This is a genomic window from Streptomyces polyasparticus (genome assembly GCF_014493765.1).
GTDB classification, from domain to species: domain Bacteria; phylum Actinomycetota; class Actinomycetes; order Streptomycetales; family Streptomycetaceae; genus Streptomyces; species Streptomyces polyasparticus.
Genome location: NZ_JACTVJ010000011.1, coordinates 56,899 through 113,988 on the forward strand (window position 1 = coordinate 56,899; position 57,090 = coordinate 113,988).

Below are 57,090 nucleotides of genomic sequence, written 5' to 3' on the forward strand. Positions count from 1 at the left end.
CACCATCCTCAGCACACGGTGAACCCGTCGCCGGAACCGCTCACTCCGCGTCAACTGCTGCTGCATACAAGGAAGTTGAGTCGGTGAGGTGAGTCACAGATCACGAGGGATGATGGTGGATAAATGCTGAAATCCCTGGTTCTAGTGGGTGGCTTGAAATCGCCGCTACCTGCGGTAATGGCCAACTGGCCTGGAATGACAAGGATTTGGTTGATATAGGGGCGAGTGGGGCCCTAGATTCCAGCGCCGTGTGCAACGAGCACCGCTCGGGTACGTCCATCGGCCGCACCAAGCCAGCTCTTGCAGCAACTCGCCGGCGGACGGGACGCGACGGCGCACGGCGTCGGATACGCCGGGGCCGTGGCGTCCAGGGGGAGCCCGGGTCCTGTGAGAGGGATCTCTGTGTTAGCTAAGTACGCCATCTCGGCGCGTTCCAAGCGCAGTCGTACGACGGCAGTACTCGCCGGGGCCGCTCTGGCCGCCCCGCTCGGGCTGTTCGCGGCAAGCGGTCACGCCGCGGCCGCCGACAGCGGAGTGTGGGACCGCATCGCCAAGTGCGAGAGCGGCGGCAACTGGCATATCAACACCGGCAACGGCTATTACGGCGGGCTCCAGTTCTCCGCCTCCACCTGGCGCGCCTACGGCGGGGGCGCCTACGCCTCCACGGCCGACAAAGCGACAAAGGCGCAGCAGATAGCCATCGCCACCAAGGTGCAGAAGGGGCAGGGCTGGGGCGCATGGCCCACCTGCTCGAAGCGGGCCGGTGCCTACGGCAGTGCGCCGGCGGTGAACGCGCCGGCCAAGTCCGCGCCCAAGAAGGCCTCACCCAAGAAGGCCGCGCCGAAGAAGGCCGAGCCCAAGAAGTCCCCGTCGTCCGAGCGCGCGAAGAGCCATACGGCGCGGGGCGGTTCACGGGACTACACCGTCAGGAGCGGTGACACCCTGAGCACCATCGCCGCCGCGCACGGCACGTCGTGGAAGAAGATCTTCACGGCCAACAAAGCGGTGATCGGGAGTGATCCGAATCTGATCCTGCCGGGACAGAAGCTGGACCTTCCCTGACAGGAGCGGGCAGCCCCGTCCGGTCGTCCGACCGGGTGGGGCTGCCCGGTACCGGGGCGCGGCACTCCCTTTCGCCGCCGCGTCGCTGCTTAGCGTGACGCATGCCGAAGACCCGTCTGTGGACCCTGGGCCTGCTGGCCCTCCTGCTCCCGCTGCTGCCGACCGGCGCGCACGCCCTGCCCGGCCCCGGCGGCGATCCCGCACCGCCCGCGTCGGGCCCCGACACCTCCCAGTACCGCTCGTACATCATCGAAGTGCCGTACGACTGCGCGGCGAAGAAGGGGCCCTGGAACTGCCTGGCCGAATGCGAGAGCAGCGGCCGCTGGAGCGCGAACACCGGCAACAAGTACTACGGCGGACTGCAGTTCTGGCAGCCGACCTGGGAGGAGCACGGCGGGCTCAAGTACGCGCCGCGCGCCGATCTGGCCACCCGCGAGGAGCAGATCAAGGTGGCCGAGGAGGTGCTGCGCAAGCAGGGCTGGGGCGCCTGGCCCGTGTGCTCGCAGCGCTACCGGCTCGACGGCCGGATCCACACGGTGAAGTCCGGCGAGACCCTGTCCTCGATCGCCCGCCGCTATGGGATCAAGGGCGGCTGGTACGCGCTGTACCAGGCCAACCGGTACATGATCGGGCGTTATCCGGACCGTCTGAACACGGGCACGGTGCTGGTGATCCCGGACGGCAAGGGGATGCGGCGCGTGCTCTGAGCGGTGCCACGCGGCCGCTCAGATGTGCTGGGCGGCCGCCCACTCCGCGGCCTCGCCGCTGAACACCACCGCACCGCGCCGCAGTTCGTGGACGAGGACGGTGCGGCCGGCCGGGGCGCGCAGAGCCGGCGGCAGGCGCTGTTCCGCCGTGACGACGGTGGTCTCCAGGCTCGCGAGCAGCTCGTACGTACGGGCCGTGACCGCCGGGGACATGCCCTGGGCGGGTTCGTCGAGCAGCAGGACGCGCGGGCGGGAGAGCAGGGCTCCGGCGACGGCGAGCATGCGCTGCTCGCCGCCCGAGAGGGTCGCGGCGCGGCGCCCGAGGAGGGGCTTCAGCTCCGGGTACGCGTCGAAGGCGGGGGATAACTCGCCCTGAGGGGCCGCCAGTTCGAGGTTCGCCTCGACGCTCATCGAGGCGAACACGGCCTGGCGGTCGGGCACGAAACGGATGCCGCGCGCGGCGCGCTCGTGTGCAGGGACGCGGGTGATGTCCCGGCCGCGCCACAGCACCCGGCCCTCGCTCGGGCGCACGGTGCCGGCCAGGGCCCGCAGGGCCGTCGTACGCCCCGAGCCGTTGCGTCCCAGGAGCACGGTCACGCCCGGATGTGCGGCGACCAGGTCGACGCCGTGCAGGGCTTCCAGGGGGCCGTAGCGCACGCGGGCCCGGCGGAGCTCGATCTCGGTGCTCATACGTCTCCTCCGCCGGCGTGCGCCGCCGTGTCGAGCACGCGCTCGGGCGGACCGGACGCGATGATGCGGCCCGCGCTCAACACGTGGACGGTGTCCGCGAGATGGGCCACGAGGTCGAGGTCGTGCTCGACGACGAGCAGGGCCGTTCCTTCGGCGGCGAGGGCGCGCAGGACACGGGAGAGGGCGGCCACCTCGGCCGTGTCCAGGCCCGCGGCCGGTTCGTCGAGGAGCAGCACGTGGGGTGCGCCGGCGAGCGCACGGCCCAGCTCCACGCGGCGCAGTGTGCCGGTCGGCAGATCGGCGGCGGGGTGGTGGCGCACGGGTCCGTCGAGGCCGAGCAGGCGCAAGGTGCGGTCGACGGCGGTCAGGTCGCGTACGCGGCCCTGCTCGGCGCCGACGCGCAGGTTCTCCTCGACGGTGAGGGAGGGGAAGACGGCGAGCTGCTGGAAGGTGCGGGCGATCCCGAGCCGCGTCCGGGCGTGCGCCGCGAGCCGCGTGATGTCTCGCCCGGCGAACTCGACGCGCCCCGCGTCCGGCCGCACGGTCCCGGCGAGACAGTGGAACAGCGTGCTCTTGCCGGCCCCGTTCGGCCCGACCACGGCGGTGATCCGCCCGGGCACGATCTCGATTCCGACCCCGTCGAGCGCGGTGAAGTCGTCGTACGTGACGGTGAGTCCGTGGGCGGTGAGGGGGCCGGCGGGCGTGTCTGTGGCCTTGGCCGAGCGGGTGGGCCGCACCGGTTCGGGGGCGCCACCTTGTGGCCCGGCCCCTGAGACCGAGGTCTCCGCCCTTTGGCCCCCGGAGGTCGTCCTTGACGCCCGGGGAGCGGGAGTTGGGTCCTGGCCCTCCGGGCCTGTGCCGGGTGCGTTCCCCGTCTCCTGGTGGATGGCGTGCCGAGGCCGTGCCGCGAAGCGGGCGCGGATCGCCTCGCCCCGCGCGGTCAGACGCACCTCACGTCGCGGTCCGCGGACGTGCGCCGCCACCGCCCGTACCGCTTCGTAAGGCCCCCCGGGGAATCGGCCGATCAGGACGGCGAGGACGCCGATCACGGCCGCGGCCACGCCGCCCCGCGTGCCCGCGTCCAGGCCGACCAGGAGCGCCGCCGCGCCCAGCGCGCCGATCAGGGAGTCCGCGCCGAGGACCACCACCGCCGCGAACCACAGGAGGCCGCGTACGGGGTCGAAGGCCGCCGGGTCGAAGGCGCGCAGGCCCATGCCGAGCATGCCGCCGCCCAGCGCGGCGAGCGCGGCGCCCGCGACGAACGCGCCCACCTTGAGGTGCGGAACCCGTACCCCTGAAGCGGACGCCCCGGCCTGGTGGTCGCGCAGGGCGGCGAGCGCGCGCCCGGTGCGGCCGCGGCGCAGCAGCGAGACGCTCACCAACGCGCCCGCAAGCAGGGCGAGTTCGAGGACGTAGTAGGCGCGGTCGCCGCCGAAGCCCGCGGGCCGCCCGATCCCCAGACCGGACGTGGCGTACGGCTGGTCGAAGACGAAGCGGCTCACGCCCATGCCCACCGCGAGCGTGGCGAGCGCGAGGGCGAGCCCGTGCCGGCTGATCGCGGGCCAGCCGGTCAGCAGGCCGAGGGGAGCCACGAGGAGCACGGCAACTCCCAAGGCCGCCAAGGGCGGAAGCTCCGGAAGCCCGGGGAAGCGGCCGGCCGCGAGCAGCGCCGTGAACAGCGCGCCCAGACCCGCGTATGCCGCCTGTCCGAGCGAGATCTGGCCGCCGCGCCCCGTGACGACCACCAGCGACAGGAGCACCACGGCAAGCGCCGGCACCTGGATCGCCGTATGGAGGTCGGAGCCCGCGAAGCCGAGCGGCAGCAGGAAGAGGACCCCCGCCACCACCCAGACACCGGCAGGCGTACGGATACGGGCCGTCGCCGTACGGGGCAGCGCATCGCGCCCGCCGATCCCCGGCAGCACGAGCGCGGACACCAGGAGCGCCACCACGAACAGGTTCGCGCCTACCGCCTGCAACAGCGGCTCGGCCCAGCCCGAAGGATGCAGCCGGGTCAACTGGGCCTGGACCACACCGAGTCCGAGCGCCACCGCCACCGCGATCGGCAGGCTGTGCATGCCCGCACCCACCGCGACCGCGATCACCTGCAGGACGAGGAGCGTGAGGCCGTACGGATCGAGCCGTACCTGCGAGGCGAGCAGCACCCCGGTCAGTCCCGCGGTGAACGAGCCGAAGGCCCAGCCCACCGACGCCACCCGGTCCGCGTCGATCCCGCCGAGCACGGCAAGCGGGCGGTTGTCGACGACCGCGCGCAGCTCACCGCCGAAGCGCGTCCAGCGCGTCACCGCCCAGACGCCGGCCGCGAGCGCCAGGACGATCGCGAGCTGCCCCCACGGTTCGTCGCCGAGCACCTGCGGTGCGTCCGCGTGCGCGCCCTGCCCCCAGACGAGCGCCGCCCCGCCGACCAGCAGCACGAACACCCCGATCGATGCGACCAGGGTCTGCACCGGATCGCTGCCGAGCACCGCGAGCGGCCGGAACACCGCACGTTCCAGAAGCAGTCCGATGCCGGGCGCCACCACGAGCAGGGTCACGCCCGCGCCCAGCCACAGCGGCCAGCCCCACTCCACGGTGAACTGCCGCAGCAGATACGCGCACACCATCGCGACCGCACCGTGCGCCAGGTTGAGCACGCCGGTCGCCCGGTACGTGACGATCAGGCCGATGCCGGTCAGGGCCGCCGCGCTGCCCACGGCCAGACCGGCCAGGGTGAGGTCCCACGTCAGCGAGTTCACCGCTCAGGACTCCGGACCGGCCTCGGCGCCATCGGAGTCCGGTTCGCAGATCGGACACGGGTCGAGCTCTCCGTCGGCCAGCGCGTGCGCGTCGGCCGGTACGGCCTGGGGTTTGCCCGCGACGAGCGGGCAGTCGGCGCGGTGGAAGAGCGTGCCCCCGGGCACGAGCAGCAGCTCGCCGCTGGTCGCCGGCGGCCGGCGCAGATCCGGTGGCGCCTCTTCCTGGACGAGCAGCGTGTACAGCTCGTTCATCTGCCCCGAGGCCGCAAGGCGCGCGGCATGCGCCATGAGGATCGCGCCGGCGACGATGAGCGCCGCGCCCGGCAGGGTGCAGGAGGCCAGATAGGGAACCTGGCGTTCCACGAACCGCTCGCCCGAGATCCCGTACCAGCCGATCACACAGAGCACGGCGCCGAGCGCCGCGGCGGCGAGGCCCGCCCACAGCAAGGGGTGCACTGTCCGCAGTCGAGCAGTCCGCATCCGGGCCCCCTCGGGATCCGATTCACGTGTGGGTGCGTCCCTGTCGGCAGGAGAGTCGACAGGAAGACGTGTCGATTGAGGCGTGTCTGTCGATCGCTCTGTTCTTGTCAGCCGATCGCTTGCACTATGCCTTCTTGAAGCTGACCCTGAAAGCACCGGGCTGTGCCCGGTCCGACACCCGGTGGTGAGCCAGATGGTCCTCGGGAGCAGCCCCCCTACGCGTACCAGGAGGCGTTGGTCCGCGCTCGTCGCGGCAACGGTCCTGGTCATCGGCCCGGCCCTCACGGCCTGCGGTGACGACGGAGGAGGGGGCACCGACGATCCGCCGCCCACCCCCTCCAAGGACAAGACGACCAGCGCACCCGCGGATCCCACGAGCGCGTCTCCGTCCGAGGAGGCACCCGGCGGCGGTCAGCCGGAGGATCCCGCGGCGGCCGAGAAGGAGATCAAGACCAACTTCGCGAAGTTCTTCGACCCCAAGGTCTCGATGGCCGAGAAGGAGAAGGTCCTGGAGAACGGCACCAAGATGCGGCCCGTCCTGCAGGCCTTCAGCGGGGACGAACGCGGTCAGCAGACCACGGCCGAGGTCAAGAAGGTGACCTTCACCTCGCCGACCGCCGCCAACGTCGCCTACGACCTCTCGCTCAACGGCGCGGTCGTCCTCCCGGGCGCCGCGGGAGCGGTGGTGGAGCAGGACGGCACCTGGAAGGTGTCGGTCAAGACGCTCTGCGGACTGCTCGCGATGAGCGGCAGCACCACACCGCTGCCCGGCTGTTGAGCGGATGAAGGCAAGGCCGTACGGGTATGTGTCCGCGGCGCTGCTCGCCCTGGTCGCCGCCGGCTGCGGCAGCCGGCTGCCGGAGAGCGAGTTCACCGGCCGGCCCACCGGGACCGGGCAGCCCGCGGACACCTCGCCCCTGCGCGTCGGGATCATCGCGAGCGAGACGAGCCCGGTGGGCGGCGAGGCGTTCACCGGGCCGCGGGACGGCGCGAAGGTGTACTTCGACCGTCTGAACGCCGCGGGCGGGATCGGCGGCCGCAAGGTGGAGGTGCACACCTGCGACGACGGCGGCAGCGGCGTCGGCAACAACGAGTGTGTGCACCAGCTCGTCGACGAGCAGCAGGTCGTCGCGCTCGTCGCCACGACCACGCTCGATTACGAGGGCGCCCCGCGGGTGTCCGACGCGGGCGTCCCGGACATCGGCGGGCAGCCGATCGGGCCCGCGTACGACACGTATCCGCATCTGTACTCGATCTACGGCTCGCTCGCGCCGCGCAAGGGCGGCGAGGCGGGCTGGGACGGCAAGCAGTACGGCGGCACCGAGATCTACCGCTACTTCAAGCGTGAACACGGCGCCCGCACCGCCGCCGTGGTCTCGTACAACCAGGCTGCGTCGGCGGGCTATGCCCAGCTGATCACGCGCGGTCTGCAGGCCGAGGGGTACAAGGTCGTCAACGAGCAGGTCGACCTGGCGCTGCCCAACTTCCGTGCCGTCGCGGCCGACTTGAAGGAGCAGGGCGCCGATCTGGTCTTCGACGCGATCGACTCGCACGGCAACGCCCAGCTCTGCAAGGCGATGGACCAGGTCGGCACGAAGGTGACCGCGAAGGTCACCAACGCCCAGAACTGGAACTCGGGCGTGGCCGAGGACTACGCGGACTCCCCGCGCTGCCGCAACGCCCTGTGGGTGACCGGATCGAGCCGCAACTACCAGGACCCCGACAGCGAGGCCGCGAAGGAGTTCCGGGACGCGATGAGGGGAGCGGACCGCCGGCTCTCGCAGTGGCAGCTCGAAGGCTGGGCGGCCGCCATGTGGTTCACGGACGCGGCGACGTCCTGTGCGGAGCAGGAGTCGGGTGTCACGCGGGAGTGCGTGGACGCGTTCATGAAGAGAGGTGAGCCCTACGACGCACGCGGACTGCTCATCCCCGTCGTCTTCGAGCAGCGCCCCGAGCCGCCGAAGACCCGCAGGACCTGTCTGTCGGTGGCGCGCTGGCAGGACGCGAAGGGCTGGGTGACCGAGGGCGGCGACATGAACGAGAACTGCTTCGAGGTGCCGCAACTGCCCTACGAGCAGTAGAACCCAGCCCTACCGCGCCGCCTCCGGCCGCACCATCACACAGTCGAACTCGACCACACGCCCCGTCGCCGGCTCCCGCGTGACCGGATACATCCCGGTGATGCCGAAACCCCGGCTCTCGTACGCGGCGATCGACTCGGCCATGGCGGGGCTGCCCTCGTACAGCCTGAGCGGTGCGATCTCGGACTGCAGTCCCACGAACTCGTCGATGCGCTTGCCGCCGCCCTCGAAGACCTGCAGATCGAACCCCTGCGTATCCATCTTCAGATACGGGCACGGGGCGGCGATCCCGTCGAGCGCCTCGTCGATCACGGCGTCGAGCCGGCGGACCGTGATCTCCTCGGTGCGGCCGTTCTTGAACCGCTTGTAGCGGCCGCGTCCGTAATCGCTCGGCGGCAGCAGCGAGTTCATGGTCTTCCAGTCGATATGGATGGTGCTCGTGCCTTCCTCGCTGCCGAGGGCGTAGTTGTGCACCAGCCAGTCCGGATCGTTCGCGGCCGCCTCGCGCAGCCGCTCGAAGGTGAGCGGGACCGGCTCGAAGGAGACGATCCGTCCCTTGTAGCCGGAGCGGCGCAGCCGCTTCGCGTACTGGCCCGCGTTGGCGCCCACGTCGAAGACGCAGTTCACCTCGTACTTGTCGAGGATCCCGGCCACATGGTGATGGCAGAGGTACTGGGCGGCGGCGAGCTGGAACTCCCGCTCGTCGGCCACATCCTGGCCCGCGCGGACCAGCAGATGGGCCCCGGCGCCGCCGAAGCGCGCGTGCTTCCACCTGCCGCGCCGGGAGACCACCGCGGCTCCCGGCTCCAGATCGAGCACGTGCACACCGAACCGCGGCAGTGTGCGGAGCAGCCGTCGGAAGAGCGTTGCCATGCATCCACCCTGGCAGAGATGCACGTGGCCGAGGAAGGCATGTGCGTGCGGGGAAACCGGGACGAGAGGTGCGGAGCCCGGCCCTACGCGTCACGAAGATCAAACGTTTCGGGAACGAGCGCCTACCGGAACCCAACCAGTACGCACGTTCGGACGTCACATCTGATGTCAGGCGGACATCGGGGAGGGGAAGTCCAGATGTCCGCAGGGAAACGGGGAACTTGGGGACGCATGCGCATCTCATTCCTGATCAACAGCGCCTATGGCATCGGGGGGACGATCAGGACCACTTTCAACCTCGCCGAACAGCTCGCGCAGCAGCACGAGGTCGAGGTGGTCTCGGTCTTCCGCAACCGGGAGCGGCCCTTGCTCGCACCGGACGGGAACGTGCCCGTCCGCTACCTCGTCGACCTGCGCAGACAGGAGTCGACCTTCGAGGGCGACGATCCCGAGAACAAGCTGCCGTCCCGTGTGTTCGCGCGCCACGACGGCGCCTACGACCGCTACAGCCTGCTGACCGACCGGCGGATCGGCGCGTATCTCGCGACCACCGACGCGGATGTGGTCATCGGCACCCGGCCCGGGCTCAACACCCATCTGGTACGGCAGGCACGTCGCGGCCCCGTCCTGCTGGGCCAGGAGCATCTGACCTACTCCACCCACCCGCCCCGCCTCCAGCGCGAGCTGCGGGCCCTGTATCCGCGCCTGGACGCGCTGATCACGGTGACGGAGAAGGACGCCCGCGACTACCGCAGGCTGTGGCTGCCCGGCGTGCGTGTGGAGTCCGTGCCGAACTCGGTGCCGGACGCCGGTCTCGCACCCGCGGACGGCCGGGGCAAGTGGGTGATCGCGGCCGGACGGCTGGCCCGCATGAAGCGCTACGACCTGCTGATACGTGCCTTCGCGCAGGTGGTCGAGGAGCGGCCGGACTGGCGTCTTCGGATCTACGGAGGCGGCGTCGAGCGGCAGAAGCTGCGCGAACTCGTCGAGCGCCTCGGCCTGTACAACCACGTCTTCCTGATGGGCCCGGTCAGCCCGCTCGAACCCGAGTGGGGCAAGGGGGCGATCGCCGCGGTTTCCTCCAGCTTCGAGCCCTTCGGGATGACCATCGTCGAGGCGATGCGCGCGGGTCTGCCGGTGGTCGCCACCGACTGTCCGCACGGCCCCGGCGAGATCATCACGCCTGGCGTGGACGGGCAGCTCGTGCCCAACGGCGACGTCAAGGCCATGGGCGCCGCGCTCCTCGGCCTGATCAACGACGACGAGAAGCGCGCCGCGATGGGCCGTGCGGCACGTGAGCGCGCGCACCGCTACGACCCGGCGACGATCGGCGAACGCTACGACCGGCTCCTGACCGAGCTCGTCGCCCGCCGGGGCCCGCTGCGCTCCGGTGCCCACCGGGCCCGCGGTGCGCTGGTCGGCAGGGCGTACGCGGCCAGGAACGTGGCCGGCACGGTGCGGCAGGGCGTGGGCTATGTGAAGAGGAACGGCGTGCGGGCGGCCGTCATGAAGGCGAGGACCGTATGAGCACAGCGTCACCTGCCCCGTCCGTGCCGAGCGCAGGGCCGCGTGCCTTCTGCGCCGCCGATGCCGACGGGGGCGTCTCCATCGAACTGGCGCTGCCCGAGGCCGCGGACCGCCGGTCCTGCCTTCTGCTGCGCCGCCACGCCAAGCAGGCGCAGGACGAGGTACGGCTGCCGCTCGCGGAGCTGCCCGGCGGCCGCCTCCGGGCGGAGCTGCCGGTCGGCACCGCGCTGCGTGAGGGCCGGTGGGATGTGTATCTGGTGCTCGACGACGAAGAGCCGGTCAGAGTGCTGCCGGGGATGAACGATCTGCGCGCCCTGCTCGACCGTGAGGCGCACAAGGTGGAGGGCAAGCTCCGGGTCCGTATCCCGTATCCCGCGAAGGAGGGCCATCTCGCGGTGCGCGCCTGGCAGCGGGGGCCGCACGCCGAGGCGGGGGAGCTGCACATCGGCGAGGGCCGGCTCACCCTCCAGGGACGGCTGCTCGGCGCCGAGTTCGGCGAGGAGGCGGATCTGCTGGCGGACCTGCGCGGCAGCGCGGAGCCGCCGGTGACCGTCGAAGTGAAGGTCAGCGGCGACGAGTTCACCGCCACCGTTCCGTACCGGAAGCTCGGACCGGGCCTGTGGGACCTGCGTCTGCGGCCCTCGGGTGCGCAGGGGCCGCGCGTGCGGGTCGGGCGGCTGCTCGACGACGTCGCCGACAAGAAGCCGGTGTTCCGCTACCCGTCGTCGCGGGTGACGGGCGAGTACGGCCCGGTCGAGGCCGAGCCGTACTACACCGTCGACAACGATCTGTCGGTCAAGGTGCAGGCCTGCGAGGAGGAGACCGCCTAGCGCACGGTGCGGAAGAACTCCCTTACGTCGCCCAGGAGTTCCTGCGGGGCCTCCAGGGCGGCGAAGTGCCCGCCCGTCTCGTACTCGTTCCAGTGCGTGATGGTGTTCAGGTCCTCGGCCCACCGGCGGATCGCCGCGTCCTCGTAGAAGTTGGCGACCCCGGTGGGCACCGGGGACGGTGCGGACGGGAACCAGTCGAGTACATGGGTGTTCTCGTAGTAGATCCGCGCCGCCGAGCCGCCCGTGCCGGTCAGCCAGTAGAACATCACGTTGGTCAGGAGCGTGTCCCGGTCGACCGCGTCCTCGGGCAGCTCGGCGGAGGGGTGGGTCCACTCCTTGAACTTCTCGACGATCCAGGCGAGTTGCCCGACCGGCGAGTCGCTGAGGCTGTACGCGAGGGTCTGCGGGCGCGTGGACTGCAGCTTGTTGTAGCCGAAGCCCTCGCTCATGAACCAGTTGATCTTCTCGAGCCGCTTGAGCTCCTTCTCGGTCAGCTGGGCCCTGAATTCGTCCGGGACCGGGCCGAGCGGGATGAACCCGACCGAGGCGGCGTTCACATGGATGCCGATCACGGCCTCGGGCTCGATCCGGCCGAGCGTCGGCGAGATGATCGCGCCGAGGTCGCCGCCCTGGGCGCCGTACCGCTCGTATCCGAGCCGCCGCATCAGCTCGTGCCAGGCCCTGGCGACCCGGGTGGCGTTCCAGCCCTTGTCCCGGGTCGGCCCGGAGAAGCCGAAGCCGGGGATCGAGGGGACCACCACATGGAAGGCGTCCGACGGGTCCCCGCCATGGGCGCGCGGGTCGCTGAGCGGGCCGATGAGCTCGAGGAACTCCACGATCGAGCCCGGCCAGCCGTGCGTGAGGATCAGCGGGAGCGCGTCCGGTTCGGGTGAGCGGACGTGCACGAAGTGCACGTTGGCACCGTCGATCTCGGTGGTGAACTGCGGCAGGTCGTTGATCCGGGCCTCGTGCTTGCGCCAGTCGTACCCGGTGCGCCAGTACTCGGCCAGCGACTGTACGTACGTCAGGGAGGCGCCGTACTCCCAGTCGGTGCCGGGGAGTTGGTCCGGCCAGCGGGCCGCCGCGAGCCGGGAGCGCAGATCGTCGAGCTGCGCCTGCGGTATGTCGATCCGGAAAGGCCGGATGGAGCCGCTCTTCGAGGGTGCAGTGTTCTCTGCCATGCCCCACAACGTAGCGGCGCTTGCGGACACCTACAGTCCTCAGGACGAACCCGGACCATGGTCATCGGGGCGCCGTGGGTCAGTGGCAGACTCGGGGCCATGCTCGAGACCTCGGCCCGCCTGTTGAAGCTGCTCTCCCTCCTCCAGGCGCACCGCGAGTGGTCCGGCGCCGACCTCGCGGACCGCCTCGGCGTCACCCCGCGCACGGTGCGCCGCGATGTGGACCGGCTGCGCGAACTCGGCTACCCCGTGAACGCCTCACCCGGCACCGGGGGCGGCTACCAGCTGGGCGTGGGCGCCGAGATGCCCCCGCTCCTGCTCGACGACGAGGAGGCGGTGGCCGTCGCCGTCGGTCTGCGCACCGCGGCAGGACAGGGCATCGAGGGCATCGGCGAGACCTCGGTGCGGGCGCTCGCGAAGCTGGAGCAGGTGCTGCCCAACCGGCTCCGCCGCCGCGTCAGCACCCTCAACGCGTTCACCGTGCCGATGCTGCGCTCGGCCAGGACCTCCGCCGTCGACCCCTCGGTGCTCACCGAACTGGCCGGCGTCTGCCGCGACAGCGAGCGGCTGCGCTTCGAGTACCGCGATCACAGCGGCAGTTCCACCCGCCGTACGGTCGAACCGCACCGCCTCGTGTGCACCGAACGCCGCTGGTACCTGGTCGCGTGGGACGTGGACCGCCAGGACTGGCGCACGTTCCGCGCCGACCGCATCACGCCCAAGCCCCCGCACGGGCCGCGGTTCGCGCCGCGCGAGGCGCCCGCCGAAGACCTTGCCGCGTATGTCTCCAAGGGCGTCTCGACCCGCGCGTACAACGCCCAGGCCACGATCCGCCTGCACACCACGGCCGAGGAGGCGGCGGAGCGCATCTCGCCGTCCACCGGCGTCATCGAGGCCGAGACGGACAGCACCTGCATCCTGCGTACGGGGGCCGGCAGCCTGGACGTGATGGTGATCCATGTGATGCTCATGGGTTACGAGTTCGAGGTGGTGGAACCCGCCGAGCTGACGGAGCACATCAGGCGGAGTCGTGATCGCCTCTCCCGGGCTCTGGAACGGGGTTCGTCGCCCGCTGGAACGCCGCGAACTTCGGATGGTGCAGATCGAACGCCGGGGACTCCGAACGGATCCGGGGCAGCGTGACGAAGTTGTGCCGCGGCGGCGGACACGACGTCGCCCACTCCAGGGAACGCCCGTAGCCCCAGGGGTCGTCGACCTCCACCTCCTTGCCGTACTTGGCGGTCTTCCAGACGTTGTACGCGAACGGCAGCGTGGACAGGCCGAGCAGGAAGGCGCCGATGGTCGAGATGGTGTTGAGCACCGTGAACCCGTCGGCCGCGAGATAGTCCGCGTACCGCCGTGGCATCCCCTCCGCGCCCAGCCAGTGCTGCACCAGGAACGTGGTGTGGAAGCCGACGAAGAGCGTCCAGAACTGGATCTTGCCGAGCCGCTCGTCGAGCATCTTGCCCGTGAACTTCGGCCACCAGAAGAAGAAGCCGCCGAAGGTCGCGAAGACCACCGTGCCGAACACCACGTAGTGGAAGTGCGCGACGACGAAGTACGAGTCGGTGACATGGAAGTCGAGGGGCGGCGACGCGAGGATCACCCCCGTCAGACCGCCGAACAGGAACGACACCAGGAAGCCGATCGCCCACAGCATCGGTGTCTCGAAGCTCAGCGACCCCTTGAGCATCGTGCCGGTCCAGTTGAAGAACTTCACCCCGGTGGGCACCGCGATCAGGAACGACATGAACGAGAAGAACGGAAGCAGCACCGCTCCCGTCGCGAACATGTGGTGCGCCCAGACCACGACCGACAGACCGGTGATCGCCATCGTGGCGCCGACCAGCATCACGTAACCGAAGATCGGTTTGCGGCTGAAGACCGGGAGGATCTCCGTGATGATGCCGAAGAACGGCAGGGCGATGATGTAGACCTCGGGATGCCCGAAGAACCAGAACAGATGCTGCCAGAGCAGCGCACCGCCGAACTCCGCCTCGAACACCATCGACCCGAACCGCCGGTCCGCCTCCAGGACGAGCAGCGCGGCCGCGAGCACGGGGAACGCGAGCAGCACCAGGATCGATGTGAACAGGACGTTCCAGGTGAAGATCGGCATACGGAACATCGTCATGCCGGGCGCCCGCATCCCGATGATCGTCGTCAGGAAGTTCACGGCACCGAGGATCGTGCCGAAGCCGGAGAGCGCGAGGCCCATGATCCACATGTCGGCGCCGATGCCGGGGGAGCGCTCCAGGCTGTTGAGCGGCGCGTAGGCGAACCAGCCGAAGTTGGCCGGTCCCGAGGGCACGAGCAGGGAGCCGAGCACGATCAGGCCGCCGAAGAGGAACAGCCAGTACGAGAGCATGTTGAGCCGCGGGAAGGCCACGTCGGGCGAGCCGATCTGCAGCGGCATGATCTCGTTGGCGAAGCCCGCGAAGGTCGGCGTCGCGAACAGCAGCAGCATGATCGTGCCGTGCATCGTGAAGGCCTGGTTGAACTCGTTGTTGCTCATCAGCTGCAGGCCGGGGCGGGCGAGTTCGGCCCGCATCATCAGGGCCATCAGACCGGCGATCAGGAAGAAGGCGAACGAGGTGATCAGGTAGAGATGCCCGATCTTCTTGTGGTCGGTGGTCGTCAGCCAGTCGACGACGACCCGTCCGGGCCGCCGCACCGGAGCCGCGTCGGCGACCTCCTGCACCGTGTCCGTCCCCATCGCTGCCCCCTCGCGTCGTGACGTTCCGGGCCTCGGGCACTGGCCATGATGCTCGCGTTGCCCCCGACTCCAACAGGGGGCGTACGCACGGGAGTACATGCGCGCGGTGAGTGGAATGTAGAGATCCGGTGTGAATCGGTAGGGGAACCATGAATTCCTTATGGCCCGTCAAGTCCCCGGCGCGGGACCCGGATCGCTATTACGGGACAATCACGGACTGCCGCACTCCCCGGAATTCACCGGAAGGCAAACGACCTTTACGAGTACCCCCGGAGAGAATTCGGAACCCCTCGTTCGTGTGAAGAGCAACCGGATAAACCGGTGTAGTGAAGCTGTGACACAAGCGTGACCGCCGGGGGACAGGTGACGCTTGGTGTGCACATGAAGAGCCGCGCCCCGGACCTTCGGTATCGGCTTCCCACTTGGTCGCGCGGACGCCTACGGTGGCCGTATGGCACCGATACCCACGCCCGGATCAGGACCTCAGGACAGCCTGGAGACCTACGTAGGCCTCGACGCCCAGAGCGCGGAGCAGCGGGCCCGCGAGCGCGGCTGGAGCACGGTCAGAAAGCTCCCGCCGGGCGCCATCATCACCATGGAGTACCTCGAGGGGCGGCTGAACTTCGAGGTCGCGAACGGCGCGGTGACGCGCTGTTGGAAGGGCTGAGGCACCCGCACCCCTCCGCCTCTGCATCTGTCTCCGCACGGCGAAGGCCCCGGCTCGATGAGCCGGGGCCTTCTGCGCGGGGAGGTTGTGCGTACCGGCCCCGCAGTCCGTGGAGTGTGCGGTGAGCGCCTCAGCTCCCCGTGACCGGGCTCGCCGAGGTGGAACGGGCGACCCGCTCCGGGTGCTGCGGCCGCCGGCTGACGACCGGTGCGGCGGGGCTGCGCTCCGACCGTACGGGCGTGGCGGCGGCGCGGTCCTGGCGTGCCGCGTGGGTGCGCAGGCCACGCGTCGGATGCACCGTCGCGGTGATCGGCTCGCGTGCGGCGGCCGGCACCTCGTCGTCGGCGGGCGTGCGCTGCGGGAACATCGCGGGCACCCCGGCGGGCAGTGCACGCGCCGCGGCGCGGCGCTCGCGGAGCCGGTCGCGCAGCGCGAAGATCCAGGCCTCGGCCCGTGCCACCAGGGGCTCGAACCAGGGCAGCGCGAGCAGGATGAGCAGACCGGCGGCCCAGCCCAGCATCACGTCGCTGAGCCAGTGCGTGCCGAGGTACACGGTGCTGAGGCCGACGCCGAGCGCCACGATCGCGGAGATGGCCGACAGATAGCGGCGGGTGCGCTGGCTGGAGGCAAGGTACGCGAGGATGCCCCAGGTCACGACCGCGTTGGCGGTGTGGCCGGAGGGGAATATATCGCCGTTGCCGAAGTGCCACATCTCGTTGGAACCGATGGCGGTGGCGTAGTGCGGCCCGAGCCGGCCCATGCCGATCTTGGCGGCGCCCACGGTGATGTTGAGCAGCAGCAGGGACGTGCCGAGCATCAGGAGCGGACGCAGCGTGTGCTGCCGCCAGGAGCGCCAGCCCAGCCAGGCCAGGACCATCACGGCGGTGGGGCCGCGCTGGCCGAGCACCACGTAGTAGTCGATCCAGGCGTGCAGCCCCGACCACTGCTCGTAGGGCCGGAAGAACATCAGCTGCCAGTCGAGCCTGACGAGCCAGGTGGTGTTGATGACGGCCACGACGATGAGCCCGTAGAACACCAGGGTCGAGCCGAGAAGCACGATCCGGTGCGGACTCATCCGCGGAACATCGAGGTTCTGCGGCCGCTCAGGCTCACGGTCCAGACGGGCGAAGAGCCGGTCCAGACGGGTGAGGTTTTGTTCGGTACGCACTCAATCGACGTTACAGCGAGTGAGCTGGGCGCTAGGCCGAATCAGTGGCTTTGTGATGACGATGTGATGTGGGATTGATCTCAGGAGGACCTTTATTCCCGCGGTCCTTCGAATAGCGCGGGACCTTCGACTCCTATTCCATTGATCATTTCACTGCCGTTTTCCACACCCGGTTCGAATTCGTTCACCGCTAATCAGTACGGATTTTCCCTGCCGATCACGGGGGGCCCGAGCCGTTCAGCCAAAGCGCCCCATACGCCGCAGATGCCGCAGCTGCGACGCTGAGCACCAGCGCCGACCTGGACGTTCGCAGCCGCGCCAGGGCGACGGCGAGCGGCAGCAGGAGCGGGAAGGCCGGCATCAGAAGGCGCGGCTTGGACCCGAAGTAGCCGGAGGCGCAGAGCGCGAGCGCGAGCACGATGCCCGTGTAGACAAGGAGCGGCACCGGCTGCTTCTGCCGTACGCCCGTCACGTAGAGCCAGATCACCGCCGCGACCCCGGCGATCAGACCGAGACCGGCGAGCGCCGACGGGAATGACGTGAACCTTTCGCCGATGAACCGCGCGAAGGCGTACCCGAAGTCGAAGCCGTTGCCCCACTGCTTCTGTACGTCGAGGTAGCCGAAGAGCCCGCCGCCCGTCTTCTGTCCGACCCACAGCACGTACCCGGCCGCACCCAGCGGGGCGAGCACCGCGCCGAGCACCATCCGCCAGGGCGCCCTGCGCTCCCGTACGACGAAGAGGACCGCCGCGACCCACAGTGCCGCCACCACCGCCATGCCCACGGGCCGGGTCAGGCCGGCGAGCGCGGCGAGCAGACCGGCGCTCACCCAGCGCTCGCGCAGGACCGCGTACAGCGACCAGGCGGCCAGCGCCGTGAACAGGGACTCGCTGTACGCCATCGACTGCACGATCCCGACCGGCAGGACGGCCCACAGCGCGACGGCGCAGACCCCGGCCCGCCTCCCGTACAGCCGGTCGGCGATCAGGAAGATCCCCCAGGCCGCCGCGAGCGAGGCCAGCCAGGCGACCACCATCCCGGCGTCCGCGTACGACAGCGGGCTGACCGCCGAGAGCGCGCGCTCCAGCCAGGGCAGCAGCGGGAAGAACGCGAGATTCGAGTGGACCGTGCCGTCGGGCAGCGTGGTCGACCAGCCGTAGCCGTGCTCGGCGACGCGGGTGTACCAGAGCGAGTCCCAGCGGGCGGTGAGCAGGGTGTGCGGGCTCTTGCCCGAGCCCAGGCACCACAGCGCGAGCGCCAGGAGACCGAGTGCGCGCACCCCGGCGTAGACGAGCAGCGCGGGCGCCGCGTGCCGCAGCGCGCGGGCCACGCGTCCGCTGGTGGGGGGCCGCTCAGCACGGCGATCAAGGTCGGTCACGGGCTCGATTATGGGCGCCGCCCCTCGCGCGGCCCGAACCGCATGCACCCTCTGTGCGTGTATAGGGCGAAGAAGGGTGGTGTATGCCACAGGCAGTCGCGTGCACACGTGAGAGATGGACCACGCGCACCACCAGTGAACTGACGTAATCTGACGGCTCACTCGCGAACGCGCCGGTACGGCCCCACACCGACGGCAGCGCACGAGGCCCACTGGAGGTACGGATGAGCGGGACGACCACGGCTGCCGCGCGGCGGTCCTCGGCCGTTGCCCGGCGTCTGTGCCCCGAGGGCGGTGCCAACCGCTGGGTCGTCCTGATCGTCCTGTGTGTCTCCCTGGCGATCGTCGCGATCGACTCGACCGTGCTGCATGTCGCGGTCCCCGCCGTCACCGAGGACCTCAAGCCGGGCGGCATCCAGCTCCTGTGGATCGTGGATGCCTATCCGCTCGTCTGCGCCGCGCTCCTGATCCTGTTCGGCACGCTGGGCGACCGCGTCGGCCGGCGCAAGGTCCTGCTGCTCGGATACGGCCTGTTCGGCGTCGCCTCCGCGATGGCGGCGCTCGCCGACTCGCCCCACCTCCTGATCGCCGCCCGTGCGCTGCTCGGCGTCGGCGGCGCGATGATCATGCCCGCCACCCTCTCGATCGTCCGCCAGGTCTTCCCCGACCGGCGCGAACGGGCCGTCGCCATCGGTGTGTGGACCGCCGTCGCCGCGATCGGCGCCGCCGCGGGACCGCTGCTCGGCGGCTTCCTGCTCGAGCACTTCTGGTGGGGCGCGGTCTTCCTGATCAACATCCCGCTGATGTTCGCCAGCCTCTTCGTCGGCCGCTGGCTGCTGCCCGAATCGACCGGCGACCGCGACGGGCCGTGGGACGTGGTCGGCGCGCTGATGGCGGCCGGCGGACTCTTCGGCGTCGTCATGGGAGTCAAGCGTGCGGGCGGCGGCGAGGGCGTGCTCAGCGCGATGACCCTCGTACCGTTGGTCGTCGGCGCGCTGCTGCTGGTCCTCTTCGTCCGCAGGCAGCGCCGCCGGAAGCATCCGCTCGTCGATCTGTCGATGTTCTCGCGGCCCGCATTCGGCACCTCGGTCAGCTGCATCGTCCTCGCGATGCTCGCGCTTGTCGGCCTGATGCTGATCGCCGCCCAGTACCTGCAGCTTGTCCTCGGCCTCTCGCCGCTGGAGACCGGTCTGCGGATGGTGCCCCTGACGCTCGCCGCGATGGCGGGCGGCCTGGTCGGCTCGCGGCTGCTGCCCCGGGTCGGACCGCGCGCCATGGTCGCCTCCGGCTTCTGTCTGACCGCGGCCGCCGTCCTCGTCCTCACCTTCCTCGGCCACAAGGACCAGCCGGTCCTGATGCTCGTCGGCTTCGTGCTGCTCGGCTTCGGTCTGCAGACCACGCTCTTCGGCAGTTACGAGTCGATGCTCAGCGAGGCGCCGCCGGGGCAGGCGGGCGGCGCGGCCGCCATCGGCGAGACCTCGTACCAGCTCGGCGGCGGCATGGGCATAGCGCTGCTCGGCAGCGTGATGAACGCGGCGTACGCACCCGGCCTCGAGTCCGCGACCGGGGTCCCGTCCTCGGCGCGGGCCGCCGCGGAGAACTCTCTCGGCCAGGCGTACGAGGTGGCGCACTCCCTCGGCGGTTCCGCGGGAGCCTCCCTGCGGGCGGCCGCGCGGGACTCGTTCGTGAACGGACTGCACGTCACGCTGATGGTCAGCGCGGGCCTGCTGCTGCTCGGTGCGGTGGCGGCGCTGCGGTTGCCGCGGGCGATGGCGTGCGGGGAGTCGTGCGACGCGGACGATGCGGTGGTGGCGATTCCGTCGCCGGCAGCCTCGCGTGAGTCCGCTTCCCGGGCGCCTGCTCGGTCGCGGGGCTGAGGAGCGCCTGCGGTGGGCTTTTCTCCCACCCCGCCCCTTCCCGAAACCGGGGCCGCGCCCCGGACCCCCTCATCCGAACTTCGTTCGGATCTGCTCAAACGCCGCAGGGGCTGGATGGCAGGGACCGAGTGCTAACGTCGGCGGCGCACCGTAACTATCAGCGCTAGTTTGACTGCCCGCACCCCCGGGAGGCCGGTCATGTCCGCATCCGCAGCACCCCCGTTCGACCCCCGCGACCCCCTCGGCATCGACGATCTCCTCGACCCCGAGGACCTCGCCATCCGGGACACGGTGCGCACCTGGGCCGCCGACCGCGTACTGCCGTACGTCGCCGACTGGTACGAGAAGGGCGAGCTGCCGGGCATCCATGACCTCGCGCGCGAACTCGGCGGGATCGGCGCGCTCGGGATGTCGCTCACCGGCTACGGCTGCGCGGGCGCGAGCGCCGTCCAGTACGGACTCGCCTGCCTCGAGCTCGAGGCCGCCGACTCCGGGATCCGCTCCCTCGTCTCCGTACAGGGCTCGCTCGCGATGTACGCGATCTGGAAGTACGGCTCCGAGGAGCAGAAGCAGCAGTGGCTGCCGCGGATGGCGGCGGGCGAGGCCATCGGCTGCTTCGGCCTGACCGAACCCGACCACGGCTCCGACCCGGCGGGCATGCGCACGTACGCCAAGAAGGACGGCACCGACTGGGTGCTCACCGGGCGCAAGATGTGGATCACGAACGGCTCGGTCGCGAAGGTCGCCGTCGTCTGGGCGCAGACCGACGACGGGGTGCGCGGCTTCGTCGTCCCCACCGACAGTCCGGGATTCTCCGCCCCCGAGATCAAGCACAAGTGGTCGCTGCGCGCCTCCGTCACCAGCGAGCTGGTGATGGACGAGGTCCGGCTGCCCGCCGACGCCGTACTGCCGGAGGTCACCGGCCTGCGCGGACCGCTGAGCTGCCTCAGCCACGCCCGCTACGGCATCGTCTGGGGTGCGATGGGAGCGGCCCGAGCGAGCTTCGAGTCGGCGCTGGAATACGCCAGGACGCGTGAGCAGTTCGGGAAGCCCATCGGGGGCTTCCAGCTCACCCAGGCCAAGCTCGCGGACATGGCCGTCGAACTGCACAAGGGGATTCTGCTCGCGCACCATCTGGGCCGCCGGATGGACGCCGGGCGGCTGCGGCCCGAGCAGGTCAGCTTCGGCAAGCTCAACAATGTGCGCGAGGCCATCGAGATCTGCCGGACCTCGCGCACCATCCTGGGGGCGAACGGGATTTCGCTGGAGTACCCCGTGATGCGCCATGCGACGAATCTCGAATCGGTGCTCACGTACGAAGGCACCGTGGAGATGCATCAGTTGGTGCTCGGCAAGGCGCTCACCGGGCTCGACGCCTTCCGCTGAGAGCCGGTCCTGGGGCCCGGGCGGCTCCGGAGGGACCGGGTCGGTGGCCGGTTCCTCCGCCGAGCCGCGTCAGCTCTGGTTGAAGAAGCCGTCAGCGGGGCGGGCCGTGGACTCGCCGTTGACGATCTGGGTGTTGGCCGGGGTCAGCAGGAAGACCCGGCCCGCCACACGCTCGATGGAGCCGCGCAGCCCGAAGGTCAGGCCGGCCGCGAAGTCCACCACGCGCTTGGCGTCGGAGGGCTCCATCGACGTGAGGTTCATGATGACGGGCACGCCGTCGCGGAACAGCTCACCGATGCCGCGGGCGTCGCGGAAGCTGTCCGGTGTCACGGTGCCGATGCGCCGGCCCTGCTCCTCGGCGGTCTGCGACGCGACGCGGACCCGTGGGTCGGTGACCCAGGAGTTGTCCGTACGGGACTCCTCGACCGAGTCGGCCGCGTCGTCGTCGTATCCGTCGTAGTAACGCTCGTCATCGTTGTCGTCGACGAGGCCAAGCCAGGCGCTTGCCTTACGTACCGATCCCATGGACGCCTCCTCTCACAGCGGTTCTTCAACTCCGCACGTGCCCCTATGGTCGTCCATGATGCTCAGCGGGCTCCGCGTTGACCCAGCCGTTTTTCGCTGCGTCAGGGGTTTGTGACGGTACTGGTGCAGAACGTACTCCCCATTCCCCAAGGGTCCTGACGGGCACGGCTGCTGACAGTGAGTGAAATAGTATTTGTTGTGGCGTACGGGTGATACCGGCGTGTCGTGGAGAACCTGTGGGCGATTGCCGCTGGTGGGTACGATGCGGCTCACTCCAAGCGACCTCACGGGGGAAGTCGACGTGTTCGGAATCGTGCGGCCCTGCAGCCACCATCTCGGCGAGGGACTCAAGACCCAATGGATGGCGCACCTTTGCGGGCTCTGTCTCGCGCTGCGCAAGGATCACGGCCAGTTCTCGCGGATCGTCACCAACTACGACGGCCTGCTGATCTCGGTTCTGACGGAGGCTCAGGCCGAGCGCAGCACCGACTGGCGCCGTACGGCGGGGCCTTGTGCGCTGCGCGGGATGCGGACCGCGTCCGTCGCGCAGGGCGAGGGCGCGCGGCTCGCCGCGGCCGTCTCGCTGGTGCTCGCGTCCGCCAAGGTGCGTGACCATGTGGCCGACGGCGACGGGCTGCTCGCGCGCGGGCCGGTGGCGGCCGCCGCGCGGCGGGTGGCCAAGGGCTGGGACCGTGCGGGAGCGAAGGCCGGATCGGCCGTCGGTTTCGACACGGCCGTTCTGGTCGACGCCGTGGACCGCCAGCTGGAGATCGAGGCCCTTGCCGGGCCCGGGACGTCGCTGCTCACGGTCACCGAGCCGACCGAGACCGCGACGGCCGCCGCCTTCGCGCACACCGCCTGGCTGGCGGGCCGGCCGTCCAACGCCGGGCCGCTCGCCGAGGCGGGCCGACTCTTCGGGCGGCTCGCGCACCTCCTCGACGCGGTCGAGGACCAGGCGGCCGACGCCGAGGCCGGCGCCTGGAATCCGCTGACGGCGACCGGGACTTCCCTGGCGGAGGCGCGGCGGCTCGCCGATGACGCGCTGCACGGGATCCGGCTCGCTCTGAACGATGTGGAGTTCACCGAGCAGCGGCTCGCGCACATGCTGCTCGCGCATGAGCTGCGGCGCTCGGTGGACCGTGCGTTCGGCTCGACGACCTGCTCTCATCAGCAGCCCGGCGCGGGCGGTCCGCAGGGGTTCGGTCCGCCGCCCTCCGGGTTCGGCGGCCGGCAGCCGTACGACGGCGGCTCCGGGAATCCGTACGGGGGTGGCTCCGGGAATCCGTACGGAGGCGGCGCCGGCGGTCCGTACGGCGGGGGAGCGGGCGGTCCGGTGGGGCCCGGCGGGCCCGGAGGACCGGGTGGCTTCGACAGGTTCGGCGGGGGTCCCGCGCCCGAGCAGCCCAAGGGGCGGCGCGGGTTCTGGGCCGGCTGCGGCATGTTCTTCGTGGTGTGCTGCACCTGCCAGATGTGCTGTGCCGAGTCGTACGAGGGTCCGTGGTCGCGCAAGAAGCGCGAGGGCTGCTGTCACAGCTGTGACTGCAACTGCGGCAACTGCGACTGCTGCTGCCCCTGCGACGGCTGCTGACGCCGGGCGGGCGGCTCGCCGGGCCGCGGGGAATACCGGAACATGATCTTGCGCTCTGGTGGGGTGCTGCCGAGTCCAGCCCCGGTCCCGTAGCCCAGCCCCGTCAGCCCCGCCCGAAAGGCCGATCCGTATGAGCACCGACCTCTCCGCCGTCGACGAGTGGAAGCGCTGGCACGAGCAGCGCGTCGAGACCGTCTCCGGGCCGCACGGCCCGCTCTCCCTGGTCGGCACGCACTGGCTCGCGGACTATCCGGAAGGACAACTTCCGGCCATTCCCGGGCAGTGGACGGAGGACGGCGAGGAGGTCGTGCTGCGGGCCGCGGCCGACGACGGGCTGCTGCTCGACGGGCGGCCGTTCGCGGGCGAGGTGCGTCTGGGCACCGACGGCGGGGCGAGTGCCTCGCGGGTCGTGCTGGGGGAGCGGCGGCTGATGGTCATGCGGCGCGAAGGGGCGTGGGCGGTACGGGACTTCGATCCCGCCTCGCCCGCGCGCCGCGCGTTCCAGGGCATCGAGGCCACGCCCTACGACGCCGACTGGTCCCTGCCCGGCCGCTTCTCCCCGTACGGGAGCGAGAACACGATTCAGGTCGAGAACGCCGACGGGCGGGCCCGCGGTCTGGGGCTCGGCGGTGAACTGGCCTTCCAGGTCGGAGGCGTCGAGCACACGCTGCAGGCCACCGTCGAAGCGGACGGCTCGCTGTGGGCCGTGTTCGCGGATGCGTCGAGTGGGCAGGGCAGTTACCGCTTCCGGTTCCTGCGTACGCCCGCGCCCGGCGCCGACGGGCGGGTGACCGTGGACTTCAACCGTGTGACGCTGCCGCCGTGCGCCTTCGCCGACCACTTCATCTGCCCCTTCCCGCCGCCGGGGAACACCCTCGGCTTTGCGGTCGAGGCGGGCGAACGGAACCTCGACGGCCGGTCATCCGTCTGATCTGTCGACGCCACCCCGGCGGCCTCCGCTCGTACGGCAGGAGCCGCCGGGGCAGAAGTGCGTGCTGTGGCGGACGGCCGAAAGGCGCCCTTGTGCCGTCAACTCGCTAGCCGAATACTCCCGAACAGCGCTTGTCAGGGGCACAACGTATCCGGAATGCGGACGTTCGCCCTGACTGCGCCTCACGGGCCCGACCCCACAACACGGGCCCCCGATTCCCCTCGGGAGGAACGACAAGTGAGGATCAAGCGCACCACCCCCCGCAGCGGTATAGCGAGACGCACCCGCGTGCTCGCCGTCGGCACCGGACTCGTGGCAGCGGCTGCTCTCGCCATGCCCAGTGCGAGCGCCGGCGAGGCCGCGACCTTCAGCGCCGCGCAGCTCACCAAGGCGAGCAACGCGATGCTCGAGGCCGATGTCGCCGGTACCGCATGGAACATCGACGCCAAGACCAACCGCCTGGTCGTGACCGTCGACTCCACCGTCTCGCAGGCGGAGATCAATGAGATCAGGAGCGCCGCGGGTGCCCAGGCCGGCGCCCTGAAGATCGAGCGCACCCCCGGCAAGTTCAGCAAGCTGCTCTCCGGCGGCGACGCGGTCTACGCGTCCAGCTGGCGCTGCTCGGCCGGCTTCAACGTCCGCAGCGGCACCACCTACTACTTCCTGACGGCCGGTCACTGCACCGACGGCGCGAGCAACTGGTACACCAACTCCAGCCGCACCACGCTGATCGGCCCGACCGCGGGCTCCAGCTTCCCGGGCAACGACTACGGGATCGTGCGGTACTCCAACACCTCGCTCTCGCACCCGGGCACCGTCGGCGGCCAGGACATCACCAGTGCCGCGAACGCCACGGTCGGCATGTCCGTCACCCGTCGCGGCTCCACCACCGGCACCCACAGTGGTTCCGTCACCGGTCTGAACGCCACCGTGAACTACGGCGGCGGGGACATCGTCTACGGCATGATCCGCACCAACGTGTGCGCCGAGCCCGGCGACTCCGGCGGCCCGCTCTACTCCGGCACCCGTGCCATCGGTCTCACCTCCGGCGGCTCCGGCAACTGCTCCACCGGCGGTACGACCTTCTTCCAGCCGGTCACCGAGGCCCTGAGCGCGTACGGGGTCAGCGTCTACTAGGCACCTCGCGCGGTTCTACTGCAGCCAGCAGCAGCGGCCCCCGTCCGGATCCCGGGCGGGGGCTCGCCCTTGCGGTCCCCGTGCAGTTGAATCACCCTTCCGGATCATCTTCGGTCGGCAACACGCGGTGGAGGAAAGGGACTTGGACGATCGACAGCGCAGGGTGCGCCGCAGCCCGCTGCTCTTCACCGCGCCTCTTGTGCTGCTCTGTCTGCTGCTCGTGGTGCTCGGCTGGGAGATCGTGCGCGGCAACATCGCACCCGACGCGCGCCGCGACTGGCCCTGGCGGCTGCAGCTGCTCGACATGGAGCCCCTCGGCAGTCTGCTCGCGGTGGCCTCGGGTGCGGTCTTCGCCCGTGCGCAGTACGCGCGGACGGTCAGGCCCGCGCTCGGCTGGCGTGCGGAGTGGACGGCAGGGCTGCTCGTCGAGGGGGAGACCGGCTGGCGGGTGTGCCTGGTGAACGGCGGCCAGGGCACGGCCGTCATCGAGAGTGTCGACTACCGGGTGGTGCGGGCGGGTGCGGACGCGGGGGAGTGGACCGACTTCACCGGCTTGCTCGCCCAACTCTCGGCCGAGGGGCTGGAGTTCGGCACCGACTACGGGCTGCAGATGTTCGGTGCCGGGAGTCCGCTCTCGGGGGTGGGAGAGCACGGGACGGCCAGGGCGGGCGAGTTCTCCAAGCGCTTCGTGACCGAAGTCGACGCGCTGCAGCTGCGGCTGCGTGTCGCGGACACCGTCGGCGACACGTACGAGCGCATCGTGGACTGCCTCAAGGGCGCACGCCAGACCCGGCCCGACGTGGAGCGAGCCCCTGGGGCGGGGCACCGGCCCGGGCCGCCCGGCCCGAGACCCCGGCCTCCTGGCCCGACCACTCGGCCCGGGCCGCCTGGTCCGCGCGCCTAGGGCGTCTCCTTCGGATTGAGCAACCGGTCCAGTACGTCGTCGAAGGCGGTCAGTGCGCCGAAGTGGCCCATCCCCTCGGCGAGCGTCGCTTCCGCGTGCGGGATCCAGTGGGCGAGCCAGTGGAAGTGCCCGACGGGGGAGAACGCGTCCTGCGCTCCGTGCCAGAGCAGCACCCGGCCGGGGATGTCCGCGGGGTCGAAGCCCCAGGGGCGGGCGAGAGCCAGGCAGTCGTCGATCCATCCGTCAGCGGAAGTGCCCAGCGCCGTACGGTAGTTGGTGAGGAGCATCGCGCGCGTCGCCGGCTCGGCGAGCGCCTCGGCATCCGACGGGGAAAGGCCCTGCGAGATCTCCGCGAGGAGCAGGCCGGGATCCTCGCGGATCGAGGCCGCCTGGGGTGCCAGCGAGGCGGTGAGCGCCTCGGTGCCGCGCAGCGCGAGGGTGTACTCGCGCACGTTGTACGGGGTCATCCCGGCGAACCAGTCCAGGCCTTCGCCGTCCCTGGGAGCCGGGGCGACCAGCGCGGCGGTCGCGGTCACCCGGCCGGGCAGTAGCGCCGCGCAGGCCAGTGCGTGGGCGCCGCCGCCGGAGCGGCCGAGCACCGCGAAGCTCCGTATGCCCAAGGCGTCCGCCACCGCGGCGGCGTCCTGCGCGCAGTGCGCCACGTCCCGGCCCTCGGCCCGGTCCGAACCGCCGTACCCCGGACGGTCGTACGCGAAGAAGCGCACCCCGGGCCGGCGGTCCAGCGTCCGCGCGGGCGCGATGCCGAGCCTGCTGCCCGGGGTGCCGTGCAGCAGGAGCACCGCGGTGCCGTCCGGGTCGCCCCACTCCTGCGCCGTCAGTGTCCGGCCGTCCGCGGTTCTCACCGTGCTGCCCATCGCCCGCCTCTCCCCTTCGGCTCCGCTGCGGAGTTACCGTCGAATGAGTCCCAACAAACACGTCCCATACGGGCTTTTGGGGGCCGCGATGGTCGAGGAACTGGTGGCGGCGGGCGCGGCGGTGGCATCCGCCGGTGTGGTCTATGCGATGGCCGCGGCACGAGTCGTCAAACAGTACGAACGGGGTGTGGTGTTCCGGCTCGGCCGCCTCAAGTCCGAGGTGCGGGGTCCCGGGTTCACGATGATCGTGCCGATCGTCGACCGGATGCGGAAGGTCAATCTGCAGATCGTCACGATGCCCGTGCCGGCCCAGGAGGGCATCACACGGGACAACGTCACGGTCCGCGTGGACGCCGTCGTCTACTTCAAGGTGATCGACGCGGCCGACGCCGTGGTGCAGGTCGAGGACTACCGCTTCGCGGTCTCGCAGATGGCGCAGACCTCGCTGAGGTCCATCATCGGCAAGAGCGATCTCGACGATCTGCTCTCCAACCGCGAAAAGCTCAACCAGGGCCTCGAGTTGATGATCGACAGTCCGGCCGTGGGCTGGGGTGTGCAGATCGACCGGGTCGAGATCAAGGACGTATCGCTGCCGGAGACCATGAAACGCTCCATGGCGCGCCAGGCGGAGGCCGACCGTGAGCGGCGTGCGCGGGTGATCAACGCGGACGCGGAGCTGCAGGCGTCGAAGAAGCTGGCCGAGGCCGCGCACCAGATGGCGGAGGAGCCGGCCGCGCTCCAACTGCGGCTCCTGCAGACCGTGGTGGCGGTGGCGGCAGAGAAGAACTCGACGCTGGTGCTGCCCTTCCCTGTGGAGCTGCTGCGGTTCCTCGAGCGGGCGCAGCAGAATCTGCCCGCCGCGCCGGCGCAGACGACCGCGCCGGCACAGGCGCAGACGCCCGTCCGCAAGGAGGCGGAAGCGGCGCAGGGCCAGGCGGCCATCGAGGAGGGGCAGGCCTTGGAGGAGGGGCAGCCGGAGGGGTCGGCGGTGTCCGAGACCCGGCTGTCGGAGGGCGTGGCCGAGCAGGCCGGGGAGAAGCCCTCCGAGTAGCCGGGGAGAAATCTCAGGAGCGGGTGCGGCCGTGAGCAGGCCGGTTCCCGGGTGCCGTACGGGCGAAGTCCTTGCCATGAGGGGCGATTTCAAGACAGGACTAGTCCTTACGCGCTGCTGACGGTGCGCTCGCTCGCGGTGTTTGCAGCGGAAAGCGACATGGGGTGACCCGAGGTGACCCGTGGGAACCAACGCGCCGGGGGCGTAAGCCCGTTGTCGCCCGGGAGTCCTGAAGTCGACCTTGTGTGCTACCCGTCGGTATCGGAATAGTGGTCGCCACAACATGGGCATGGACACGGCTTTTTCCACTGAGCCGAGCCCCGGCCCGTACGCCTTCCGGTCCCGGTGGCCCCCACGCATCGGGACCGACCCCCCACAGGAGGTCGTGAAGTTGAAGCACCGACGCATACCCAAGCGGCGGGCCGCGATAGCAGGCGCGTCAGTCGCCGCGCTTGTGACCGCGGGATTGACGTTCCAGACTGCGAACGCGAGCCAGGAAACCCCCACTCCTGAGCTCAAGACCCTTTCGGCGACGGCGGCCGGAAAGCTCGCCTCCACCCTCGGCGAGGATCTCGGCGCGGACGCCGCCGGCACGTACTACGACGCGGCGAGCAAGACGCTCGTCGTCAACGTTCTCGACGAGGCCGCCGCGGACCTGGTCGAGCAGGCGGGCGGCAAGGCCAGAGTCGTGGAGAACTCGGCTGCCGAGCTGAAGAGCGCCCGCGCGACGCTCACCGACAAGGCCACCATCCCCGGTACGTCCTGGGCCACCGACCCCACCACCAACAAGGTGGTCGTCACCGCCGACCGCACGGTCTCGGGTGCCGAGTGGGACAAGCTCGGCAAGGTCGTCGAGTCGCTCGGCGGCAAGGCGGAACTGCAGCGCACCAAGGGCGAGTTCAAGAAGTTCATCGCCGGCGGGGACGCGATCCTCAGTGGCGGCGGCCGCTGCTCGCTCGGCTTCAATGTCGTCAAGGACGGTGCCCCGCACTTCATCACCGCGGGCCACTGCGGTGACGCCGGCTCCACCTGGGAGGACTCCAGCGGCAACGCGCTCGGTGAGATGGTCGAGTCCTCGTTCCCCGAGAACGACTACGCCCTGGTGAAGTTCGCCGACGGGGTCGACCACCCCAGCGAGGTCAACCTCTACAACGGCAGCGCGCAGCCCATCACCCAGGCCGCCGAGGCCACGGTGGGCATGCAGGTGCAGCGCAGCGGTTCGACGACGCAGGTGCACGACGGCGAGGTCACGGCGCTCGACGCCACGGTGAACTACGGCAACGGCCAGATCGTCAACGGGCTCATCCAGACCACGGTCTGCGCCGAGCCCGGTGACTCGGGCGGCTCGCTGTTCTCCGGTGAGTCGGCGGTCGGTCTCACCTCGGGCGGCAGCGGCGACTGCTCTTCCGGCGGTACGACCTTCTTCCAGCCGGTGACCGAGGCGCTCCAGGTGTTCGGCGCGCAGATCGGCTGAGCCCCTCCCGTACGGCGACAAAGGCCCCGCTTCCCGCTGAGGGAAGCGGGGCTTCCGCGTTTTCCTCGTTCTTCCGGCCAATCCCCGGAAATTCTTGTGAAAGTTTTCACAAGCTCGCAAGGGACCTTGGTCCCGAATAGAAAGAGCAGGTCAAAGGGTGGTTTTAGGGGGAGGCATTGGTATTGAAGGGACCTTCGACCCCTCGGTTTGGGCCGTTATCGGGCCCCTGGGGAGTCGGTGCGGGTGTCGAATTGAGGACGTCGAGGAAATTCGGCAATCGGTCGCAGCCGCAGTGAAGGAGTACCTGCCATGCAGGCGAATGAGATGGTGGACGGGCTGGTCCAGGGGGCGCTCAAGGCGCTCGATCTTTTCGAGACCTACGACCAGGAGCAGGTCGACCACATCGTCAAGAAGGCCTCCCTCGCGGCGCTGAGCCAGCACGGCGAACTGGCCGAACTGGCCGTCGAGGAGACCGGTCGCGGCATCTTCGAGGACAAGGCCGTCAAGAACCTCTTCGCCTGCGAGCACGTCGTCAACTCGATGCGCGGCCTCAAGACCGCGGGCGTCATCTCCCGCGACGAGCTGAACGGCATCACCGAGATCGCGGAGCCGGTCGGCGTCATCTGCGCCATGACCCCCGTGACCAACCCGACGTCGACCACGATCTTCAAGGCCCTGATCGCCCTGAAGACCCGTAACCCGATCATCTTCGCCTTCCACCCCTCCGCGCAGAACTGCTCCGCCGAGGCCGCCCGTATCGTGCGCGACGCCGCGATCGAGGCCGGTGCCCCGGAGAACTGCGTGCAGTGGATCGAGACCCCGTCGATGGAGGCCACCGGCTTCCTGATGAACCACGCGGGGGTCTCCACCATCCTCGCCACCGGCGGCAACGCGATGGTCAAGGCCGCGTACTCCTGCGGCAAGCCGGCGCTCGGCGTCGGTGCGGGCAACGTCCCCGCGTATGTGCACAAGAGCGCCAAGCTGCAGCGCGCCATCCACGACATCGTGCTCTCGAAGGCCTTCGACAACGGCATGATCTGCGCCTCCGAGCAGGCCGCGATCCTCGACAAGGAGATCTACAAGGAGGGCATCGCCGAGTTCAAGCGCCTCGGTGCCTACCTGGTCTCCGCCGCCGAGAAGACCCAGCTGGAGAACTTCATCTTCGGCACCACCGCGTACGGCGAGAACTGCGCGGGCGCCAAGCTGAACCCGAACGTCGTCGGCAAGTCCCCCGAGTGGATCGCCGAGCAGGCCGGGTTCTCCGTGCCCGAAGGCACCTCGATCCTCATCGCCGAGTGCAACGAGGTCGGTGACAACGAGCCGCTGACCCGCGAGAAGCTCTCCCCGGTCCTGGCCGTCCTGAAGGCCGGCTCCACCGAGCTCGGTGTCGAACTGGCCGCACAGATGGTCGAGTTCCACGGTCTGGGCCACTCGGCCGCGATCCACGCCGAGGACGAGGAGCTGGTCGAGGAGTTCGGCAAGCGCGTCAAGGCGATCCGTGTCATCGCCAACTCGCCCTCCACCTTCGGCGGCATCGGCGACGTCTACAACGCCTTCCTGCCCTCGCTGACGCTGGGCTGCGGCTCGTACGGCCACAACTCGGTCTCCAACAACGTGACCGCGGTCAACCTGGTCAACATCAAGCGGATCGGACGGCGCAACACCAACATGCAGTGGTTCAAGGTCCCGCCGAAGATCTACTTCGAGCGCAACTCCATCCGCTACCTCGGTGAGATGGACGGCATCAAGAAGGTCTCGCTCGTCACCGACAAGACGATGGTCGCCCTCGGCTTCGTCGAGAAGGTCACGAACATCCTGCAGTCGCGTGCGGGCGGCGTCTCGATCCAGGTGATCGACAACGTCGAGCCGAACCCGGAGCTGGACACCGTCCTTGCCGGTGCCGCGATGATGCGGGACTTCCAGCCCGACACGATCGTCGCGCTCGGCGGCGGCTCGGCGATGGACGCCGCGAAGATCATGTGGCTGATGTACGAGCACCCGGAGATCGCGTTCGCCGACACGAAGGAGAAGTTCTTCGACGTCCGCAAGCGGGCCTTCAAGTTCCCGTCCCTCGGCGAGAAGGCCAGGATGGTCGCCATCCCGACGACGTCGGGCACCGGCTCCGAGGTCACCCCGTTCGCGGTCATCTCCGACCCGAAGGCCGCGCAGAAGTACCCGCTCGCCGACTACGCGCTCACCCCGCACGTCGCGATCGTCGACCCGAACCTGCCGATGGGCCTGCCGGCCTCCGTCACGGCCGACTCCGGCTTCGACGCGCTGACCCACGCCACCGAGGCGTACATCTCGGCCTACTCGAACGACTACACCGACGGTCTGTGCCTGCAGGCCATCAAGCTGATCTTCGAGAACCTCGAGGACTGCGTGAAGCTCGGCGCCAAGGCTCCCGAGGCGCGCGAGAAGATGCACAACGCGTCCACGGTGGCGGGCATGGCCTTCGCCAACGCCTTCCTCGGTCTGGTGCACGCGATGGCCCACACCCTGGGCAACACCTTCCACGTCCCGCACGGCCGCACCAACGCGCTGCTTCTGCCGCACGTCATCCGGCACAACGGGACCGTGACGCACAAGGCCACGCCGTGGCCGAAGGCCGAGGTCTACCGCGCTCCGGAGCGTCTGCAGGAGATCGCGAAGATGCTGGGCCTCAAGGCCCGCACCCCGCAGGAGGGCGTGGAGTCCTACGCCGCCGCCGTCGAGGAGCTGCGCACCCGCTGCGGCATCCCGAGCTCCTTCCAGGAGGAGGGCGTCGACGAGGCCGCCTTCATCGCGGCCCTGCCGCAGCAGGCCATGAACGCCTACGCCGACCAGTGCGCGCCGGCGAACCCGCGGATGCCGATGATCGGTGACATGAAGCAGCTGATGCGTCAGGCGTACTACGGCAACCGCGAGGGCGCCCCCAAGTCCGCGTGAACCGTTGACGGTTCGGCGAGCCACTGACGTCGAGAGCCCCTTCCGGTACCCACCGGGAGGGGCTCTCTTCGTGTACGGAGGCTGCTCGTACGGGTGGTTCCGCGGAGGGCTGCCGGGGTGGGCAAGGGGGTCGTGTCGCGGGGCTCGCCCGGGTCGGTGGGCTTTGCGGGGCTCCGCCCCGGTACCCCGGTGGCAGGCCATCCGCGCGCGGCCTACTCCTCCGGGTGTTCCTCCTCCAGTCGCGGGGCGATGAAGCGGCCCATCGGGAGGACGTTGCGGCCCCACGTGGAGGCCAGGATCTGGCCGGCCAGCAGATAGAGCGCGCCCGCCGCGGCGAGCAGGCCGCACCAGCCCGTGAAGCGGTTCCAGCCGACGCTGCCCGTGAAGCCGTTGACCGTCATGCCGATGAAGGCGCCGAGCACGCACGTGAACGTGAACAGGAGCGCCACATGGATACGGCACGCGCCCAGCCACAGGACGAAGACCACGAACACCCACGGCAGCGTGAACAGGCCCATCGTGTCGCCGCGCAGCGACGGGTCGAGGCCCGGCACCACCCACTCCAGCATCAGGGCCTTCGCCATCCAGAACAGACCGAAGCCGCCGAACACCGTGGCGTGCCAGGTGTCACCGCGCTGGGCCTGGAAGAGCCCGGCGAGCAGCTGCGCGAGGCCGCCGATGAAGAAGCCCACTATCGGCACCACGGAGTGCGAGAGCTTCTCCGGGAAGACGCCCGCGTCGATCCCCGTCGCGATCGTCGTGACCACGATGAAGCCCGTGAGCCCGAGCGGCCCCAGCTGGGCCTGAGCGGAGGGCTCCATCCGCTTGACGGACAGCGCCTGGGCGATGGGGCCCGAACGGTTCAGGAGGTTCATGCGCGCTGCTCCTCGGCCTCGGCCTCGAGTTCCTTCTTGTCCTGGCGAAGCAGCGACATCACGATCGCCACGGCCGCCGCACCCACCGCCCAGCCCGCGAGCGTCAGGAACGCGCCGCCGGCGCCGTTGCCCTTGAAGTACGCGATGGAGCGCGCCGCGAACGTGCCCGCGCCCGGCGGCAGAATCGGGCCGAGATGCCGCCAGAAGCCCGGCAGCAGCGGATACGGATAGGCGCCGCCGGCACTGGGATTGCCGAGCACGACCACGAGCAGGATCGCCAGGCCGATGCCGACGATGCCGGCGAGACCCTGGAAGGCGAGCGTGATCGCGCCGACCGCGAAGACGAGCAGGGCACCGAGGCCCCACAGCGCCATCACGCTGCCGGGCAGCGCGCCGAGGATCGGTCCGGCGATCACCGCGCCGAGCAGGCCCGCGACGACCGAGTACACGGCCATCGCGCCGAGCCGGATCACCGCACGCGCCGGGTTGGCGGGCTTGGCGCCCGCGCTGATGGCGAGGGCCGAGGCGCACAGATAGCCGCCCACGCACCAGCCGACGACGAGATAGAACGCGGACAGGCCGCGCGCGTCCCCGTCCGCCTCGGGCACCACGTCCACGACCTTGAAGGTGCGCTTCTCCGCGCCCTCGACCTTGGCCGTGATCTGTTCGAGCGCCTGGGACAGCGAGGCCCCCGCGCCGCTGGCCACCAGGAGCCGGTCCTCGGTGCCCTGCGGATTGATGATCAGCGCGCCGTCCACGCCCCGGTCCTTGATCCGCGCAAGGGCGTCGGCCTCGGAGGAGCTGGCGCTCGGCTTCAGGGGCTTGCCCGGCAGCGCCTTGAGGCGCTGCACGGCCTGCTCGGTGGCCGCCTCCATCTGCTTCTGCGCGGCCGCTGCCCGCGCCGGATCCGCGGCCGCCGCGGCCTCCGCCTCGGCGGCGGGCAGCGCGACCGTGACCGCGATCGGGATCTCGTGCGGCTTCGGCTGATGGAAGGCGCCGATGTACGAGGCGATGAATGCCAGTTGTACGGCGAGTACGCCAAGGACAAGGAGTGCGGTCCGCACACTCACCGCGTCCTTGATCTCGTGCAGAAATCCGGTGCTCGGATCGCCGTCCAGTCCTCCACGTGGGCTCATGTCCCCACGCTCGGGCCCGGTCGGCCCACCCGCAGCAGCGGGAGGGCCGATCGGGTGAGCCGGGAGTCCGCGGCCCGTGGCTCAGCGCCGGTGCATCGTGTGCAGGGCGTCGACCAGGACCTTCGGGTCGTGGCCGCCCTTGTAGACCGGCGGCGGCTGCTTGTCCAGGTGCAGCAGGCCGGCCACCGCGGTCCAGGCGGTGCGCACCGAGTACTCGACGGTGAAGACCACGTCGTCGGGGACCTCGGCGTACTGCCCGATGAAGGCGAGGTTCGTGGCGCCCGGCGGCACGACCTGCGGGCGGTCGCCCGCCTTGCGGACCAGGAACTGGCTGGTGATGTACGGCATCAGGGCCGGCAGGACGATCGAGTTCTCGAGGATCTGCGGGCCCTCCTCGAAGCGCAGGTGGTGCAGGACCTCGTCGAGGATCTCGCGGCCGGTGCACTCGCGCATCGGCTTGCCGGTGAAGTCGCCGCTCTTGTCGGGGAAGAGGGCGTAGCCCCACCAGACGAAGGTGTCCTCGGGCTGCTCGTGGAAGTGCGGCTGGTGGTTGAGCACGATCGTCAGGAGCCAGCCGGAGTCCTTGAACGTGATCAGACCGCCCTTGCCGGCCTCGCTGCCGGAGAACTTCTCCATCAGCTCGAAGAACGTCGGGTCCTTCGTGGTCACCGTGAACGACTCCCAAGTGGAGTCGTCGACGGACGAGTTGAACACCGAAGGGTCACCGAGGAGGCCGTCGGGGCGCTTGGCCGCGAGGGTTTCCCACAGCCGCCAGGCGCCGCTGGAGCCCGAGGTGTCCAGGGCGGGCGCGCGGTCCGTGGCGCCGAGCGTGGAGTTCGCGGTCATCGAGCCGTTGGTCACCATGACCAGGTCGTCCGGGGCGAAGTCCACGGTCTCCGTGCTGCCGCCGCGCGTCCAGGTCAGGCTGCGGACCGTGAGCTCGTCGCCTTCGGTGAGGTCCAAGTCCGTGACCGTGGTGCCGAGTTGGACCGTCACGCCCTGGTCGGTCAGCCACTTCATCAGCGGGCGCACGATCGAGTCGTACTGGTTGAAGCGCGTCCGGTAGATCCCCGACATGGAGTCGAAGGTCTCGAAGAGATGGACGAAGCGGTTGAGATAGCGGCGGAACTCGATCGCGCTGTGCCAGGGCTCGAAGGCGAACGTGGTGCACCACATCCACCAGAAGTTCGTGTGGAAGAACTCCTGGCTGAAGCAGTCCACGATGCGCTTGCCGTCGAGCAGCTTCTCCGGGGTGGCCACGCACTTGACCAGTTCGAGCCGGTCGCGCTCGGAGAAGCCCATCGAGTGCGACTCGACGACCTTGCCCTCCTTGTCGACGAGCCGCGCATGGTCGTCCCAGGCGAAGTCCTCGTGGAAGGCGAAGGTGTCCTCGGTGACCGACTTCGCGGGGTCGTCGAGCGAGGGGATCGAGCTCAGCAGGTCGTAGGTGCACTCGAAGTGGATCTCGAACATCCGGCCGCCGCGCATCGTGTACCCGGTCTCCGGCGAGCCCGAAGCGTCGAGGCTGCCGCCCTCGCGGTCCTGTTCCTCGAGGATCACGATGTCCGGCCCGGAGAAGCCGCCCTCCCTGATCAGGAACGCCGCGGCCGACAGGGACGCGATGCCGCTTCCCACCAGGTATGCCTTCGCCATTGTTTGCTCCTCGGCAGTCGCCCCCCGACGGTCCTCGTCAGTCTCGGCCCGGACGCACGGGCGGGCAGGAGCGCGAGTCCGAACGAGTGACGGCGGCCGACGGTGCAACGAAGGTTCGTCCGGAAGTACCCCCGGTCCGGCATGAGGCCTACTCCTTCACCTGTCTCGACTGCGGTCGCAGCTGGGAGCAGGAGTACGACGTCAGCCGCTATGTGGACGGCGAGGGGGTGTCCCGCGTCCGCTGCACCTTCAGCGAGGGCAAGCTCATCCGCTCCCCGCTCACCCACCCGTACTGCCCGTCCTGCGAGTCCACCGTGCTGCGTGTGCCCCCGGCCGGCGGCGACATCGAGGTGGTGGCCGAGGCGGTCTCCGGCGACGAGGCCCTCGAGGTGGTCGCCGCGCACGACCCCGACGGTGTCGTCCTCGACCTGGCGATGCCGGACGGCCTCGACGGCTATCTCCTGAAGACGGCCGCCGGCGAGCAGATGCGGGCCGCCGTGCAGAGCGCCGTGGAGCACCGGGCGGTGCTGTCCCCGGCGGTGATCGCGACCGTGATGGACCGGTTCGCGGGACATCACCACCCGGCGGTCGACGAAACGCTCGTGGCCCAGGTCGGCACGCTGTCCCCGATGGAGCTGCGCTGTGTCCTCGCGGTGTCCGAAGGCCTCGGCAACCGGGAGATCGCCGAGCGGCTCTCGCTCGCCGAGGGCACGGTCAAGTCGCACATCTCGCGGGCGCTGCGCAAGTTCGCCCTGGACAACCGCACCCAGCTGGCCCTGCTCGTCAACGATCAGCGCGGGGTCTTCCTGAAGGCCCTGGGGCGCTGAACCGGATCACGTACGGGACAGCGCGACCTTCAACGCCCCTGTCTTCGAGGCCTGTTCGAAGACCTCGTAGGCCTCCTCCATCCGCCCCAGCGGGAAGCGGTGCGTGGTGAAGCCCGACACGTCGAGCTGACCCGCGGCGAGCATCCGCAGCAGCGTCGGAGTGGAGTGTGTGTCCACCAGGCCCGTGGTCAGGGTGACATTCCTGATCCAGAGCTCCTCCAGATGGAGCGTGGCGGGACCGCCGTGCACGCCCACGTTGGCGACCCGGCCGCCGGGCCGGATCAGCCGGGTGCACAGTTCGAAGGTGCCCGGCAGACCGACCGCCTCGATGGCGACATCCGCGCCCAGGCCCTCGGTGAGCTCCCTGACCCGGCCCTCCGGGTTCTCGCCGGGGGCGAGGGCGATATGGGCGCCCTGTCGGCGGGCCGCCTCGCGGCGGGCCCCGCTCGGGTCGATGGCGATGATCCGGCTCGGCGCGAACAGCCGGGCGGTGAGGATCGCCGCGAGCCCGATGGGCCCCGCGCCCACCACGGCGACCACGTCGCCGGGAGTGACCCGGCCGCCGAGCACACCCACTTCGTACGCGGTGGGCAGGATGTCGGCGAGCATCAACGCGGCCTCGTCGCCGACCTCTTGGGGCAGCGGGTGCACGGAGGTGTCGGCGAAGGGGACCCGTACGTACCCGGCCTGCACACCGTCGATGCGGTGGCCGAGGATCCAGCCGCCGCCGCCCAGGCACTGCCCGTAGGCGGACTCGCGGCAGAAGCGGCAGCGGCCGCAGGCCGTGATGCAGGAGATCAGGACCCGGTCGCCCGGGCGGACCGTGGTGACGGAGGGGCCGACCTCCTGGACGGTGCCGACCGCCTCGTGGCCGAGGATCCGGCCGGGTTCGACCGCGGGTACGTCGCCCTTGAGTATGTGCAGGTCGGTGCCGCAGATGGTGACCGCGTCGACGCGGATGACCGCGTCACCGGGGTCCTGGAGCTTCGGGTCGGGGACCTCGTCCCAGGAGCGTTTGCCCGGGCCGTGGAACACGAGTGCCTTCATGGTGGCCTCCTCCAGGTGGAGACTTCCGGCGGTGGGCCGGGAGAGTCCGCCTGCGCGGCCGTCCCCAAAAGGCCGCGCAGGCGGGTGCGGCCGAGCGCCGAGGCGCACTCGGTGATTCCGCACGGGGGGTGGTCCGGTGGGTGCCGGTCCCGGGGGGCCGGTTCCAGAGGGCCGGTTCCAGAAGTGCCGGTCTCAGGGGTGGGGCACGACGGCGACCGGGCAGCGGGCGTGGTGGATCACCGCATGGGTGACCGAGCCGGTCTGCGGTCCGGGGAACGGCCGTTCGCGCCGACGGCGGCCGACGACCAGGAGGTCACAGCCTTCGGCTGCGCTCAGCAGCCGGGCGGCCGGCTTGCCCTTGGCGAGGGTCCGGGCCACCGGCACGGACGGGTACTTCTCCTGCCAGGGCCGCAGCACCGCGGTGACGAACTTCGTCCACTGCTCCTCGGTCTGCGGGGCCTCGATGAGACTGCGTCCGCTCGGATCGAGCGTGCGGGCCTGCGTGTCCCCCCAGGCGTGCACGATCTGCAGGCGTGCGCCGCGCAGCAGCGCGGACTCGAAGGCGAAGTCGATCAACTGGTCGCAGGGGGCGCTGACGTCGAGACCGAGCACGACCTCCTGCGCCGGCGGCCGGTCCTGCGCCGAACCGTCGGAGTCCGGCCGCGGCGCGTCCTGCGGCTCGGCGGGCCGGGCCCGTACAAGCACCACCGGGCCGGTCGCGTGGGCGACCACTCCGAGGGCGACCGAACCGACCAGGAAGCCGGTGAAGCCGCTGAGGCCACGGGAGCCGAGCACGAGGAGTTCCGCCTCCTCGGCGGCCTCCACCAGGGCCGCCGTGGGCGGCCTTTCGATTGTGCGCGTTTCCAACTCGACCGCGGGGAAGGTGTGTTCGGCGTGCTCCACACCCCTGCGTACGATGCCGTCGATCGTCCGCTGCTCCGCGGCCTCGGGGCTGATCGCGCCCGGCATGAACGGCACCGGGCTCCACGCGTACAGGAGTTGCAGGGGCGCGCCCCGGCGCTCGGCTTCCTTCGCCGCCCATTCGACCGCCGCCAGACTCTCCGGCGATCCGTCGAAGCCGGCGATGACCGGTCGTGGCTGCATGGTCCGCTCCTCACGTGGTGGTCTTCTCTTCGCTCAGCCTCGCCCCGGGGCGCCGCGCGGTGGAGGGGCCGACGGGGCAACCCAGGGGGCCGGATGGCCCCTGGGCCCGCCCGGTGCGGGCGCCGACCGTGGGAGAAGGGGAACTCCAAGGCATACGACGGCGCGAGAGGTGAACCCGCATGCGGCAGCCCGTGATGGTGGGAGTGGACGGTTCGCCCTGCGGCCGTACGGCGGCGCGGTGGGCGGCACGTGAGGCGCTGCTGCGGTCCGTACCGCTGCGGGTGGTGTACGTGTCGCCGCTCGCGGCGGACGAGACCGCGCGCCTGTGGCCGGGGTTCGACGTACCGCTGCCGGACCTGGCCGTACGGGAACTCGCCGCGGAACACCCGGAGTTGGACATCGCGGGGGTGCGGCTCGCCGGGGCGGCCGACGCGGCGCTGCTGTCCTGCGCCGCGGAGTGTTCACTGCTCGTCCTCGGCGTACGGGGTGAAGGGGACTTCGAGCTGCCGTCGCTGGGCTCGACGGCCCTGGACGTCGCCGGACGGCACCACGGTCCGACGGTCCTGGTCCCCGCGGGAGCGGTCGCCGACAGCCCCGCGGAGACGGACGCGGACACGGACCCCGAGCACGTGACGCTCGGTCTCGATCCGCACCGGCCGTCGGACGCTGCGACGGACTTCGCCTTCACCGCCGCCGCACTCCGCGAGGGCCCGCTGCACACCGTGCACGCCTGGTCCGTCCCCTCGCCCGCCGCGCGCTGGATGCCGTACGCGGTCCCGTCGAAGGACCGTGAGCAGTGGGAGGACCACGAGGTTCAGCGGCTCGCGGACGTGCTGCGGCCCTGGCAGGACAAGTACGAGCGGGTACGCGTCGTACGGAGCGTGGTCCTGCGGGGCAGGGCGGCGGCGCTGGTCCACGCATCCCGTTCCTCGGGCCTGGTGGTCGTGGGGCGGCCGCACGACCGGCTCGACACCGCCGCGCACACGCTCGTCCAGTACGCGGGCTGTCCGGTGGCCGTCGTCCCCGGGTGAGGACCCCGGCCACCGGACCGTCAGGTCAGAGCGTCGTGGCCATGTACGCGGTGAGGTCGAGGAGCCGGTTCGTGTAGCCCCACTCGTTGTCGTACCAGCCGAAGACCTTCACCAGGTCGCCGTGGACCTGTGTGAGCGGTGCGTCGAAGACGCAGGAGGCCGGGTCGCCGATCACGTCGCGCGAGACGATCGGAGCCTTCGAGACCCGCAGGACGTGGCGCAGCCGGCCCTCGGCCGCCTCCTCGAACGCCGCGTTGACCTCGTCCGCCGATGTCTCGCGGCCGAGCACCACCGTCAGGTCGGTGAGCGAGCCGTCCTCGATCGGGACCCGCAGCGCCAACCCGTCCAGGGCGCCGTCCAGTTCGGGCAGGACCAGACCCACGGCCCGCGCCGCGCCCGTGCTGGTCGGGATGATGCTGAGCGCCGCCGAACGGGCCCGGCGCAGGTCCTTGTGCGGACCGTCGAGCAGCGCCTGGTCGTTGGTGTAGCCGTGCACCGTGGTCATCAGACCGCGGTCGATGCCGAAGCGCTCGTGCAGGACGCTCACCATCGGGACCACACAGTTGGTGGTGCAGGAAGCGGCGGACACGACGTGGTGCCGCTCGGGGTCGTACGCCGCTTCGTTGACGCCCATCACCACGGTGGCGTCGACTCCCTTGCCCGGCGCGGAGATCAGGACCTTGCGGGCGCCCGCGGCCAGGTGCTGGGCCGCGGCGTCGCGGGTACGGAAGCGGCCGGTGGACTCGATGACGACATCGACGCCGAGTCCCTTCCAGTCGAGTGCCGCGGGGTCGCGCTCCGCGCTGACGGCGATGCGGTGGCCGTCGACGGTGAGCGAGGAGTCGTCGTGCGTGACGGTGCGGCCGAGACGGCCGTAGGTGGAGTCGTACTCCAGCAGGTGCGCCAGGGTGCCGGTCGGAGCGATGTCGTTGACGGCGACGATCTCGGGGCCGTCGGTGCGTTCGAGGGCCGCGCGCAGGTAGGCGCGGCCGACGCGGCCGAAGCCGTTGACGGCGATACGTACAGGCATGGTGGCTCCTTCGGAGAGGTGGGCGACAGGGCCGGGTCGGGGCGCGATCAGTGGTGAGGGATCACGGCGACCGGGCACACGACGTGATGGATGACGGACTGGGCCGTGCGGCCCAGGCGCGGTCCGGCGGGCATACTGCGGCCGATGACGAGCAGACAGCCGGCCGTGGCCGCCTTCAGAAGCTCATGACCGGCCCGCCCGTAGACCACGTGCTCGGTGACGGGGGTGTCCGGGTACTTGCGGCGCCAGGGCTGGAGGATCGTGGCCAGGGTGTCCTGCGTGTTGGTCTGCAGCTCGGCCGGTTCGGCCGGCACCACGAAGCCGGGCGTACGGGACGACAGCGGCGGCAGCGTCCAGGCGTGCACCACGTGCAGCGGTGCGCCGCGCAGGGCTGCCGCCTCGAAGGCGTACGCGAGCACGTCCTCGCTCGGGCGGTCCACGTCGAGGCCGAGGACCACCGGCCGGTAGGGGGTGCGGCGGGACGGCGCCCCATCGGCGCCCAACAGGTGCGCGTCCTCGGGCAGTTCACCCGAGCGGACCAGGACCACGGGCCGCTCGGCCCTGGCGGTGACCCCCGAGGCGACCGAACCGGCCAGGAACGCGGCGACACCGGACAGGCCCCGCGAACCCAGTACCAGGGTGTCCGAGCCGAGCGCCGCCTCCGCGAGCACCTCGACCGGCGCGCCCGCCTCCTGCCCGGCATGGATCTCCAGGCCCGGGTGGGCATAGGACAGGCCGAGCGCCACTCTGTCGAGGGCGGTGCGCACCCGGCCGGCGAGCGCCTGCGGTGCCGGCCGGTGCGTGGGGTGCGCCGTGGCCTCGTCGGCGTGGAGCAGCCGCAACGGCAGCCCGCGCAGGGCGGCTTCGCGGGCCGCCCAGTCGGCGGCGTCCAGACTCGCGCGGGAACCGTCCACGCCGACGGTGATGAGGTGTTTCATTGCGGGCACCCCCTAAGGGGCTCAGTGGGCCAGGAACCGAGGGGATCAGTGGGGCCAGGACCAGGACGCGACTTCGGGCAGGTCGGTGCCGTGTTCGCGGATCCAGGCGTGGTGGCGGGTACGGGTGTCGGCCATGGCCTGCCGTACGCCTGCGGCACGCACCGCGAGCCCCGGCACGCGGTCGATGACGTCCATGACCAGGCGGTACCGGTCGAGGTCGTTGCGCACGACCATGTCGAACGGTGTCGTGGTGGTGCCGGACTCCTTGTAGCCGCGTACGTGCAACTGCGCATGGCCGGTGCGGCGGTAGGCAAGACGGTGGATCAGCCACGGGTAGCCGTGGTACGCGAAGATCACCGGCTTGTCCGCGGTGAACAGGGCGTCGTACGCGAAGTCGGCCATGCCGTGCGGGTGTTCCTCGCGCGGCATCAGACGGGCGATGTCGACGACGTTCACGACGCGCACCGCCAGCTCCGGCAGGTGCTCGCGCAACAGGGCCGCCGCGGCGAGTACTTCCTGTGTGGGCACGTCACCCGCGCAGGCGAGCACGACGTCGGGTTCGCGGTCCGTGGTCTCGTTGCCGGCCCACTCCCAGATGCCGGCGCCGCGGGCGCAGTGCGCGCGGGCCTCTTCGAGGGAGAGCCAGTCGAAGCAGGGCTGCTTGCCCGCCACGATCACGTTCACGTAGTCCTTGCTGTGCAGGGCGTGCTCGGCCACGGAGAGCAGCGTGTTGGCGTCCGGCGGCAGATAGACCCGTACGACCTCGGGGCTCTTGTTGAGCACGTGGTCGACGAAACCGGGGTCCTGGTGGCTGAAGCCGTTGTGGTCCTGGCGCCACACATGCGAGGTCAGCAGGTAGTTGAGCGAGGGGATGGGCGCGCGCCAGGCCAACTGGCGTGCGGTGCGCAGCCACTTGATGTGCTGGTTCACCATCGAGTCCACGATGTGCACGAAGGCCTCGTACGAGGAGAACAGACCGTGCCGGCCCGTGAGCAGATAGCCCTCCAGCCAGCCCTGGCACAGGTGTTCGGACAGGACCTCCATCACACGGCCGTCGCGGGCGAGATGCTCGTCGGTGGGCAGGGTCCCCGCCTGCCACGCCTTGCCGGTGACGGAGAGCAGCGCCTGGAGCCGGTTGGACTCCGTCTCGTCGGGGCCGACCACGCGGAAGTCGCGCCGCCCTGCGGTGTCGGCCATGACGGCGGCGAGCAGACCGCCGAGGACGCGGGTCGGTTCGTGGAGCGTGGTGCCTGGCTTGTCCACGGCGACGGCGAAGTCCTCCAGGGGCCGGATCGGCAGCGTGCGGGTGAGCAGTCCGCCGTTGGCGTGGGGGGTGGCGCCCAGACGCCGGTCGCCGTCGGGCACGCAGTCGAGGACGTCCGGGAACGGACGGCCTCCGGCGTCGAAGAGCTCCTGCGGGCGGTACGAGCGCAGCCAGTCCTCCAGCTGCCGCAGATGTTCCGGGTTCTCGCGTACGCCGGACAGCGGGACCTGGTGCGAGCGCCAGGTGCCCTCGACCGGGTCGCCGTCCACGGTCTTCGGGCCGGTCCAGCCCTTGGGGGTGCGCAGCACGATCATCGGCCAGCGGGGGCGCTCCTTCGCCGTGGCCGCCTTGGCCTTGATCTGCACGATGCGGTCCAGGCACGTGTCGAGCGCCCGGGCCATCGCGCGGTGCACCTGGCGCGGTTCGTCGCCCTCCACGTACAGGGCTTCGTGTCCGTATCCCCGCAGCAGCGCGTCGAGTTCGGCCTTCGGGAGCCGGGAGAGCACGGTCGGATTGGCGATCTTGTAGCCGTTGAGGTGCAGGATCGGCAGGACCGCTCCGTCGTGCACGGGGTCGAGGAACTTGTTGGAGTGCCAGGACCCGGCCAGCGGACCCGTCTCGGCCTCGCCGTCGCCGATCACACAGGCGACCAGGAGGTGCGGGTTGTCGAAGGCGGCACCGTACGCGTGGGCGAGGGAGTAGCCGAGCTCGCCGCCCTCGTGGATCGAACCGGGCGTCTCCGGGGCGACATGGCTCGGCACACCGCCCGGGAAGGAGAACTGCCGGAACAGGTGCTCCATACCGGCGGCGTCCCGGCTCACGTCCGGATACGTCTCGGTGTACGCGCCCTCCAGCCAGGAGTTGGCGAGCACCGCGGGACCGCCGTGCCCGGGACCCCAGATGCACAGGGCCGCCAGATCCCGTTCCTTGATCACCCGGTTGAGGTGGGTGTGCACGAGGTTCAGACCCGGCGAGGTGCCCCAGTGCCCGAGCAGCCGGGGCTTGATGTGCTCCGGGCGCAGCGGCTCGGTGAGCAGCGGGTTGGACTTGAGGTAGATCTGGCCGACCGCGAGGTAGTTGGCGGCGCGCCAGTGGGCGTCGAGGGCCGAGAGCCGGACTTTCGACGGGGCGGCCTTCGATGTCGCAGCCTTGGGCATGAGAGATCCGTCCTGTGTCGGTGATTTGTGGGGGCGGCAGCCGGTGGCGGCTGCCGACGGCGCGGGTTCCACGCGGGGATCGGGCCAGTCCCCGTTCAGTCGTGCGGCACGAGCGCGACCGGGCATGCGGAGTGGTGCAGGACCGCGTGGTTCACCGGCCCCAGCTGCATCCCGACATGGCCGCTGCGACGGCGGGCGCCCACGACGAGCAGATCGGCGGTCCGCGCGGCGTCCAGCAGCACGGCGCGGGGCTTGCCCTCGATCGCCTCGCGGTGGACGGTGAACGCGCGGTGCTCCTGCATGTGCTGTTCCAGCGTCTTGTCCAACAGGGCCTCGGCGCTCTGCCGGTGGGGCTCCACGACATCCGCGGACCGCGGATAGTCCGCCACGTCATGGGCCGGGCAGCGCCAGGCGTGCACGGCGCGCACCGCGGCGCCGCGCTGTGCGGCCGCGGCGAAGGCGAACTCGAGGACCGGCGCAGCGCCTTCCGCCTCGTCGATGCCGACGGCCACGGTCCTGAAGCCGCCCGTACGGTTCTTCTCGCCGCCACGCACCACGATCACCGGCGACTCGGCGTGCGCGGAGACCGTCAGGCCCACCGAACCGAGCAGCAGCCCGGCCAGTTCACCGTGGCCCCTGCTGCCGACGACCACCGCGCCCGCCTCACGGCTCATCCGGATCAGCGCGGCCGCCGGGTCCTCCGGCAGTACCTGCGTGGTGACCTTGGCCGAGACTGTACGCCGGCGGGCGCGCTCCGCCGCCTGGGCCACGATGCGGTCCGCGTACGCGCGGACCGAACCGCGGCTGATGCCGAAGGACGGCTCGTGGCCCTCGTACCACTCCCAGCTGGAGCCGTGCACGATCCGCAGCTCCGTGCCGCGGCGCACGGCCTCCTCCGCAGCCCAGTCCAGGGCCTGCAGGCTGTGCTCCGAACCGTCGACGCCTACGACCAGAACTCGTTCCACGATCCTCAACTCCTCCTTCGTGCACGGGCATTCGTGTGCTTCCCGTCCGACGCTGTCACTGCCCACGGGCCGTGCGTGAGGGGCCGGTCGGCCCTTGCCGCTGCCCGGTCGGCCTCTGGGGAGGGACTGCAGGGCGCCGGACGCTGGACTCGTTCACCTGCCGACGAGACGCGCGAGGAATGCCATGACCACAACACCCACCCCTGGCGGTCAGGTGCACGCCCTGCTGACCGACGGCACGACCGTGTGCCTGCGGCCCGCGGTCCCCGCCGACCACACTGCGGTGCTGCGCCTGTACGAGGCGATGTCACCCGAGAATCTGCGCCTGCGGTTCTTCTCCGTCAGCCACCGCTCGGCGGAGCAGGCGGCCGACCGGGCGACCCGGGTGGCCTCCGTCCACCGGGCGCTGCTCGCCGAGCACGCGGGCCGGCTCGTGGGGATCGCCGAATACGAGGCGGACTCCTCAGGGACCGGGGCCACGGCCGAGATCGGCCTCGCCGTCGACGACCACTGGCACCACCGCGGTCTCGGCACCCTGCTCCTGGAGCACCTCGTCTCCGCCGCCCGCGCCGCGGGCATCACCGCGTTCACCGCGGACGCGCTCGCCGAGAACCACGAAGTCCTGAAGGTCTTCGCCGACCTCGGGCTGCGCACGACGCGGCGCTTCGAAGGACCTGAAGTGCGCTGCACCGTCCAACTGGCACCGTCGGAGGACTACTTGACCGCCGTCGAAGGACGGGGCCGCACCGCCGACGTGGCCAGCCTGCAGCCGCTGCTGCGGCCGGAGTCGGTGGTCGTCGTCGGAGCGGGCCGCAAGCCGGGCTCCGTCGGCCGTGCCGTGCTGCGCAATCTGTGCTCCGGTGGCTATACGGGCCGGCTGTACGCGGTGCACCCGAAAGCCGTCCAGATCCTGGGCGTGCACGCGTATCCGGCTCTCGGCGAGCTGCCGCAGACGCCGGACCTCGCGGTGCTCGCCGTACCCGCCGCAGCGGTTCCGGGCATCGCGGAGGAGTGCGGCAAACTCGGCGTCCGCGCCCTGCTCGTGATCTCCTCCGACCTCGACGCCCACCAGGCCAAGGCACTCCTGGGCGCATGCCGCGAGTACGGGATGCGGCTCGTCGGGCCCAACTGCCTGGGCGTCGCGAACACGGAGGCGTCCGTGCGGCTCAACGCCACGTTCGCCGCGGCCGCGCCGCGTCCGGGCAGCGCGGGGGTGGCCGTGCAGTCCGGCGGGATCGGGATCGCGCTGCTCGGCGGCCTGGACCGGCTCGGCATCGGGGTGTCCGACTTCGTCTCGCTCGGCGACAAATACGACGTCAGCGGCAACGACCTGCTGCAGTGGTGGGAAGGCGACGGCCGTACGGAGCTTGCGGTGCTGCATCTGGAGTCGTTCGGCAATCCGCGCGCCTTCTCGCGTACCGCCCGCCGGGTCACCCGCCGGCTGCCGATCCTCACCGTGGACGCGGGCCGCACCGACGCGGGCCGGCGCGCGGCCGCCTCGCACACCGCGGCCGCCGCCACCTCGGCGATGACCCGCCAGGCGCTGTTCACCCAGGCCGGCATCACCGCCACCCGTTCCGTACCCGAACTGCTCGCGACGGCCGCCCTGTTGCACACCCAGCCGCTGCCCTCGGGCACCCGCGTGGCGATCGTGACCAACGCGGGCGGCGCCGGGGTGCTCGCCGCCGACGCCTGCGTCGAAGCGGGCCTGCAACTGCCGCCGCTCACCCCCTCCGTGGTCGCGGACCTCCTCGCCGTACTGCCTTCGGGGGCGACCGCCACCAACCCGGTCGACACCACCGCCGCCGTGAGCGAGGAGCAACTGCGCGCCTGCCTCGACCGGCTCGCGGCCGCACCCGGTATCGACGCGGTTCTGGTCGCCCTCGTGCCCACCGCCGTCGCCGCGGCGACCGGCGACGTGCTGCACCACGCCCTGTGCCACACGCCCGACGAGCTGCGTTCGCGCACCCTCGCCGCGGTCCTGCTCGACCAGGCGCAGCCCGTGAAGCTCCTGTCCGCCGACACGGGCAGCGTGCCCGCGTACGCCGATGCGCAGACGGCCGCCCGGGCCCTGGCCCACGCGGCGGCCCGCGACCAGTGGCTGGCCCGGCCGCCCGGCACCGTTCCCGCGCTCGACGGGGTGGACACGCCACGGGCCCGCGCCCTGGTCGCGTCCTATCTGGAACGCCACCCGCAGGGCGGCTGGCTCGGCCCGCGCGACTGCGCCGAACTGCTCGGCTGCTACGGCATTCCGCAGCAGCCCTGGGCCTGGGCCGAGAGCGAGGACGAGGCGGTGCTCGCCGCGGAACGGCTCAAGGGCCCGGACGGCCTGACCGTCCTCAAGGCCCACTGGCCGGGCCTGCTGCACAAGAGCCGGCAGCACGCGGTCCGTCTGGACCTGCGCGGCGATGCCCAAGTGCGGTCCGCCTACCGTGACTTCGCGCTGCGCTTCGACGGGCTGATGACCGGCGCGGTCGTCCAGCCGCTCGCCCCGCGCGGCACGGAACTGTTCGCGGGAGTCGTCCAGGACGAGGTCTTCGGACCGCTGGTCCTGTTCGGCCTCGGCGGCACCGCCACCGAAGTGCTCGCCGACCACGCGGCCCGCCTCGCGCCGCTGACCGACCACGACGTCCACGATCTGATCACCGCGCCCCGCTGTGCGCCGCTGCTGTTCGGCAGCGACGGCTCGGGGCCTGTGGACCTGGAGGGCCTGGAACAGCTGCTCCTGCGGCTGTCCCGGCTCGCGGACGATCTGCCGCAGCTGGCGGAGGCCGACCTCAACCCGGTGCTGGTCAGGCCGGAGGGAGTCACGGCCCTCGACGCCCGCGTACGGCTCCTGCCGCGCGACGGGCGCGACCCCCATCTGCGGCGCCTGCGCTGACTTCGGCGGCCTCGCAAAGGGCCGGCCTCAACCGCCTTGGAAGGAAAGGGACATGAAACACAGCAAAGTCGGCTCGGTGATGACGAGCGACGTCGTCCAGGCCCGGTACGGCACCCCCTTCAAGGAGATCGCCCGGCTCCTGAACGGGCACCGCATCAGCGGCCTGCCCGTCGTCGACACCGAGGACCGCGTCATCGGGGTGATCTCGGAGACCGACCTCATGGCACGTCAGGCGGCGGACCCGCACGTGGCATCCGGCGGACGGCACTGGCCGCTGCCGGCCAAGGCGGCCCGCAGGCGCCGGGCCAAGGCGGTGGCCCGTACGGCCGGACAGCTGATGTCCCGGCCGGCGATCACCGTGCACGCCGAGGACACCGTCGCCGAGGCCGCCCGCACCATGGCCGCACACCGTGTCGAACGGCTGCCGGTGGTGGACGAGGAGGAGCGCCTCGTCGGCATCGTCACCCGCCGCGACCTGCTGCAGATGTTCCTGCGCAGCGACGAGGACATCCGCCAGGAGGTCGCCGACGAGGTCCTCGTGCGCACGCTGTGGCTGTCCCCGCGCAGCGTCGACGTCTTCGTCCGCGACGGCGTGGTGACTCTGCACGGACAGCTGGAGCGCCGCAGCGAGACCGAGCTGGCCGTCCGCATGGCACGCCTGGTGGACGGTGTGGTCGCGGTCACCGACGAGCTCACCTTCCGCTTCGACGACGCCCATCTGCGGCCCGTGCAGGCCGAGTTGCACGGACTCTCCGACGACTGGATGCGCAGGCTGTGAAGTCCGGCGGGCCGGCCGGGTCCGGCCGGGTCCGGCCGGGGAGACCCGACCGGCCCGCCGGACCGGGCCGAACGGCCCCTGCCCCGTACCGGGTCACGGGTCCGACGCTGTGGGTGCAGGACAACGGAAAGAGGAGGCAGCCATGACCCTCACCACCGCAACCCCCCGGATGGTGCAGAGCCTTTCCGCCGAGCACCGCAACCGGCTGATGCGCATCGCCGACGAGGTCAACATCCCCGCCGGCACCCGCCTGTTCAAGGAAGGCGGCCGGGCCGACCGGTTCTGGATCATCCGCTCCGGCACCGTCGCCCTCGACATGTACGTACCCGGCCGCCGCGCCCCGGTCATCGAACGCCTCGGCTTCGGTGAACTGGTCGGCTGGTCCTGGCTGTTCCCGCCGTACGTGTGGCAGCTGGGCGCCGAGGCCACGACTCCGGTGCGCGCCTTCGAGTTCGACGCCGCGGCCGTACGGGCGATGTGCGCGGACGACCCCGAGTTCGGCAAGGCGACGGCACAGTGGATCGGCCAGGTCCTCGCCCACCGGCTGCTCGCCGCCCGCACCCGGCTGCTCGACCTGTACGCCCCGTACGGCAGCGGAGGCCCGCGATGACCCCGCTCGCGTACCGTGTGACGGCCCGCTGGCGGGAGACGCCCGACGCCGTCACGCTGCGGCTCGCACCGGTGGGGGAGTCCCTGCCCGGCATCGCCCCCGGCCAGTACGTGGCGGTCGCCGGACACGCCCTGCCGGTCAGCGCCCTGCCCGCCACCGGCGGTCTCGCCGTCACCGTCCGGGCCGCCGCGGGACCTCTGCTGTACGAGGCACGCACAGGCGAACAGCTGCGGCTGACGGGTCCGTACGGCGGCGGCTGGGACCTGGAGAAGGCGCTCGGCCACGATCTGGTGATCGTGGCGTACGGCATCGGACTCGCCCTGCTGCGGCCGCTGATCCGCGACGCGCTCGCCGACCGCGCGGCGTACGGCGGCATCAGCCTGCTGATCGGCGCGCCCGCCCCCGACGGTCTGATGGCCACGTACGAGACCCGGCGCTGGCAGACCACGTACACGGGCCTGACCGTGGACCGTCCCGACTACCGCTGGCACGGTGAAGTGGGTCCGGTGGAAGGCCTGTTGGCCCGGACCGCCTTCGACCCCGAATACACCTCCGCGTTCGTCTGCGGACCCGAGCGGATGCTGCACACCGTCGCCGGGGAGCTCGCGCGGCGCGGCGTGCACGCCGACCGGATCCGCCTCGCGCCGCAGCACGCCTGCGGCGACAGCACCGTATGCACCCTGGGGGAAGTCCACTCCTGAGAGGGGAACCCGATGCCCGACTCTCCGCACATCGTCAGCGATGTGATGACCCATACCGCCGTAGCGGTCGGCCGTGACGCGGCCTTCAAGGAGATCGTCCAGCTGCTCGGCCAATGGAAGATCAGCGCGCTGCCCGTCATCGAGGGCGAGGGCCGTGTCGTCGGTGTCGTGTCCGAGGCGGACCTGCTGCCCAAGGAGGAATTCCGCGACGACGACCCGAGCAGGTACGACGTCATACGCCGGCTGCCCGACCTCGCGAAGGCGGGTGCGGTCACGGCCGGTGAACTGATGACCAGCCCCGCTGTCACCGTGCAGGCGGGCGCCACGCTCGCCGAGGCCGCCCGCATCATGGCCCACCACAGCGTCAAGCGGCTCCCGGTCGTCGACGCGTCCGGGCTGCTGCAGGGCGTGGTCAGCCGGGGCGATCTGCTCAAGGTGTTCCTGCGGCCGGACGAGGAGATCGCCGACGAGATCCGCCGCAGTGTGGTGGCGCAGCTGCCGTCGGCTCCGGATCTGGACGTGCGGGTGGCCGACGGTGTGGTGACGCTCGACGGATCCCTGCGCGACCGCTCGTTCGTCCCGGTCCTCGCACGTGCCGTACGGGCGGTGGAGGGCGTGATCGACATCCGGATGGACTTCCACGACGCCGCGTGAGCGAGCTGCCCTGCCCAAGATCTCGTCCCGCACGCCGAGTTGGACCGTTCGGCCCCTGGCGGAAAGAGCCTGTGGGAGGCCAGGCTCGGAGGGCCGCGCCGATACCGGCGTGCCCGTGCACCACCGACGAGGGGCAGAGATGAGCGCACCGACCGCAGCACACGAGGCGGCCCCGATCAGGGTGTTCCTCCTCGACGACCACGAAGTAGTCCGCCGCGGCCTGCGCGATCTGCTCGGCGCCGAACCGGACATCGAGGTCGTCGGCGATGCGGCCACCAGCGAGCAGGCCCTGGTGCGCGGCCCGGCGCTGCGGCCGGACGTCGCCGTGCTCGACATCAGGCTGCCGGACGGCGACGGGATCACCGTCTGCCGCGAACTGCGCTCGCGGATGCCGGAGCTCGCCTGTCTGATGCTGACGTCCTTCGACGACGAGGACGCGCTGCTCGACGCGATCATGGCCGGTGCGGCCGGCTATGTCCTCAAGCAGATCAAGGGCTCGGACCTGATCACCGCCGTACGGACGGTCGCGTCCGGGCAGTCGCTGCTCGACCCGGCCACCACCGCGCGGCTGATGCGCAGCCTGCGCGGTCCGGAGCCGGGGGCGGACGCTCCCGAGGACGCCCGCCTTGCCTCCCTCAACGAGCGCGAACGGGCCATTCTCGGCCTCATCGGCGAGGGGCTCACCAACCGGCAGATCGGCAAGCAGCTGTATCTGTCCGAGAAGACCGTCAAGAACCACATCTCGCGGCTGCTGTCCAAGCTGGGTGTCGAACGCCGGGTGCAGGCGGCGGTGATCGCGGCGCAGGTGCAGCCCTCCCAGGAGCAGGAGCGGCAGGGCTGAGGGGGCCTCGCCTCCGGTCGGGACAGGCAGTGCTGAGGGGGCGTCGCCTCCGGTCGGGACGGGCAGGGCTGCAGGGCGTCGCCTCCGGCCGGGACAACCGGCGGCAGGGCGTCCCCGTCCGGTCGGACCGGGCGGGCCCTGGATCGTCACCTCCGGTCAGGACCCGTCCACGGGAATGCGCCAGGACAGCCGCGTACCGCCCAGATCGCCGACGGCGACGGTGAGTTCGCCGCCGAGGCGCTCGGCCCGCTCGGCGAGGTTGCGCAGACCGCCGCGGTGCCCGTCGCCGTTCTGCATCCCCGTGCCGTCGTCCTCGACGGTCAGCCGCAGCATGCCCTTGTGCACCACGAGAGAGACCTCGGCCCGCGCGGCCCGTGCGTGCCGCGCCACGTTCGACAGGGCCTCGACCAGGACGGCGACCACGTCGTCGGTCACCGCGCGCGGCACGTCCGTCTCGATCAGGCCTTCCATCCGGACCGCCGGGGTGAATCCCAGCGTCGGCACGGCCTCCTCCACGGTCCGTACGACCCGAACGCGCAGCCCGGGGGCGCCGCCCGGAGCCTCGTGCTCCCGCAGTCCGAAGATGGTCGACCTGATGATCTTGATGGTGGTGTCGAGGTCGTCGACCGCGCGCATCAGCCGCTCGGAGGCCTCCGGATGGTCCACGAACCGCTGCGCGCTCTGCAGCGTCATGCCCGTGGCGAACAGCCGCTGGATCGCCAGATCGTGCAGATCCCGCGCGATCCGGTCCCGGTCGGCGAGCAGGCTCACCTGCTCGGCCTCGCGCCGCCGGTCCGCCAGCTCCAGGGCCAGCGCGGCCTGCCCGGCGAACCCGGCGAGCGGTGAGGTCTCGGACTGCCCGAACACCGGCCGGCCGGCGCTGCGCGCGAGCAGCAGCACGCCCCGTACACCTTCACCCGTGCTCAGCGGCACGGCCACCACCGGCCCGATGCCCGCCCAGCGCTCCGGCCGGAACGTCACGCGCGGGTCCGTGCGGATGTCCGCCGACTCGGCGTGCACACCCGACACGAGCACCGTGCCCGCGAGCGTCCCCTCGCGCGGCAGGACGGTGTCCAGGAAGGCCTCGGCGCCCTGCCCCAGCGCGATGACGGGCCGCAAGTCGTCGTTCTGCTCGACCAGTTCCACGATCCCGAGGTCGGCCGAGATGATCTGCTGCGCCCGCTCGACCATCAGGGCGAGCACCTCGATCTCCGATCCGCCCGAGAGCAGCTTCTGGGTGAACTCGGCGCTCGCCTCGAGCCACCGCTCCCGCAGCCGGGCCTCCTCGTACAGACGCGCGTTCTCGATGGCGATCCCCGCCGCCACCGCGAGGGTGGAGAGCACCGACTCGTCCTCGGCGTCGAACTCGGCGCCGTTGTGCTTCTCGGTCAGGTAGAGATTCCCGAACACCTTGTCCCGCACCCGGATGGGCACACCGAGGAAGGAGTGCATCGGCGGATGGTGGTCGGGGAATCCCGACGAGGCCGGATGGTCCCTCAGCTCGGCAAGGCGCAGCGGCTCGGGATTGCGGATCAGTTCGCCGAGCAGTCCGTGCCCTGAGGGCAGGTCGCCGATCTGGGAACGGAGTTCCTCGCTGATCCCCACCGGCAGGAACTCGTCGAGCATCTGCCCCTGCCCGATCACGCCCAGCGCCCCGTACCCGGCGTCGACGAGCGCCACCGCGGTCTCCACGATCCGCTGCAGCACCTGCGCCAGGTCGAGTTCGCGCCCGACCGAGAGCACCGCCTCGAGCAGGCTGTGCAGCCGGTCCCGCGTGCCGCGCACGGCACCGATCCTCGTCTGCAGCTCGTCGAGGAGCTCGTCCAGCCGCAGTTGCGGCATCTGCCCCGGACCGCGGACCTGTTCGCCACCCATGTTCAAGCCCCCACCTGCGCGCCCGAGAGATCCCTGCGGTGTTCACCGTAGCCGCCGCGCGCCCCACGACATACCCCGATCGGCCCTGCGGAAAAGGCTGTTCAGCCCTCGGAGGCGGACCTTCGGCACCACGCCCCCCGGCTCAAGGGAGCCGAGAGTGAGGGCGTAGGGCAAAAGACCGCCCCGGACTCCCGGGGCTTCCCAGACCGTCCCGGACCCCCGGGGCTTTCCGAAGGGATCACCGTCATGGCTGTACACGAGTCTCCCCACCGCGGGCACGGCTTCCATCTGCCGGCCTTCCGTGGCCGGCGGAACACCGGGGAGTCCGCGGACCCCGCGCAGTCCGCCGTGTCGGCACACAGCAGCGCGCGGACCGCGCAGGGATACGCCCTCGCCGCGGTGCGTCTGCTCACCGGGTTCGTCTTCCTGTGGGCCTTCCTGGACAAGACCTTCGGCCTCGGCTACGCCACCGGATCGGACAAGGCCTGGATCGACGGCGGCTCGCCGACCAAGGGTTTCCTCGGCTCCGTCGCGGTGGGACCGATGGAGTCCACCTTCCACTCCTGGGCCGGCGACCCCTGGGCCGACTGGCTGTTCATGCTGGGTCTGCTCGGCATCGGCGTCGCGCTCATCGCCGGTGTGGCGCTGAGGTTCGCGGCGCTCGCGGGGACCGTGATGATGGCGCTGATGTGGATCGCCGAATGGCCGCCCGCCAAGCACCTCTCGGACGGTTCGCCCAGCATGTCGACGAACCCCTTCGCGGAGTACCACCTGATCTACGCGGTCGTCCTGATCGCCCTGGCCGCCGCGTCCGCGGGCAACACCCTCGGCGCGGGCAAGCGCTGGTCCGAGCTCCCGTTCGTCCGCCGCAGCCCCTGGCTCCGGTGACGCGGGAGGTGCGGCGGACTCGTTGGCGGGTCCGCCGTACCGGCGTCTGCCGATGGATGTCCGGCGAGCGATCCCGTACGAGAAAGGAAGTGCTCCTCATGAACGCTGTGGACGCTGTGAGCGGCATGAGTGCCATGAACGGCCGGCCTGTGGTCGTCGGTGTCGACGGCTCCCTGTTCTCCACGCGGGCCCTCGACCGGGCGGCCGTCGAAGCGGCCCGGCGCGGCAGCACACTCCGCGTCGTCTACGCGGTGCACGACCGCGACGAAGCGGGCCCGGTCCTCGCGTCCTGCGCCGCGCGCGTCCATGCCCGCCACCCGTCCCTGCCCGTGGTCACGGCCGCCGTGCAGGGCGGCCCCGTACGCGTCCTCGCCCGCGAGAGCGCCCACGCCGCCCTCACCGTGGTGGGCACCCGGGGTCTTGGCCGGCTCACCGGCCGCCTGCTCGGCGCGGTGAGCCCACGGCTCGCACGGCGGGCGCGGGGGCCGCTCCTTGTCGTCTGCGGGCGGCGGGTGCGGCAGGTCTGAGGGGGCGGTCATGCGGCGTGCGTCGGCGCCGCGGCCGGCCCCACCGCGTTCGCTCCGTACTTCTTCCTGGCGCGGTCGACGGCTTCCTCGATCCGCCGGGCCTTGTCGTCCGTGGGATCGAAGAGCAGCTGGTGGGAGGCGTGTTCGGCGGGGACCAGGTCATCGGCGCGCAGCGCGAAGGAGCGGACCCGGGCGCGCTGCAGGGCGAGCTTGTCGTGGAGCGTGTAGGTGAGGGCCGTCAGCGGGGGAGTGTGGGCGGTGGCCTCGCGCAGAGTGCGCGTGCGGGTGGTCGTGGAGCGGTCGGCATAGCGGACCGTGAGCGTCAGGGCGCGGGCCGCCTGGGCCTCGCCGCGCAGCTGCAGGCCGAGGCGGTCGGTGAGGGCGAGCAGGGCGGCGCGCTGTCGGTCGTGGTCCAACTCGTCCTGCGGGAAACGGTGTTCGACGCGCAGCGTACGGGGCGGACCCGCCGGGATCACCGGGGTCGGGTCGAGTCCGCGGGCCGCGTCGTGCAGGCGGCGGCCGGCCGCGGCACCGAGGATCCGCTGCAAGGTCCCGAGGGGAGCGGCGGCGATCCTGCCGATGGAGTCGAGGCCGTACGAGGACAGGGTCCGGCTCGTCGCGGGACCCACTCCGTGCAGCGCGGCCGCGGGCTTCTCGGCGAGGAACGCGGCGACTTCGCCGAGATCGTCGGGCAGGGTGCGCACGGCCGAGGGCGGTCCGTCGGCCGCGACCATCCGGGCCAGCATCGGGTTCGCGGCGATACCGACCGTGGAGCGGAGCCCGTACAGACCGCCCGTACGGACCCGGATGCGCTCGGCCAGACCGGGTGCGTCCGTACCGAAGTAGCGCAGACTGCCGGAGACGTCGGCGAGCGCGGCGTCCGGGGGCAGGGCCTGGACCTGCGGGGTGAACTCGGCCAGGAGGGAGAGGAGATGGCGGTAGATCTGCTCGTCCGCCAGGTCGTGGAAGTGGATGTACATGATCTGCACCCCGTGCGTCTCCTCCTTGCTCCGCATCCCGTGTGTCTCCTCCTTGCTGTCGCCGCTCATCCCGCACTCCCCGGACTCTGGTGCCACAACTTGCGGCTCTGCTTGACCGATTCACCGGGCGGCTGCAGATCCGCCCAGGGGTGCAGCTCGTAGCCGGTCTCCAGGCGGATGCTGCGGCCGTCCCCGGCGGGGTCCGTGCCCGGCCGGTCCGCGGTGAGCCGTTCCGTCACCGCCGAAAGGCCGCCCGTGCGTCGCAGTTCGGCGAGTTCGGCCAGGTCCCAGGCGGCCGAGCCGGTCACCGAGAGCGCCTTGCCGCTGCCGCCGCCGCGGCGCTGCACCACTCCTCGTACGAGCAGCAGCCAGGAGTGGAAGACGGTGTGCGCGCAGGCGTCGTGGCTGTCCTCGAAGAACGCGCAGTCCACCAGGCCGCTCGTGTCGTCGAGCGTGGTGAAGATGACGCGCTTGCCCGAGCGGATCGGCGGGGTCTGCACCGCGCCCTTCGCGCCCGCGACCAGGACCACCTGCCC

The 57,090-nt window shown here is 71.0% G+C and carries 47 protein-coding genes and 2 pseudogenes (1 of these 49 only partly in view); 27 read left to right on the plus strand and 22 right to left on the minus strand.

The window, feature by feature from the left end:
- Positions 1-402: 402 nt before the first annotated feature.
- Complete coding sequence (locus H9Y04_RS22345) at positions 403-1,062, plus strand: transglycosylase family protein (RefSeq protein ID WP_308801068.1); 660 nt, start codon at positions 403-405, stop codon at positions 1,060-1,062.
- Positions 1,063-1,163: 101 nt separating this feature from the next.
- The gene (locus tag H9Y04_RS22350) at positions 1,164-1,769 is read left to right on the plus strand and encodes a LysM peptidoglycan-binding domain-containing protein (RefSeq protein WP_187815765.1); all 606 of its coding nucleotides are present in this window, start codon (positions 1,164-1,166) and stop codon (positions 1,767-1,769) included.
- 18 nt (positions 1,770-1,787) lie between these two features.
- Here H9Y04_RS22350 and H9Y04_RS22355 read toward each other — a convergent pair whose 3' ends face one another.
- From H9Y04_RS22355 to H9Y04_RS22365, 3 genes are read right to left on the minus strand one after another with little or no spacing between them, the layout of a single operon-like run.
- Positions 1,788-2,459 carry an ABC transporter ATP-binding protein gene (locus H9Y04_RS22355; RefSeq protein WP_187815766.1) on the minus strand — a complete coding sequence of 224 codons (672 nt, stop codon included), beginning with the start codon at positions 2,457-2,459 and terminating at the stop codon, positions 1,788-1,790.
- Positions 2,456-5,215 (minus strand): ABC transporter permease subunit, encoded by a 2,760-nt coding sequence (locus H9Y04_RS22360; RefSeq protein ID WP_187815767.1) that lies wholly within the window; start codon positions 5,213-5,215, stop codon positions 2,456-2,458. Before H9Y04_RS22360 ends, H9Y04_RS22355 begins: the two co-directional genes overlap by 4 nt.
- Positions 5,216-5,218: 3 nt before the next feature.
- Positions 5,219-5,695 carry a hypothetical protein gene (locus H9Y04_RS22365; protein ID WP_187815768.1) on the minus strand — a complete coding sequence of 159 codons (477 nt, stop codon included), beginning with the start codon at positions 5,693-5,695 and terminating at the stop codon, positions 5,219-5,221.
- Positions 5,696-5,888: 193 nt separating this feature from the next.
- On the opposite strand from H9Y04_RS22365, the gene H9Y04_RS22370 reads away from it, so the two are divergent.
- Complete coding sequence (locus tag H9Y04_RS22370) at positions 5,889-6,473, plus strand: MTB12 C-terminal domain-containing protein (protein WP_187815769.1); 585 nt, start codon at positions 5,889-5,891, stop codon at positions 6,471-6,473.
- Positions 6,474-6,477: 4 nt separating this feature from the next.
- Entirely contained in the window at positions 6,478-7,776 is a 1,299-nt protein-coding gene (locus H9Y04_RS22375; protein ID WP_187815770.1) for an ABC transporter substrate-binding protein, read from the plus strand.
- A gap of 9 nt (positions 7,777-7,785) precedes the next feature.
- Here the strand turns inward: H9Y04_RS22375 and H9Y04_RS22380 are convergent, their stop codons facing one another.
- Positions 7,786-8,649 (minus strand): FkbM family methyltransferase, encoded by an 864-nt coding sequence (locus H9Y04_RS22380; protein ID WP_187815771.1) that lies wholly within the window; start codon positions 8,647-8,649, stop codon positions 7,786-7,788.
- Positions 8,650-8,880: 231 nt separating this feature from the next.
- On the opposite strand from H9Y04_RS22380, the gene H9Y04_RS22385 reads away from it, so the two are divergent.
- Positions 8,881-10,176 carry a glycosyltransferase family 4 protein gene (locus H9Y04_RS22385; protein ID WP_187815772.1) on the plus strand — a complete coding sequence of 432 codons (1,296 nt, stop codon included), beginning with the start codon at positions 8,881-8,883 and terminating at the stop codon, positions 10,174-10,176.
- A complete protein-coding gene (locus tag H9Y04_RS22390) occupies positions 10,173-11,006 on the plus strand; it encodes a hypothetical protein (RefSeq protein ID WP_187815773.1) in 834 nt (277 codons plus the stop codon). The genes H9Y04_RS22385 and H9Y04_RS22390 overlap by 4 nt, the downstream gene beginning before the upstream one ends.
- Here H9Y04_RS22390 and H9Y04_RS22395 read toward each other — a convergent pair.
- Positions 11,003-12,187: an epoxide hydrolase family protein gene (locus H9Y04_RS22395; RefSeq protein WP_187815774.1), complete on the minus strand. Its 1,185-nt coding sequence runs from the start codon at positions 12,185-12,187 to the stop codon at positions 11,003-11,005. The two genes, H9Y04_RS22390 and H9Y04_RS22395, sit on opposite strands and share 4 nt — an antisense overlap.
- A 99-nt stretch (positions 12,188-12,286) precedes the next feature.
- Here H9Y04_RS22395 and H9Y04_RS22400 point away from each other — a divergent pair, with 99 nt between their 5' ends.
- Positions 12,287-13,330, plus strand: a complete 1,044-nt coding sequence (locus H9Y04_RS22400) for a helix-turn-helix transcriptional regulator (protein WP_187815775.1) — start codon at positions 12,287-12,289, stop codon at positions 13,328-13,330.
- Here the strand turns inward: H9Y04_RS22400 and ctaD are convergent.
- Positions 13,230-14,903: pseudogene (ctaD, locus tag H9Y04_RS22405) on the minus strand (aa3-type cytochrome oxidase subunit I); the annotation flags it as partial. The gene H9Y04_RS22400 and the pseudogene ctaD overlap by 101 nt on opposite strands.
- A 451-nt stretch (positions 14,904-15,354) precedes the next feature.
- Here ctaD and H9Y04_RS22410 point away from each other — a divergent pair.
- Positions 15,355-15,570: an I78 family peptidase inhibitor gene (locus H9Y04_RS22410; protein WP_187815776.1), complete on the plus strand. Its 216-nt coding sequence runs from the start codon at positions 15,355-15,357 to the stop codon at positions 15,568-15,570.
- A 130-nt stretch (positions 15,571-15,700) separates the two neighbouring features.
- On the opposite strand, the gene H9Y04_RS22415 is transcribed toward H9Y04_RS22410, so the two are convergent.
- On the minus strand, positions 15,701-16,738 hold the full coding sequence (locus H9Y04_RS22415) for a phosphatase PAP2 family protein (protein WP_187815777.1): 1,038 nt from the start codon (positions 16,736-16,738) through the stop codon (positions 15,701-15,703).
- A 217-nt stretch (positions 16,739-16,955) separates the two neighbouring features.
- Entirely contained in the window at positions 16,956-18,116 is a 1,161-nt protein-coding gene (locus H9Y04_RS22420) for a glycosyltransferase family 39 protein (RefSeq protein ID WP_187815778.1), read from the minus strand.
- A 224-nt stretch (positions 18,117-18,340) separates the two neighbouring features.
- On the opposite strand from H9Y04_RS22420, the gene H9Y04_RS22425 reads away from it, so the two are divergent.
- Together H9Y04_RS22425 and H9Y04_RS22430 are read left to right on the plus strand one after the other, a co-directional pair.
- Positions 18,341-19,993, plus strand: a complete 1,653-nt coding sequence (locus H9Y04_RS22425) for an MFS transporter (RefSeq protein WP_187815779.1) — start codon at positions 18,341-18,343, stop codon at positions 19,991-19,993.
- Between the two features lie 198 nt (positions 19,994-20,191).
- The gene (locus tag H9Y04_RS22430; RefSeq protein WP_187815780.1) at positions 20,192-21,379 is read left to right on the plus strand and encodes an acyl-CoA dehydrogenase family protein; all 1,188 of its coding nucleotides are present in this window, start codon (positions 20,192-20,194) and stop codon (positions 21,377-21,379) included.
- Positions 21,380-21,448: 69 nt separating this feature from the next.
- Here H9Y04_RS22430 and H9Y04_RS22435 read toward each other — a convergent pair whose 3' ends face one another.
- Positions 21,449-21,904 (minus strand): cell division protein SepF, encoded by a 456-nt coding sequence (locus H9Y04_RS22435; protein WP_187815781.1) that lies wholly within the window; start codon positions 21,902-21,904, stop codon positions 21,449-21,451.
- A gap of 301 nt (positions 21,905-22,205) precedes the next feature.
- On the opposite strand from H9Y04_RS22435, the gene H9Y04_RS22440 reads away from it, so the two are divergent.
- The 4 genes from H9Y04_RS22440 to H9Y04_RS22455 all read left to right on the plus strand — a co-directional run bounded on the left by H9Y04_RS22440 (position 22,206) and on the right by H9Y04_RS22455 (position 26,464).
- Positions 22,206-23,492, plus strand: coding sequence for a DUF5685 family protein (locus H9Y04_RS22440; RefSeq protein ID WP_187816158.1), 1,287 nt, complete (start codon positions 22,206-22,208; stop codon positions 23,490-23,492).
- A 130-nt stretch (positions 23,493-23,622) separates the two neighbouring features.
- Positions 23,623-24,423, plus strand: a complete 801-nt coding sequence (locus H9Y04_RS22445) for a DUF1684 domain-containing protein (protein WP_187815782.1) — start codon at positions 23,623-23,625, stop codon at positions 24,421-24,423.
- Positions 24,424-24,660: 237 nt separating this feature from the next.
- A complete protein-coding gene (locus tag H9Y04_RS22450) occupies positions 24,661-25,560 on the plus strand; it encodes a S1 family peptidase (protein WP_187815783.1) in 900 nt (299 codons plus the stop codon).
- A gap of 142 nt (positions 25,561-25,702) precedes the next feature.
- Positions 25,703-26,464 carry a hypothetical protein gene (locus H9Y04_RS22455; RefSeq protein ID WP_236071248.1) on the plus strand — a complete coding sequence of 254 codons (762 nt, stop codon included), beginning with the start codon at positions 25,703-25,705 and terminating at the stop codon, positions 26,462-26,464.
- Here the strand turns inward: H9Y04_RS22455 and H9Y04_RS22460 are convergent.
- Positions 26,461-27,339, minus strand: coding sequence for an alpha/beta fold hydrolase (locus H9Y04_RS22460; RefSeq protein ID WP_187815784.1), 879 nt, complete (start codon positions 27,337-27,339; stop codon positions 26,461-26,463). The genes H9Y04_RS22455 and H9Y04_RS22460 overlap by 4 nt on opposite strands.
- An 88-nt stretch (positions 27,340-27,427) precedes the next feature.
- On the opposite strand from H9Y04_RS22460, the gene H9Y04_RS22465 reads away from it, so the two are divergent.
- From H9Y04_RS22465 to adhE, 3 genes are all read left to right on the plus strand, one after another.
- Complete coding sequence (locus H9Y04_RS22465) at positions 27,428-28,390, plus strand: slipin family protein (protein WP_236071288.1); 963 nt, start codon at positions 27,428-27,430, stop codon at positions 28,388-28,390.
- Between the two features lie 391 nt (positions 28,391-28,781).
- A complete protein-coding gene (locus H9Y04_RS22470) occupies positions 28,782-29,864 on the plus strand; it encodes a S1 family peptidase (RefSeq protein ID WP_236071291.1) in 1,083 nt (360 codons plus the stop codon).
- A gap of 309 nt (positions 29,865-30,173) precedes the next feature.
- Positions 30,174-32,792: a bifunctional acetaldehyde-CoA/alcohol dehydrogenase gene (adhE, locus tag H9Y04_RS22475; protein ID WP_187815786.1), complete on the plus strand. Its 2,619-nt coding sequence runs from the start codon at positions 30,174-30,176 to the stop codon at positions 32,790-32,792.
- 212 nt (positions 32,793-33,004) lie between these two features.
- Here the strand turns inward: adhE and H9Y04_RS22480 are convergent, their stop codons facing one another.
- The 3 genes from H9Y04_RS22480 to H9Y04_RS22490 all read right to left on the minus strand — a co-directional run bounded on the left by H9Y04_RS22480 (position 33,005) and on the right by H9Y04_RS22490 (position 36,564).
- Positions 33,005-33,667 carry an acetate uptake transporter gene (locus H9Y04_RS22480; RefSeq protein ID WP_187815787.1) on the minus strand — a complete coding sequence of 221 codons (663 nt, stop codon included), beginning with the start codon at positions 33,665-33,667 and terminating at the stop codon, positions 33,005-33,007.
- Entirely contained in the window at positions 33,664-34,803 is a 1,140-nt protein-coding gene (locus tag H9Y04_RS22485; protein ID WP_187815788.1) for a DUF3533 domain-containing protein, read from the minus strand. Before H9Y04_RS22485 ends, H9Y04_RS22480 begins: the two co-directional genes overlap by 4 nt.
- An 81-nt stretch (positions 34,804-34,884) precedes the next feature.
- Entirely contained in the window at positions 34,885-36,564 is a 1,680-nt protein-coding gene (locus H9Y04_RS22490) for an oleate hydratase (RefSeq protein ID WP_268980500.1), read from the minus strand.
- Here H9Y04_RS22490 and H9Y04_RS47965 point away from each other — a divergent pair.
- Positions 36,543-37,283 (plus strand): response regulator transcription factor, encoded by a 741-nt coding sequence (locus H9Y04_RS47965; RefSeq protein ID WP_187815790.1) that lies wholly within the window; start codon positions 36,543-36,545, stop codon positions 37,281-37,283. The genes H9Y04_RS22490 and H9Y04_RS47965 overlap by 22 nt on opposite strands.
- Positions 37,284-37,289: 6 nt before the next feature.
- On the opposite strand, the gene H9Y04_RS22500 is transcribed toward H9Y04_RS47965, so the two are convergent.
- Together H9Y04_RS22500 and H9Y04_RS22505 are read right to left on the minus strand one after the other, a co-directional pair.
- The gene (locus H9Y04_RS22500) at positions 37,290-38,330 is read right to left on the minus strand and encodes a zinc-dependent alcohol dehydrogenase family protein (RefSeq protein ID WP_187815791.1); all 1,041 of its coding nucleotides are present in this window, start codon (positions 38,328-38,330) and stop codon (positions 37,290-37,292) included.
- A 192-nt stretch (positions 38,331-38,522) separates the two neighbouring features.
- Complete coding sequence (locus H9Y04_RS22505) at positions 38,523-39,434, minus strand: universal stress protein (protein WP_187815792.1); 912 nt, start codon at positions 39,432-39,434, stop codon at positions 38,523-38,525.
- A 179-nt stretch (positions 39,435-39,613) separates the two neighbouring features.
- Here H9Y04_RS22505 and H9Y04_RS22510 point away from each other — a divergent pair, with 179 nt between their 5' ends.
- Positions 39,614-40,465, plus strand: coding sequence for a universal stress protein (locus H9Y04_RS22510; RefSeq protein ID WP_187815793.1), 852 nt, complete (start codon positions 39,614-39,616; stop codon positions 40,463-40,465).
- A gap of 25 nt (positions 40,466-40,490) precedes the next feature.
- Here the strand turns inward: H9Y04_RS22510 and gap are convergent, their stop codons facing one another.
- From gap to H9Y04_RS22530, 4 genes are all read right to left on the minus strand, one after another.
- Positions 40,491-41,495 (minus strand): type I glyceraldehyde-3-phosphate dehydrogenase, encoded by a 1,005-nt coding sequence (gene gap / locus H9Y04_RS22515; protein WP_187815794.1) that lies wholly within the window; start codon positions 41,493-41,495, stop codon positions 40,491-40,493.
- Positions 41,496-41,542: 47 nt separating this feature from the next.
- Positions 41,543-42,433, minus strand: coding sequence for a universal stress protein (locus H9Y04_RS22520; protein ID WP_187815795.1), 891 nt, complete (start codon positions 42,431-42,433; stop codon positions 41,543-41,545).
- Between the two features lie 45 nt (positions 42,434-42,478).
- Entirely contained in the window at positions 42,479-44,854 is a 2,376-nt protein-coding gene (locus H9Y04_RS22525; protein ID WP_187815796.1) for a phosphoketolase family protein, read from the minus strand.
- A gap of 95 nt (positions 44,855-44,949) precedes the next feature.
- Entirely contained in the window at positions 44,950-45,819 is an 870-nt protein-coding gene (locus tag H9Y04_RS22530) for a universal stress protein (protein WP_308801069.1), read from the minus strand.
- A 184-nt stretch (positions 45,820-46,003) separates the two neighbouring features.
- Between H9Y04_RS22530 and H9Y04_RS22535 the strand changes: the two genes are divergently transcribed.
- From H9Y04_RS22535 to H9Y04_RS22560, 6 genes are all read left to right on the plus strand, one after another.
- Positions 46,004-48,700, plus strand: coding sequence for a bifunctional acetate--CoA ligase family protein/GNAT family N-acetyltransferase (locus H9Y04_RS22535; RefSeq protein WP_187815797.1), 2,697 nt, complete (start codon positions 46,004-46,006; stop codon positions 48,698-48,700).
- 52 nt (positions 48,701-48,752) lie between these two features.
- The gene (locus tag H9Y04_RS22540) at positions 48,753-49,478 is read left to right on the plus strand and encodes a CBS domain-containing protein (RefSeq protein ID WP_187815798.1); all 726 of its coding nucleotides are present in this window, start codon (positions 48,753-48,755) and stop codon (positions 49,476-49,478) included.
- A 142-nt stretch (positions 49,479-49,620) separates the two neighbouring features.
- Positions 49,621-50,088, plus strand: coding sequence for a Crp/Fnr family transcriptional regulator (locus H9Y04_RS22545; RefSeq protein WP_187815799.1), 468 nt, complete (start codon positions 49,621-49,623; stop codon positions 50,086-50,088).
- Complete coding sequence (locus tag H9Y04_RS22550) at positions 50,085-50,789, plus strand: ferredoxin reductase domain-containing protein (RefSeq protein WP_187815800.1); 705 nt, start codon at positions 50,085-50,087, stop codon at positions 50,787-50,789. Before H9Y04_RS22545 ends, H9Y04_RS22550 begins: the two co-directional genes overlap by 4 nt.
- 12 nt (positions 50,790-50,801) lie before the next feature.
- A complete protein-coding gene (locus tag H9Y04_RS22555) occupies positions 50,802-51,443 on the plus strand; it encodes a CBS domain-containing protein (RefSeq protein ID WP_187815801.1) in 642 nt (213 codons plus the stop codon).
- A 139-nt stretch (positions 51,444-51,582) separates the two neighbouring features.
- Positions 51,583-52,284: a response regulator gene (locus H9Y04_RS22560; RefSeq protein WP_187815802.1), complete on the plus strand. Its 702-nt coding sequence runs from the start codon at positions 51,583-51,585 to the stop codon at positions 52,282-52,284.
- Between the two features lie 156 nt (positions 52,285-52,440).
- On the opposite strand, the gene H9Y04_RS22565 is transcribed toward H9Y04_RS22560, so the two are convergent.
- Positions 52,441-54,159 carry a sensor histidine kinase gene (locus H9Y04_RS22565; protein WP_187815803.1) on the minus strand — a complete coding sequence of 573 codons (1,719 nt, stop codon included), beginning with the start codon at positions 54,157-54,159 and terminating at the stop codon, positions 52,441-52,443.
- 246 nt (positions 54,160-54,405) lie between these two features.
- On the opposite strand from H9Y04_RS22565, the gene H9Y04_RS22570 reads away from it, so the two are divergent.
- Positions 54,406-55,047, plus strand: a complete 642-nt coding sequence (locus H9Y04_RS22570; RefSeq protein ID WP_187815804.1) for a DoxX family protein — start codon at positions 54,406-54,408, stop codon at positions 55,045-55,047.
- Positions 55,048-55,181: 134 nt separating this feature from the next.
- Positions 55,182-55,553 (plus strand): annotated as a pseudogene (locus tag H9Y04_RS22575) (universal stress protein); the annotation flags it as partial.
- Positions 55,554-55,582: 29 nt separating this feature from the next.
- Here the strand turns inward: H9Y04_RS22575 and H9Y04_RS22580 are convergent.
- Both H9Y04_RS22580 and H9Y04_RS22585 read right to left on the minus strand, forming a co-directional pair.
- Positions 55,583-56,623: a DNA polymerase Y family protein gene (locus H9Y04_RS22580; protein WP_438818132.1), complete on the minus strand. Its 1,041-nt coding sequence runs from the start codon at positions 56,621-56,623 to the stop codon at positions 55,583-55,585.
- Positions 56,620-57,090: the final stretch of a DNA polymerase III subunit alpha gene (locus H9Y04_RS22585; RefSeq protein WP_187815805.1), read on the minus strand. Its footprint extends 2,988 nt past the window's final position; 471 of the gene's 3,459 nt are visible here — the last part of the coding sequence; its start codon lies off the right edge, out of view; the stop codon is at positions 56,620-56,622. Before H9Y04_RS22585 ends, H9Y04_RS22580 begins: the two co-directional genes overlap by 4 nt.

Excerpts from the sequence above, each read along its gene's own strand:
- H9Y04_RS22350 (WP_187815765.1), top strand. The coding sequence starts at position 1,164 with ATGCCGAAGACCCGTCTGTGGACCCTGGGCCTGCTGGCCCTCCTGCTC.
- H9Y04_RS22355 (WP_187815766.1), bottom strand. The coding sequence starts at position 2,459 with ATGAGCACCGAGATCGAGCTCCGCCGGGCCCGCGTGCGCTACGGCCCC.
- H9Y04_RS22365 (WP_187815768.1), bottom strand. The coding sequence starts at position 5,695 with ATGCGGACTGCTCGACTGCGGACAGTGCACCCCTTGCTGTGGGCGGGC.
- H9Y04_RS22370 (WP_187815769.1), top strand. The coding sequence starts at position 5,889 with ATGGTCCTCGGGAGCAGCCCCCCTACGCGTACCAGGAGGCGTTGGTCC.
- H9Y04_RS22375 (WP_187815770.1), top strand. The coding sequence starts at position 6,478 with ATGAAGGCAAGGCCGTACGGGTATGTGTCCGCGGCGCTGCTCGCCCTG.
- H9Y04_RS22380 (WP_187815771.1), bottom strand. The coding sequence starts at position 8,649 with ATGGCAACGCTCTTCCGACGGCTGCTCCGCACACTGCCGCGGTTCGGT.
- H9Y04_RS22385 (WP_187815772.1), top strand. The coding sequence starts at position 8,881 with ATGCGCATCTCATTCCTGATCAACAGCGCCTATGGCATCGGGGGGACG.
- H9Y04_RS22390 (WP_187815773.1), top strand. The coding sequence starts at position 10,173 with ATGAGCACAGCGTCACCTGCCCCGTCCGTGCCGAGCGCAGGGCCGCGT.
- H9Y04_RS22395 (WP_187815774.1), bottom strand. The coding sequence starts at position 12,187 with ATGGCAGAGAACACTGCACCCTCGAAGAGCGGCTCCATCCGGCCTTTC.
- H9Y04_RS22400 (WP_187815775.1), top strand. The coding sequence starts at position 12,287 with ATGCTCGAGACCTCGGCCCGCCTGTTGAAGCTGCTCTCCCTCCTCCAG.
- H9Y04_RS22410 (WP_187815776.1), top strand. The coding sequence starts at position 15,355 with ATGGCACCGATACCCACGCCCGGATCAGGACCTCAGGACAGCCTGGAG.
- H9Y04_RS22425 (WP_187815779.1), top strand. The coding sequence starts at position 18,341 with ATGAGCGGGACGACCACGGCTGCCGCGCGGCGGTCCTCGGCCGTTGCC.
- H9Y04_RS22430 (WP_187815780.1), top strand. The coding sequence starts at position 20,192 with ATGTCCGCATCCGCAGCACCCCCGTTCGACCCCCGCGACCCCCTCGGC.
- H9Y04_RS22435 (WP_187815781.1), bottom strand. The coding sequence starts at position 21,904 with ATGGGATCGGTACGTAAGGCAAGCGCCTGGCTTGGCCTCGTCGACGAC.
- H9Y04_RS22445 (WP_187815782.1), top strand. The coding sequence starts at position 23,623 with ATGAGCACCGACCTCTCCGCCGTCGACGAGTGGAAGCGCTGGCACGAG.
- H9Y04_RS22460 (WP_187815784.1), bottom strand. The coding sequence starts at position 27,339 with ATGGGCAGCACGGTGAGAACCGCGGACGGCCGGACACTGACGGCGCAG.
- H9Y04_RS22465 (WP_236071288.1), top strand. The coding sequence starts at position 27,428 with ATGGTCGAGGAACTGGTGGCGGCGGGCGCGGCGGTGGCATCCGCCGGT.
- adhE (WP_187815786.1), top strand. The coding sequence starts at position 30,174 with ATGCAGGCGAATGAGATGGTGGACGGGCTGGTCCAGGGGGCGCTCAAG.
- H9Y04_RS22480 (WP_187815787.1), bottom strand. The coding sequence starts at position 33,667 with ATGAACCTCCTGAACCGTTCGGGCCCCATCGCCCAGGCGCTGTCCGTC.
- H9Y04_RS22485 (WP_187815788.1), bottom strand. The coding sequence starts at position 34,803 with ATGAGCCCACGTGGAGGACTGGACGGCGATCCGAGCACCGGATTTCTG.
- H9Y04_RS22500 (WP_187815791.1), bottom strand. The coding sequence starts at position 38,330 with ATGAAGGCACTCGTGTTCCACGGCCCGGGCAAACGCTCCTGGGACGAG.
- H9Y04_RS22505 (WP_187815792.1), bottom strand. The coding sequence starts at position 39,434 with ATGCAGCCACGACCGGTCATCGCCGGCTTCGACGGATCGCCGGAGAGT.
- H9Y04_RS22510 (WP_187815793.1), top strand. The coding sequence starts at position 39,614 with ATGCGGCAGCCCGTGATGGTGGGAGTGGACGGTTCGCCCTGCGGCCGT.
- gap (WP_187815794.1), bottom strand. The coding sequence starts at position 41,495 with ATGCCTGTACGTATCGCCGTCAACGGCTTCGGCCGCGTCGGCCGCGCC.
- H9Y04_RS22520 (WP_187815795.1), bottom strand. The coding sequence starts at position 42,433 with ATGAAACACCTCATCACCGTCGGCGTGGACGGTTCCCGCGCGAGTCTG.
- H9Y04_RS22525 (WP_187815796.1), bottom strand. The coding sequence starts at position 44,854 with ATGCCCAAGGCTGCGACATCGAAGGCCGCCCCGTCGAAAGTCCGGCTC.
- H9Y04_RS22535 (WP_187815797.1), top strand. The coding sequence starts at position 46,004 with ATGACCACAACACCCACCCCTGGCGGTCAGGTGCACGCCCTGCTGACC.
- H9Y04_RS22540 (WP_187815798.1), top strand. The coding sequence starts at position 48,753 with ATGAAACACAGCAAAGTCGGCTCGGTGATGACGAGCGACGTCGTCCAG.
- H9Y04_RS22545 (WP_187815799.1), top strand. The coding sequence starts at position 49,621 with ATGACCCTCACCACCGCAACCCCCCGGATGGTGCAGAGCCTTTCCGCC.
- H9Y04_RS22550 (WP_187815800.1), top strand. The coding sequence starts at position 50,085 with ATGACCCCGCTCGCGTACCGTGTGACGGCCCGCTGGCGGGAGACGCCC.
- H9Y04_RS22555 (WP_187815801.1), top strand. The coding sequence starts at position 50,802 with ATGCCCGACTCTCCGCACATCGTCAGCGATGTGATGACCCATACCGCC.
- H9Y04_RS22560 (WP_187815802.1), top strand. The coding sequence starts at position 51,583 with ATGAGCGCACCGACCGCAGCACACGAGGCGGCCCCGATCAGGGTGTTC.
- H9Y04_RS22565 (WP_187815803.1), bottom strand. The coding sequence starts at position 54,159 with ATGGGTGGCGAACAGGTCCGCGGTCCGGGGCAGATGCCGCAACTGCGG.
- H9Y04_RS22570 (WP_187815804.1), top strand. The coding sequence starts at position 54,406 with ATGGCTGTACACGAGTCTCCCCACCGCGGGCACGGCTTCCATCTGCCG.
- H9Y04_RS22580 (WP_438818132.1), bottom strand. The coding sequence starts at position 56,623 with ATGAGCGGCGACAGCAAGGAGGAGACACACGGGATGCGGAGCAAGGAG.